A 55,327-nucleotide genomic window follows, 5' to 3' on the forward strand; every position below is an offset into this window, starting at 1 on the left:
ACCGCGCCGCCGGCGGGAATCTCGGCCATGCCAAGCACGATCTCGGTACCCGGCACGCCGCTTTGCTCATGCTGGTCGAGAATGGTGCGCTTGGCCTGCGGTGCATTGGCGGCCGGCGCATCCTGCGCGACGACGTGGCTGCTCACACCAGCAGCCGCGAGCAAGGCGGCGATCAGCACGGGACGGAGATACATGGCGGCATCCTCGGCGCAAGCGGAAACGCAGCGCATGGTGCGCGCCAAAACGTTAGCGCGGCGCGAAGCCGTTTCCGACGGATCGTCGACGGCGGTGGCCTATCATGGGTCTCCCCCGTGCCGCCCGAGTCATCGATGAACGACCCCTCCACTCCCTTGCACGTGGCGCTGATCGGCTACGGGTTTGCCGGCAAGACCTTCCACGCGCCGTTGATTCGCAGCGTGCCCGGTCTGGCACTGCGCACGGTCGTATCGCGCGATGCCGACAAAGTGCGCGGGGATATGCCTGAGGTCGACGTGGTCGCCGACGCTGCGAAAGTTTTTGCGGATCCTCAGGTGGACATGGTGGTAATCGCCTCGCCCAACGACACCCACGCACCGCTGGCGCGCGCCGCGCTGGAAGCCGGCAAGCACGTGGTGGTGGACAAACCGTTCGCGCTCGATCTGGCCCAGGCGCGCAGCCTGGCTGCCACCGCCGCGCAGCAGGGGCGCGTGCTGTCGGTCTTCCAGAACCGTCGCTGGGACAGCGATTTCCTCGGCGTGCGGCAGCTGATCTCGCAGGGCACGCTAGGCGAGGTGACGCATTTCGAGTCGCATATCGACCGCTTTCGCCCGCAGGTGCGCGCGCGCTGGCGCGAGCAGGCGGGCGCGGGCAGCGGCCTGTGGTACGACCTGGGGCCGCATCTGGTGGATCAGGCGTTATGCCTGTTCGGTTTGCCCGAGCGCGTGTGGGCCAGTCTGGCCACGCAGCGCGATGGCGGCGAAGTCACCGACTGGGCGCATGTGGTGCTCGAATACGGCGAGCGTCGCGCAATCCTGCACGCGGGCATGTTGGTGGCCGGCGGCAGTGCGCGCTTCACTGTGCACGGCACGCAGGGCAGCCTGGTCAAGCCGAAAATCGACGTGCAGGAAGCGCAACTGATCGCCGGCATGCGCCCCGGCGACGCCGAATGGGGCATCGATCCGGATGATCTGCTGCTGTACGACGGCGACGGCCAGGTCACCCACCTGACCACGCCCAGGGGCGACCAGAGTCGTTATTACGCGGCGTTCCGCGACGCGGTGCTGGGGCAGGGCGCAGCGCCCGTCACGCCGCGCCAGGCGATCACCGTGATGGCGGTGATCGAGGCGGCCATGCTTTCGGCGGCGGAACATCGGGCGGTCGCGCTGGCGCTGGACGCCGGCGAACGCGAGGCGTGGCAGGCTGCATCCAACTGAGCGTTGTCCGTTGGCGTGAACCTGCTCGTCGGAGCACGCAAGCGGCCGCGAGTCGCGCATAAAAAAAGGCCCCCTTTCGGGGGCCTCACGGATCGGCTCTAGGGGGGCGACCGATCCGGGCTGTCGGGGTTCGTGGAAACCGCGACGTGGTTAGATTGCCTGAGGCTTCGAGAATTCGATGTAAGCGAAGTCTTACTTGTTTGGTCAGGAAGTGGATGGCCGTATGTCAGGCCAGCCACAAACCTGCGAAATCAGCGATTCACCATCTGCATCATGGGCCCGGCGTAGCGCGCGCCTGCGGCCACGTCCGGCGGGAACACGGCGTCGATGGCACGCAGTTCAGCTGCGTCGAGCTTCACATCGATGGCGACCAGGTTCTCATCCAGCCGGCTGCGATAGCGGGTACCAGGAATGGCGAACACATCGTCACCCTGTGCCAGCACCCAGGCCAGCGCCAGCTGCGCCGGCGTGCAGCCCTTCTCGGCGGCGATCGCGTTCACCTTGTCCACCAGTTCCAGGTTACGGAAGAAATTCTCGCCCTGGAAACGCGGGCTCTGGCGACGGTAGTCGTCGGCTTCGAAATCCTCGGGGCTGCGAAAGGCGCCGGTGAGAAAGCCGCGGCCCAGCGGCGAGTACGCCACGATGCTGGTGCCGGTCTTGCGCGAGGACTCGAGCATGCCGTTCTCCTGCGGATCGCGCGTCCACAGCGAAAATTCCACCTGCAGCGCCGCGATGGGATGCACCTTGGCCGCGCGCTCCAGCGTGGCGCCGGAAGCTTCGGACAAGCCGAGATGGCGCACCTTGCCGGCCTTCACCAACTCGGCCATCGCGCCCACGGTTTCCTCGATCGGCACGTCGGCGTCGACGCGGTGCTGGTAGTAAAGATCGATGTATTCCACGCCCAGTCGCTTGAGGCTGGCCTCGCAGGACGCGCGTACATATTCGGGGCGGCCATTGATGCCGCGCTTCGCCGGGTCGTTGGGATCGCGCACGATGCCGAACTTGGTGGCGAGGAAGGCTTGCTCGCGGCGACCCTTGAGGGCTTTGCCGACCAGTACCTCGTTGGTATGCGGGCCGTAGACGTCGGCCGTATCGAGGAAGTTGAAGCCACGCTCCAGCGCATGGTGGATGGTAGCGATCGATTCGGCGTCGTCCCGCTGGCTGCCGTAGAAATCGCTCATGCCCATGCAGCCGAGGCCGAGGGCGGAGACGGAGGGACCATTCTTGCCGAGCTGTCGCATGTGCATGGGGCGTTCCTTGGGAGGGTGGGGAGGCTGGCCATGCATTCTTGGCCATGACGGCCTGGCGATAAATGCTCAATAATCGCCATGTCTGTTGTCAAAATGGTCAACAATCGCCATGGATCGTCTGCAAGCCATGCGGGTCTTCACCCGGATCGTCGAAATGGGCAGCTTTACCCGCGCTGCCGATGATCTCAGCCTGCCGCGCGCCACCCTGACCCACACCATCAAGCGGCTGGAAGAGCACGTGGGCGCGCATCTGCTCCAGCGCACCACCCGGCAGGTGCGCCCCACCCGCGATGGCGAGGTCTACTACAACCATTGCGTGCGCCTGCTGGCGGACCTCGATGCGGTGGAGGCGGATTTTCGCGAAGCGGCCGCGGTGCCCAAGGGTCGCCTGCGCATCGACCTGGCCTCATCGCTGGCGCGCCTGGTGTTGATCCCGGCGCTGCCTGGCTTTCTCGCGCGCTACCCGCAAATCGAGCTGGATATCGGTACCAGCGATCGCTTCATCGATCTGGTGCGCGAAGGCGTGGACTGCGTGCTGCGTGCAGGCGATCTGCCCGATTCCACCATGGTTGGCCGGCGCGTGGCCAATCTCTCGCAGGCCACCGTGGCGAGCGTCGCCTACGTGCAGCGTCACGGCATGCCGCAGACGCTGGCGGATCTGCAAAGCGGGCATGTCGCGGTGGACTGGGCCTCGCCCACCACGCGCCGCACCTCGCCGCTGGAATTCATGGTGGGCAAGCGCATGCGCGAAGTGACGCTGCCCGCGCCCATTGTCGTGAGCGGCACCGAGGCTTACCTCGCCTGCTGCGAGGCGGGGCTAGGCATCGCGCAGTTTCCGCGTTATCGGGTGGCTGAGGCGCTCTCGAGCGGCACGCTGGTGGAGTTGCTGCCCACGCTGCCGCCGCCGTCATTCCCGATCAGCGTGCTCTATCAGTCGCAGCGGCAGTTGCCGTTGCGCTTGCGCGTGTTCATCGACTGGATCGTCGAGGTGATGGGCGATGTGCACTGAATACGGAGTGCTATTGATCCATTTGGCTGATCGCTTCGCGCATGGGCGCCACCGACACCCTGACAAAGCCGGTCAAGGGCGTGTCCATTTCAAGAATCACGTAGATCGCACCGGACGCCGACAATGCGCATATCAGGAAAAAGAACAGCACCGTGTGGTTATGCGGTGCAAACAAGCCGAAGGTGCCGAAGATCACGCATAGCCACGCGGCCAGCACCAGCAACAAGGTCATCGGGATGGTGCCGTTCTTCTGCATCAGCGCCAGCCAGCGTGCCGTGAACACCTCGTCGGAAATATCCAGCGCGCGGTCCTTCAATTGCTGCTCGGCCGGCGTGGTGGGTGTGAGTGCGCCAATGCGGTGCTGGAATTGGCTGATGTGGCTGAGGATCTGCGGGCTGTCGAGCTGCGCGATGCGCACGTGGTCACCCGAAGCCAGCAAGTCCACCCAACTGGTGTAGCTGCGCTTGAGCGTCTCGCGCAGCGGCTGGGCCTCGGGTCCGTACTGCGCCAATGCGCGATCGAGGCGCAGGATATTCACCGCATTGCGCTGCAGATCGCCGTTGACCGCGTCGTAGGACGACTTGGCCGACGAAATCAGCAAGCCGAGCACCAGCGCCGCGATGGTGGCGATCAGGCCGGCGGCGAGTTTGATGGACGAGGCCGAGTCCTCGTCCAGGTGATGATCCGGCAACCGCGTGCGCGCATACATGCCCAGCAGTGCGCAGCCAAATACACCGGCAAAAATCAGCAGGAAGATCAGCAGGTGCGTCATGGCGCTTGCTCCTCAGACGGTTGTCGCCGGATGACCTTATTCCTCCCAGGCGGGTCGCTTGCTGATGCCGCCTTCGCTGCGCAGCGCACTGGCATCCATCAACTTGCCATCCATCATCACCACCTCGGTGTGGCGCAGGTCGCCAATGTTGACCGCCGGGTTGCCATCCACCAGCACAAGGTCTGCGTTCTTGCCCTTCTGGATGCTGCCGGTATGCGCATCGGCGCCCACCAGGTGTGCGGTGGCCGCAGTCGCGCTGGCGAGCGCCTCGGCGTTGGTAAACCCAGCCTGCACGTAGAGCTCCAGTTCGCGCACCAGCTCCAGTCCGGTGCCATCGGTGCCGGCGACGATCGGCACGCCCGCTTTGTGCATTGCCCCGACCAGCGCCTGCAGCTTGGCGAAGCTGGCGCGATAGTCGGCACGCGTGAGGTCCTTGGGCACCGTGAAGCCGCCCTGGCGGAAGCCGCGTTCCACGGCGGGCGGCAGCGCGCCGACGTAAGGCGCATACGAAGGCGAGAGATCGCCGTTCTCCGGTACGTACAGGCTTTCTGCGATTACCAGGGTGGGATCGGAGGTGATGTGGCGCTGGGCCATGGTGGCGATCAGCGACTTCATCGGCTCCTTGTCCAGATCCACGTTGCGCGCATAGCGGCCCGGGCCTTCGAAGCGCCCCATGCCGTTGGATGCCTTGACCACCTCGTCGGGCATCGCCTGCATCATCACGAAGTAGATATGCGTGATCTCGTCGTAGCCGTCGTCGATGGCCTCCTTCGGACGCATGCCGGCAGGCAGATGGCCGTGCACGTGCAGGCCCTGCTTGTGCGCCTCGGCGGCGGTGGCCTTCACCCATGCGGGGTTGAACGTGCCGTAGATCTTGATCGCACTGAAGCCATCGGCCTTGGCCCGGTCGGCCAGCTTGATGGCCTCTTCCTGCGACGTCGCCACGGTCGCGACCTGCGCCGTGTTCGGGCCCTTGCCGTCGATGAGCATCGACGGATACACGTGCGGCCCCAGCAATTCACCCTTGGCGCGGCGCTGGGCGCGCGACAGGGTTTGTTCGTTGATGTTGCCCGGATCGCGCACCGAGGTGATGCCCAGCGAAAGCAGCATCGGGCCGCTGGCGTCGTCCGGCACGTGCTGGTGCGAATCCCACAGGCCGGGGACCAGGGTCTTGCCCTTGCCATCGATCACCTGCGCGTTCTTGGGCACCGTGATCGACGCCGCATCGCCCACGGCGGTGATCACGCCCTTGTCCACCAGCACGGTTTGGCCGTCCACAAAACGCGTGCCGTCCACGAAGGCGCGCACGTTGGTAAATGCCACCGGGCCCGGCGGCGTCTTGAGCAGCTTGGGCACGATGGCCTTGGCATGCTGGGCGAGCGCGGCGGTCTGGGCCTTCTCGAGTACTGGCAGCGCCGACTCGTAGCCTTCGGGCAACCACGCCAGGCCGTTGACGAAACCGAAGAAGTGTCCTGATTTATCCACCCATACCGGTACCGGCGTGTTGCTGAGGCCGGTCACGGCATACGCGGTCACTTGCTGCTTGTTGGCGCCATCGCCAACGGTGGCGACGGTGAGCTTTTCCGCGTGTGCCTTGCCGCCTGGCAGGAGCGCAAGCGTCTTGTCCGGCGCGGCCAGCAATTTCTCGACCAGGGCGGCATTGAGATCGAAGGGGCCGCCGAAGGCGACGTATTCGGAAGGTGCGCTGTAGGGTGCGGAACCCGCATCCACCGGACTCTTCCAACTCGCCGATCCCGACTGCACGGCAAATGTTTCGCCGGCGTCGCCGTTGGGCGTGTGGCCGCGGATCACCACGCGCTCAATCATGCCGTCGCTGCCCAGCGTCGTGCTGCTGTCCACTTCGGTCACCATGCCTCGCAACAACAGGCTTTCGCGGCCCATATGCGTGCCGTCGGCAGTAACCCAGCGCGCCGAGCTGCCGTGTTTGCCGGCCGTGGACACGATGGAAAAACGCTGGGCATTGGCTGGCGCCGTGGCCAGCGAGTCGGTGGAAGCGGAAGTGTCGGCGAAGCAGGGCAGCGCCAGGAAGAGAGCGAACGCGACGAACGGGGCACGCATAGGAAAGCCTCCGGTGGGTTCGCGGCGGAGTATGGCTGGCCCAGGCGCGGAGCCATAGTGCTTGGCGGGGTGCCAAATGGGCTATTGGCCGCTCTTGACGCGGGCACGACAGCGGTTGGCGGCAGACTCCCCCCGTTAGGGGTTCAGAGAGGCGAGCATGAGATCGACCCATCCCGACGTACTTATCGTCGGCGCCGGTCCCACGGGGCTGGCCGCAGCACTGCTACTCGCACATCGACGCGTATCCGTGCGCATCATCGATACAGCCCGCGTGGCGACCACGACCTCCAAGGCGCTGGCCGTGAACAGCCGGACGCTGGAGATGCTCCAGAGCACTGGTGTCGCCGACCAGGTCGTCGCGGAAGGTTGGCCTGTACGCGGAGCCACCTTGCACGAGGACGGCCACGACGTGCTCGCGTTTGATCTGCCGCCCGCACAGGACGCGCGATCCGTCATGACCGTGCTGCCGCAGGCGCGTACCGAAGCCCTGCTGGCCAAGGCCTTGGCGGCCCAAGGTGTGACGGTGGAGCGCGGCGTGACCTTCCAGTCGCTATCGCAGGACCTGACGGAAGTCACGGCCACCCTGCAGCACGCCGATGGCGGCAGCGAGCAGGTCACCAGCCGGTTGCTGTTTGGCGCCGATGGTGCGCGCAGCGCCACGCGCGCGGCGCTGAAGCTCGATTTTCCCGGCAGCGGCCTGGCCGAACCGTGGCTGCTGTGGGACGTGGCGATGCAGACCTCCTTCGACCTCCAGCGCGCACACATCCTGTTCGAGCGCGACGGCTTCATCTTCCTGCTGCGGCTCGCCAACGACGTGTGGAGGGTGATCGGCAACACGCATGATCCGCTAGCGACATTGCGCCGCTACGGCAGCCTGAGCCAGGTGTCGTGGGAATCGCAATTCCACGTCAGCCATCGCGTGGCGTCGCAGGCCGGCGTAGGGCGCGTAGCCCTGGGCGGTGACGCCGCGCACATCCATTCGCCGATCGGCGCACGTGGCATGAACCTCGGGATCGAAGATGCCTATGTCTACGCGGACTGCGCCGCCGACGCACTGGCCGGCGACATGGGCCGCATGAACGACTACGCCTCGCTGCGCCACGCGGTGCACAAGTCTGTCGTGCGCCGCATCGGTGCGTTGACGCGCATGGTGCATGGACGACCGCCGTGGCTGCGCTGGATCCGCGACGGCGTGGTGCCCGTGGCGGGACATCTTTCGTTTGTGCGGCAATTGATGATGCGCACCGCCGGCGGCCTCGATCACCCGCTGAAGACGCGTCGCTAGTCAGACCCGCCCACCCTCAAGTTCACCCCGGCACGGCCGATAACCGGGCATACGCGACATCCGACCACGACGATGGCGCGGTGTCCTGTTGTCGTGGCGCCAAACGCCGCGACGCTGTCGTATCGCCCGATGGGATGTAGCAAACGCATGAACGCACATAAGCCGCACGTGAAGGGTAATCGCGTGGATTGGGCCGATCCTCGCCTGCAGGCGTTACTGCGTCGATCCGAAAACTGGAAGCTCGACAACCGCGGTACCTACACCCCCAAGGACGTGCAGATCCACCTGGGCTGGGGCGCCTCGAGCGGCCGTCCGGCCGTGCTCGTGTGGGAACGCGACCAGGTGATGATGATCGAAACCCGCTACGCCATCGCACTGGGCGAACAGGTGCGGGTGGACGAGCCGCAGGGCGAAAAGATGCGCAGCGTGTGGGGCATCGTGGTCGAAGGCCGCGAAGGCTTCCGCGCGGAAGACCGCGACAACGGTGTCCACCTGCATTGGCTGCATCTGCGCTGAGACGATGGCCGCCGAGCGCGGCCATCGCCCATGCTTAGACGACGGGCAGCGGCGGCACGGTCGCCGGCGTCCCGTTCGAATCGAGCGCGACCATCACGAAGCGGCCGGTGGTGCAGACGCGACGATCACCGGTGAGCGGGTCCTCGCCGGTCAGTTCCACTTCCACCGTCATCGAGCTGTGGCCCACGTGCACGATACGTGCAACCAGTTCGGCCAGCTGGCCCGTGCGCACGGGTACCTTGAAATTCACTTCTTCAGAGCGCGCGGTGACCACCGTGCGCCGGGCATGGCGCGAGGCGACAATAAACGCCGCCTTGTCCATCCACGCCAGCGCCTGTCCGCCGAACAGCGTGCCCAGGTGGTTGGTGTGATCGGGAAACACCATCTCGAGCAGGCGTGCTTCGGGCAGCGTGGGAGTGGCAGATGAGGCGTTGATTGGGTTCATGGCGTGATCGGGGAAGGCGAGGGTAGGATGGGATCGCGGTGCCCGACAAGGAGAACCACATGCGTCACTGGCTTTTCATGGCCGCGGCTATTGTCACCGAAGTTGCCGGCACGTTGGCGATGAAACTCGGCGCCCATCACGGCTTCCTGACCATCGGCCTGTCGACGATGTACGTGATGCTGGTGCTGTCCTATACCTGCCTGGCGATGGCGGTGAAGCGCATTCCGCTGGCCGTCGCCTACGGCGCATGGGAAAGCCTCGGCCTCGTGCTGATCACCTTGTGCAGCGCCTGGCTGTTCGCCGAAGACCTCAAGCCCATCAAGCTGGCGGCGATCGCCTTGATCATCGCCGGCATCGTGCTGCTGGAACGCGGCACCGACGAAGGGCCGACGGAGAGCCGCCATGCTTCCTGAGTTCGAACCCATCCATCTGCTCTACCTCGCCATCGCGATCGTGCTGGAGATCGCGGCCAATGTGTTGATGAAGCAGTCGCATGGCTTTGCCTACAAGCGGCCCGCCGTGGCCGCGATTGCCTGTGCGTTGGCGGCGTTTACGGCGTTGAGCTTTGCCATCCGCGGGATTCAGTTGTCGGTGGCGTATGGGATCTGGGGAGGGGTGGGGTTGATGGCGACGGCAGTGTTGGGGATCGCGGTGTTTGGGGAGAGGCTTCGCGGGTCGGGGTGGGTGGGGTTGGGGTTGATCACGCTGGGGGTTTGTTTGTTGAAGTTTGCGTGAGGTTTTATTGCGGAGTGGTGCGGCGCGCATAGGCGGCACACCTCCCTACTCGTCATCCCGGCGCAGGCCGGAGGTGCTCTTCAACAGCCGAAGGCTGGTCATCCAGAGCCTCGGTTTTTGGTTGCCGCGTTACGGCCAGGGTGCCGCCTACGCGGCGGGCGTTTCGAACGGCTGCCGCCGCTCAAGTCACTTTTCTCTTGCTGGCCCACGCACGCGCAGGAGCGCGTGCGAACGGCGAAGCCGGCCCGAAGGGCGAAGGGCAGGATGCCCGGAGTAAGAGAAAAGTAACCCAAAGAGAATGGACTGAAGGGCAGGAGCTCGTAGCGTTCTGTTGAATACGAGCGTTTGCGACCCGAGGGGATCGGAAGCGTGGCGATCGTCCGACACGCGATTCCGCTACACCGCAACGCGCCACTGCGGAGAGGACTTAAAGCGGAGCCTCGCTGCGCATCGGCTTTTGCACTTCAGCCATTGGCATGCCCGCTTGCCTGTGGGAGCGCACCCTGTGCGCGACAGCCACGCTGGGGTGTACCGCTCCGTAGGCTTGTCGCGCACAGGGTGCGCTTTTGCTGGCGCCGTCGCTCCGATTTTGGGCAACTCAGTCAGAACCAATGGCAGTTCCCCACCCACCTGAGTAACACTAGGCCGAATACTCAGGCCGCTCTTCCATGCGCGCCTGTATGTCGCGATTGATCGGGGGACTAAACATGAGCTTGAACACACGTGGTGCGCGCCTGGTTGGCGCGGCGGCGCTGATTGCGCTATCGACAGGCGCCGCCGCACAGGGGCGGACGCTCACCAACGACGACTACGCGCGCGCCGAGCGCTACGTGGGCTACAACGTCACGCCGCTGGTGGACCACGCCGTGCAGACGGTGACCTGGATCGACGATACGCATTACTGGTATCGCGATCATGATGCCTCCGGCGACCACTACGTGCGTATCGACACCGGCACCGGCAAGGCCGAGCCTGCCTTCGATCATGCTGCCCTCGCAGTAGCGCTGGGCAAAGTGCTCGGTAAATCCGTCAGTGCCAACAAGCTTGGCATCACGGCATTTGTTGCCACGCTCGATGGCCGCCTCGACGTGAACCTCCGCGGCAAGCACTACCTGTGCGACATGAAAGCCAACGTCGTGTGCGTCCTCGGACGCGATGAAAGTGTCGACGGCACGGGCAACGAACCGGGTGTGCTGTCGCCCGACAAACACAGCGAAGCCTTTGTACGCGACTGGAACCTGTGGGTGCGTGATGTCCTCACCCGCAAGGAAACCCAGCTCACCATCGACGGTGTGGAGAATTTCGGTTACGCCACCGACAACGCGGGCTGGAAGCACACCAGCAATGCCATCGTCGTGTGGTCGCCGGACTCCAAGCGTCTGGCCACCTTCCAGCAGGATCAGCGCAAGACCGGCGACATGGTGATCGTGGGCACCAACGTGGGTCATCCGAAGGTCGAGAAGTGGAAGTATCCACTGGTTGGCGACAAGGACGTGACGACGATCGAACGGGTCATCGTCGACGTCGACTCGCGCAAGGTGCTGCGCCTGAAGATGGAGCCGGACCAGCATCGCTCCACTTTGTGCGACGACGTGAGCTGCGGCCGCGACGGCGGCTGGGGCGACGTGCAATGGGCGCCTGACGCCAGCTCGCTGGCCTTCGTGTCCTCCTCGCGCGATCACAAGCAGGCCTGGTTCCGCGTGGCCGATGTGCACACCGGCGACATACGCACCGTATTCAACGAAAGCGTGCCCACTTACTACGAAAGCGGCAACGGCAAGATCAACTGGCAGTACCTGCCGGCCAGCCATGAAGTGGTGTGGTTCAGCGAGCGCAACAACTCGGGCAATCTGTATCTGTACGACCTCGAAAGCGGCAAGCTCAAGCACGCCATCACCACCGGCGAAGGCAACGTCACCGAGGTGCTCAAGCTGGACGCTTCGTCGCGCACGCTGTGGTTCCGCGGCGTGGGGCGCGAGCAGGGCGTGGACCCGTATTACCAGCAGTTCTACAAAGTGAGCCTGGACGGCGGTGCGCCGGTGCTGCTGGCGCCGGAGCCGGCCGACCACACCATCACCCTGTCGCCGGATGGACGTCTATTCGCCGACGCCTACTCCACGCCCACCACGCCGTCGGTCACCGTGCTGCGTAGCGCGCATGACGGCCATGTGGTGTCCACCATTGCCAAGGCCGATATCTCGCGCCTGCTCGCCAGTGGATGGAAGGCGCCCGAACCGTTCACCGTGAAAGCGCGCGACGGCAAGACCGATCTGTATGGCCTGATGTTCAAGCCCTCGTCATTCGATCCGTCCAAGAAATATCCCGTGGTCGATTACATCTACCCCGGCCCGCAGACCGGCTCGGTGGGCTCGCGCAGCTTCAATCCCGCTCGCGCGGATCACCAGGCACTGGCCGAGCTGGGCTTCATCGTGGTCGCCATCGACGGCATGGGCACGCCGTGGCGCTCCAAGGCCTTCCACGATGCGTACTTCGGCAATATCGGCGACAACACCATGCCTGACCAGGTGGCCGGCTTGAAGGAACTGGGCAAACGCCACGTGTGGATCGACTTGGATCGCGTGGGCATCTGGGGCCATTCCGGCGGCGGCAACGCCACCGTGACGGCGATGTTCCGCTATGCCGACCTGTTCAAGGTGGGCATCGCCGAGAGCGGCAACCACGACAACCGCAACTACGAGGACGATTGGGCCGAGAAGTGGCAGGGGCTGCTGGTCACCGACAAGGATGGCAAGAGCAATTACGACGACCAGGCCAACCAGAGCCATGCCGCGGGCCTCAAAGGTCATCTGCTGCTGGCCCACGGCACCATGGACGACAACGTGCCGCCGTACGAAACGCTGCTTGTTGTCGATGCGCTGATCAAGGCGAACAAGGATTTCGATTTGTTGATGATTCCCAATGCACATCACGCTTACGGCGCGGCAGCCAATTACATGATGCGCAAAAGGTGGGATTATTTTGTGCGGAATCTGGCGGGAGACGTGCCGCCGAAGGAGTTCGAGATGAAGCCGCCGAAGGATTGATGGGGTTGCTGAGGCGCGCCGAGGTGCGGATTCGGTGCACTGCAGTGAGTCTCGCGGTCTGCAATTGATCGTCGTGCCGGCGGAGGCAGTTTTTTTGCCCGTCATCCCGGCGTAGGCCGGAGGTGCTTTTCAACAGCCGAATGGCTGGTCATCCAGTAGCGTCGGTCTTCGGTTGTCGCCATGTCGCGATCTGGCTCGCCTGCCGCGGGCTTCCGTGCCGCTGCCGCGGCCCGGGTCACTTTCTCTTGCTTGCCCAAGAGAAAGTAACCAAAGAGAAGGGCCCCCCGGATGACGCGCCTTCCGGGCTGCGCCCTCCAGGTGCGCGGTCGGGTTACGGGGTTTTTCGACAGGACATCCCTGTCCTGTCGAAAAACTGGCCGCATCCATGCGGCCACCCTTCGGGCTTTCCTCCACCCGCCCGCCGCGCCATACGGGGCCCCCGGGGCAGAGCCACATCAAAAGCCAACAGCCCGACGTGCCGGGACGCTATTTGTAGGAGCGCACCCTGTGCGCGAACGCCGCCCCCAGGGCGGCCTGTTGGGCCGCGTTCGCGCACAAGGTGCGCTCCTACAAGGGATCGCGCTGGCCTTCGGATGGCGGATCAATCTTGCCGGTCGGCTATTTGTGGGAGCGCACCCTGTGCGCGACAAACTTACGGAGCGGTACACCCAGGAGTGACTGTCGCGCACAGGGTGCGCTCCCACAGACAAGCAGGCGCGGCAGGCGGAAGAAGGGGTGACCAAAGCCGATGCGCAGCGCGGCCTGGCTTTAAGTCCTCAGCGATTCGGGTGCGTTGCGCAGCGCTTGGAAGTGTCCCCTGTGTACCCTCGGAGGTTGTCCCACAACAGCGCCCAGCACCGACAAGCAAACATCCCCAACTACCCCCTCGTTGCCACCACCGGCGGCACTCCACTCGCCCGCAACGCCGGCCCGAGCACCGCCAACTGCCCCAACAAGCACAACGACAGCGCCCCAACCGGCACATACAGCCACGGCAAGCGCTGCAACGCGTAGTGCTGCATCAACAGCATGTTGAGCGCATAGGCAAGCACAACGCCGAAGAGCACTCCTGTCCCAACGATCACCCCATTCTCCGTCTGGAAATACCGCAGGATGTCGCGTCGCGTGGCACCCACCGCACGGCGGATGCCGATGGAGCGGCGGCGTTGCTGTACCCAGAAACTGGCCAGCCCGGCGATGCCGGCGGCAGTTACCAGCAGCAGGCCAAGCGCGGCGGAAAGCAGCAAGGTGATCATGGTGCGGTCGCGGCGAAAGTAGTCGTCACGCATCTGTGTGAAAGTTTGCGGATGCCGCAAGACGCGGTTGTTGTCGAGGCGGGCAAGTACCTGTTGCGCCTGCTTGAGCACGCGCTCCCTGTCCTGTGGCGCCGTGCGCATCACATAGGTGATGTCGGCGGTGTCCGGCAACATCGGGAACAGCGTGGCGTAGCCGTTCGCTTCGGACTCGCCCAGCGACGGACGCAACAACTGATCCACCACGCCGACGATGCGCACCGGTCCATCCCCCGGATAAATCACCTTGCCCAGCGGATCCTGTCCCGGAAACAACTTGCTGGCGAGCGCGCGCGTGACGATGGTGGACGGCACATGGTTGATGCCGACCCAGTCATGCGCCGCGTCGAGAGGAATGTACTCCTCCGGCAAAAACCATCGTCCCGCCAGCAGGCGCATGCCGAGCACGCGTGCTTCGTCCTGCGTACCGTTGAATGCGGTGGCGGTGGCCGGCGAGGGGCCGTTCGGCACGAGTGAGATGCCATTGCTCCAGTTGTTGCCGTTGAAGGGCAGGGCGTCGACCGCGGCCACCATGGTGACGCCGGGTATCGCCCGTAGCGCCGCCATGTCCGCATCATGTTTGGCGAGGTGATTGGCCGACTCGTCGACACTGATGCTTTCGATCAAGGCGAGCTCGTTTTCCACCACGCCGCTGGGCAACTGCATCTGCGCGAGGCGATGGCCGATGATGGACGCGACGTTGCAGACGATGGCGCAGGTCAGCGCGACCTGCATCACCAGCAGGCAGACGGTGAGCTTGTGGCGCGACAGGCTGGCGATCAGGGGCGAATGCGACATGACAGGCCTCATTGCGTCTTCAGTTGGAGAGCGGGAGGAATGCGGCAGGCGCGCCACGCAGGCAGCAGGCCTGCGATCACGCTGGCTACGAGGGCGAGCACGAACGTACCAAGCAGCATGCCTGCGTCCATCTGTGCGAGTTGCGCGTAGCCGTCCGGTCGCTGGCGCACGCTCCACAGGCCCAGGCACGCGATGCCCAGTCCCAGCAAACCGCCGGCCAGGCCGATCACGCACGACTCCACGCCCAGTTGCAGAAAGATGTCCCAGCGCCGCGCGCCCAGGGCGCGGCGCACGCTGATCTCGCCGCCGCGACGCAGGAAGGTCGCCAGCAGCAGGCCCACTACGTTGAGCATGCACACGGCGAGAAAACCCAGCGATAGCGATAGCTGCAAGCGCAAGTCATCGGGGATCGCATGCTGGCGCGTCAGCCAGTCCATCAGGCCGTAGAGCTCTGCATTCGCCGGTCGCGGCATGCGGCCGTGTGCCTGCTGATCGCGCCAGTAGCTGCCAATGAATTGCCGGTACGCCTGCACTTTGGCAGCGCTGTCCAGCTGTACCCAGAACTGCAGCCAAACGCAGTGATTGCTGGTACGCGCATCACCACTGCTGTCCCAGCAGGACATGCGGCCGTTGAAGTCGAGCCCCAGGTCCTGCGCGGTCTGCAATGGCAGGAAGAACTGGTCGGTCTTGCCGAAGCCGCGGCCGTCCACTTGTGCATAGAACTGCGGCTGCGGATGCCAGTCGTCGAGCACGCCGACAACCCTGAAGTCGGTGTTCTTCAAGCGCACGCTATGGCCGATCGCCGACGCGGTGCCGAACAGCTTGCGCGCCAGCTCGCGATTGAGCACGACGATGCGCGCATGGCTCTCATCGTCGTCGCTGCGCCAGGCGCTGCCCGCAGCGAAGGGCACGTTGAACATGCTGAAGAAGTCGGCCGTCACATAGCGTCCCGTTTCGTAGAACGGCAGCTCGCCGCTCTGCATCGGCCGCACGGGAACCGCTCCCCCCGCCATCGCGGCCTGCCGATCTGCCCGGCGTGCGTGCAAGAGATTCATGGCATCCGGCCAGCTGAAATTGCCGTCGGGCTCGGTGGGCTCACTGTGATCGCGCGCCAGCGGCCGGATGTCGATCACGGGTGCGTAGATCTGCCCGCTGCGCCCCGGCAGCGGATCGCCGGAAAGCACGTGGAAAATCGTGATCATGGTCATGCTGGCGCCGATGCCCAGCCCGATGACCAACACCATCAGCGCCGCCAGCGCCTTGCTGCGGCGCAGACTGCTGATGGCGGTTGTCGCGTAGTAGCCAATCATGTCGCCTCCTTCCCTGCGTGGAACGGGTGCGCGTAGGCAACGGCTACCCGTCGCCCCGGCAAGCCGGGGCGTGTGGTGAGTCGATGGAACCTGGATCGCGGTGGCGTGCCCTGGCGCGCCATCGCGCTGAGGCTATCGGTTGCTTACCGGCTGGGCGATGCCCTTCGCCAGCGCTTCGTCGAGCAGGCGGCTCATCTGCTGGGTCGCCTGTTCGGTGGCCTGTTCCTCGCGATGGGCGAGTGCTTCCTGTTGCTTTTCCAGCGCTTCCTGCTGCTTTTCCAGGTCTTGCTGTTCGCGTTCAAGACCGGCTCGCTCGCGATCGATCTCCGCTCGCTGGGACTCAAAGGACGCGCTTTCCGCGTCACCGCCATCGGACGACGGGCGCTGCGCCTGTCGCGCGGCGATCTCCGCCTCACGCGTGGCCATGCGTGCCAACCGCTCGCCCAGGGCGCCCTGGCGTGCACCGATGCCGCTCTCCTGTCCGCTCACGCGGCCTTGCTCGCCACTGAGTCGACCCTGCTCTTTGGACAGCTCGGTCACCGCTGCATAAGCCGCCTTGGCACGCGTGAGATAGGTTTCATCGCGGATCACATAGGAGTTGCTGCCGCGACGGAACAGCAGCAGCGGTTCCGACTGCCCGCGCAAACTGCGAGCCGTGGAAACGTCCAGGTCGCTGCCGTTGATGATCACCGAATCCTTGTCGAGCAAGGCGAAGCCGTATTGCGCACCGGTATGCGTGTCGATATCGATGTGGTGCGCAGCGAACCCTGATGAGCGCGGCTCAGGCGGAGCGGGCGGTGCCGGCGGCGGAGGCGGAGGCGGCGGAGGTACCGGCGCCTTGGGCGCGGGCGGCGCCGGCGGTACGGGCGGCACGGGCGGCGGCGTCATGCTGCCGCGAGGCGACGGCTTCGTCTTCGGCGTGGCGGGGGTCAGTGGCGTTGCCGGCGTGGTCGGCGTCATGGGTGTGGCCGGGGTTGGCGGCGTGGCGGGCGTCGGCGGTGTCGCCGGCACCGACATGCTGCTCGATGCACTGGCGGGCGTGGACGCCGTATCGCCCTTGGCCTCGGTCACGCGATACGGCAGCACGCCGATGGCGGCAACGATGGCCACCAGCAACCAGCTGCGCACGCGTGAGGTGGTGTCCTGATCGCTCAGCTGCAGCATGGTCAGTCGCCTTTTCAGGTTGTGGAAGGTCGGTGATGCGCCGGCAAGCCCTGCATGCAGCGGATGGGCCACGCCCAGGCGCAGCAGCAGGCGGCCGTAATCCTGCGGTGCGGCGTCGTGCTGATGAACCACTTGTGCGTCGCACGCTGCCTCGCGGTTCAGCGCGTACTCGCGCATCGCCCACGCCACCATCGGATGAAAGAAGAACAGTCGCTGCGCAATGGCGGGAATCCATCCCATCCACAAATCACCGCGACGCAGATGAGTGAGTTCGTGGGCGAGCGCCAACGCGCTTTCTTCAGAGGAGAGGTTCTGGTTGGCAGGCAACAGCACCACTGGCCGCCACACTCCACTCACCTGGGGTGATCGGATCGCATCGGAGACGCGCAACGCGGGACAGCGGCGCAAGCCCATCGCATGCGCCTGCTCGGCGCACAGCGTCTGCAACGCGGGATCGGCTAGCGGTTGCGATGCACGGACCACGATGCGCGCCTTGCGCCAGTGGCGCAACGTGATGAGCATCTGCACGATCACGCCGGCCAGCCATAACGCCAAGACCGCCGGCAACCAGGATGTCCAGCTATGCGAGGCCGATGTGGTGGACCGCACGATCACGGTTTGATCGTCGCTCCCAGGTTCTGCCGAGAAAGATGCGGAGCTTTGACCAACGCTCGCGATCCGGTGTTCGCTCGGCGTCACCGTAGTGATGACCGTGGTTTCGGCAGAAGAGGGCGACAGCAGCGGTAACGCCACCGGTGTGGGCAGCAACAAGCCCAGCAGGAGCTGCACGCCTAGCAGCCACCACAGCAGCGAGCGCGTGGCGGCGGAGAGCCGCGGCAGTTGCCGGTTGAGCAGCCACACCGCGCCTATCAGCAGCGCCGCCTGCAGCGATGTCCAGGCCAGGCGGCCCACCACTTCTTGTGCGAGAGAGGCAATGGCGCTCATGTCAGGTCTCCTTGCGGCGCGACTGCAGTTGATGCACCAAGGCTTCGAGTTCGGCCAGTTCGTTGTCGCTGACGTCCGCGCGTTCGGACATCCATGCCACGAACGGCGACACCGAGCCGCTGAGGGTTTTCTCCACGAACTGGCCTACCGCGCTGCGCATCACTTCACCGGGGCCGGTGGCGGTGCTGTAGCGGTAGACGCCTTGCACCTGCTTGCGGCGCAGGTAAGCCTTGCCGCGCAGGCGGTCCATCATGGTCAGCACGGTCGAGCGCGCGAGGCCGCGCGGTTCGCCGAAGCCGCTGACCACTTCGCCCACGGATGCATTGTTGTGTTCGGCGAGATACTGCAGGAGCGCCAGCTCCTGATCGCCGATGGTTGGCTTGCCCATGTCCAATGTCCTGGTGACTACAGCTGTAGTCAACGTACGCCGTGACTACAGCTGTAGTCAATAGGCCAGTGGTGCTGGATTTGCGTCAGTGCTGACTTGTTGCAACGCATCAAAATCGGAGTAGAGTGCGCCCCGTCCTCATCCCGCAGCGCGCCTGGAGTGCGCTTATATGAAGGCTCGCACGCTATCTATCGCTGACCCATCCCGCCGCTCACGGCGCGTCATCGCACCCACGGGTTAGCAACGCTCTTCGTCCTTCGCATACCGGCTCGGCACGCTGATCGTGCCGAAGCGGAAGATCGCGAACGGACGTCCATACGGCTCTCGCCAACACATCATCACCACGGGGAAAACCATGAAGACGCTTGTCGACTGGCTGGCGCATCGGCTGTGGCCGTTCGTCGTCTGCCTGCTGCTGTACATCGCTGTCATCGGGCCGGAGCTGATCTCGGCCGCAAGCACGCTGGCCGTGCTTATCGGTCTGGTTCTGCTGGCCTTGCTACTGGCGTGGGGCTATCTGCTGCTGCGCCACGGTTTCACTCACAAGGAATGATCGCCATGAAACGCGTATTGACGTTGTCGTTGTCGCTATCCGCCCTGCTGCTGGCCGCCTGCTCGAAGGTGCCGGCGGGCAATGTCGGTGTGAAGTTCCAGATGTACGGCGATGACAAGGGGTCGCTGCAGGAACTGCCGCCCGGCCGCTATTGGGTGGGTTGGGGCTACGAGATGTACACGTTCCCGACCTTCACGCAGACCTACACCTTCACGCGTTCCACCCTGGAAGGCCGTGCGGTGGACGAGTCGATCAGCTTCCAGACCGCGCAAGGCCTCACGGTGAACGCGGACGTGGGCATCACCTATCACATCGATCCGTCGAAGGTGACGCTGATCTTCCAGAAGTACCGCAAGGGCATTGACGAGATCACGGACGTGTACCTGCGCAACATGATCCGCGACGCGCTGGTCAAGGAATCGGCCAGCCTCGATATCGAGTCGGTCTACGGCAAAGGCAAAGCCAACCTGATTGAGTCGGTGCAGAAGGACGTGAGCGAGGAAGTAGCCGCGGTCGGCATCAACGTGGAGAAGATCTACTGGATCGGCGAATTGCGCCTGCCCGAAAACGTGGTGCAGTCGATCAACGCCAAGATCCAGGCGACGCAGATGGCCGAGCAACGCCAGAACGAGGTGGCGCAGGCACGGGCCGAAGCGGAGAAGGTGGAGGCTGAAGCACAGGGACGTGCCCAGGCGCAGATCACGATTGCGGCGGCGGAGGCCAAGGCAATTGAGTTGAAGGGCAATGCGTTGCGCGAAAATCCCAACATCGTGCAGATGTCGGCGATTGAGAAGTGGGACGGGCATCTGCCCACCTACACGGGGACTAGTGCGCTGCCGTTTGTGAGTCTGGGGAGTGTGCCGGGCAAGTAAGCTCTCGCTCCCTCTCCCCGCAGGGGAGAGGGAGCAAGGCTCGATCAGAACGCCATATCAAACGCCACATCGCCCTGCACGCCAACCTGGTACGCCGACACGCGACGTTCGAAGAAGTTGGTCACTTCCTGTACGTCCTGCAGATCCATGAAGTCGAACGGGTTCTTCGAGCCGTATTTCTTGGGCATGTCCAGCTGCACCAGGCGCTGGTCGGCGCAGTACTCCAGGTACTGGCGCATTTCCTTCGGCGAAAGGCCTGCCACGCCGCCGGAGAGCACGTCTTCAGCGAACTGCGTTTCGCAGGCGATCGCTTCCTCGAGCATCGCTTCCACCTGCGCGCGCATCTCTTCGTCGAACAGTTCGGGCTCCTCGGAGCGCACGGTGCGCACGACGTCGAACGCAAACGCCATATGGCCGGACTCGTCGCGGAACACCCAGTTGGTGCCCGAGGCCAGGCCATGCAGCAGGCCGCGCGAGCGCAGGAAGTAGACGTAGGCAAACGCGGCGTAGAAGAACAGGCCTTCGATGCACGCCGCGAAACAAATCAGGTTGAGCAGGAACTGGCGGCGATGTTCGCGCGTCTCCAGGCGTTGGAGGCCCTGGATGGAGTCGATCCACTTGAAGCAGAACTCGCCCTTCTGACGGATCGATGGAATGTTTTCGATCGCATCGAATGCCTTGTTGCGCTCGGTCGGATCGGGAATATAGGTGTCGAGCAGGGTGAGGTAGAACTGCACGTGCAGCGCTTCCTCATACAGCTGGCGCGACAGATACATGCGCGCTTCGGGCGCATTGATGTGCTGGTACAGGTTGAGCACCAGGTTGTTCGACACGATGGTGTCGCCGGTGGCGAAGAACGCCACCAGGCGATGGATCAGATGACGATCCGCATCGGACATCTTGGATTTGAGATCGGTCACGTCCAGCGAGAAATCCACTTCCTCCACCGTCCACGTGTTCTTGATCGCATTGCGATACATCTCGTAGAACTCGGGATAGCGCATCGGGCGCAGGGTGAGTTCAAAGCCTGGATCAAGAATGTGGGACATGGGTGTTCCTCTCGTATGTCGCGCCGTCGAGGCGGCACGCCTTGTTCTTGTGCCCGTCATTCCTGCGAAAGCAGGAATCCAGTGCCTTCGCTTGGTCCGCCGCGATGCGTCGGGGAAAGGCGCCGGGTCCCAGCTTTCGCTGGGATGACGGTCGAAATGAGTTGATTGTCGTTGCAAGCTCGGACGGAGATCGGAATGGATATCGACCATGCGCGAACGACAACCTTGCGTTTACATCACGGCAAGCCAGCGAAACTTCACGTTGTATACCGGCGTGACCTCCAATCTTGTGGCCCGCATTTGGCAACATCGCAACGATGTCGTTGATGGCTTCACGCAGCATCACCAAGTCCATCAGCTGGTTTGGTACGAAATGCACGAAAGCATGGAGTCCGCCATTGCTCGCGAAAAAGCCATCAAAGCATGGAAGCGCGCATGGAAGATCCAGCTTATCGAGAAATCCAACCCTTACAGGCACGACCTATACGACAAGATCTGCCTTTGATCGTCATCCCAGCTTTCGCTGGGATGGCGGTGAGGTTACTGACAAGCCTCGCAGTACTCCGGATTCTCCAGCGAGCAGAACACTGCCGCCTCCGCCTGTTCCTGTTCCTCCACCGGTGCGGGTTTCGCCACCGGCGCGGCCGAGACCGTGGTCTTGGTGATTTTGGTCGCCGGTCGCGAGCGCAGGTAGTAGGTGGTCTTGATGCCGGATTTCCATGCGTACATGTACATGGAGCTGAGCTGGCCGATGTTCGGGTTTTCCATGAACAGGTTCAGCGACTGGCTCTGGTCGATGTACGCACCGCGCGCGGCGCCCAGGTCGATCAAGGCCTTCTGCGGCAGCTCCCACACCGTGCGGTAGATCAGGCGCAGGCGTTCCGGAATCGCAGCGATGCCCTGGATCGAACCTTCGGCCAGCTTGATGGCGTCGCGGACTTCCGACGTCCACAGGCCCAGCGTCTTCAGTTCTTCAACCAGATAGCGGTTCACCACCAGGAAGTCGCCCGACAGCGTCTCGCGCTTGAACAGGTTGCTCACCTGCGGCTCGATGCACTCGTAGCAGCCGGCGATCGAGGCGATGGTCGCGGTCGGCGCGATGGCGATCAGCAGCGAGTTGCGCAGACCCTTGGCCTTGATCGACTCGCGCAGCGCATCCCAGCGTGCCTGATCATTCGGCTGCGCATTGGTCCAGTAGTCGAACTGCAGCTCACCGTTGGCCGCGCGGGTTTCCGCAAAGCCCGGGTGCGCGCCGTGTTCCATCGCCAGATCGTTCGACTGCGACAGCGCGTTGAAGTAGATCTCCTCCGCGATGCGCGTCGACAGGGCCAGCGCTTCGGCAGAATCGAACGCCAGGCGCAGCTTGAAGAACACATCCTGCAAGCCCATCACGCCCAGGCCGACCGGACGCCACTTGTTGTTGGCGACCTTGGCGGTGTCGATCGGGTAGAAATTCAGGTCGATCACGCGATCGAGCTGGCGCACGGCAGTACGCACCGTGCCGGCGAGCTTGTCGAAATCGAACTGACCGTCGACCACGTGGCGCGACAGGTTTACCGAGCCCAGGTTGCACACCGCCGTTTCGTCGGCGTTGGTCACTTCCAGGATTTCGGTGCACAGGTTCGACAGGTGGATGACGTTTTCCGCCTTCGCCGTCTGGTTGCTGGTGGCGTTGCTGCGATCCTTGAAGGTCATCCAGCCGTTGCCGGTCTGCGCCAGCGTGCGCAGCATGCGGGCATACAGCTCGCGTGCCTTCACTGTCTTCACGGCAAGGCCGGCAGCTTCCGCTTCGCGATAAGCGCGCTCGAACATTTCGCCCCAGCTGTCGACGAAGTGCGGCACCACTTTGGGATCGAACAGCGACCAGTCGCCGTCGCTCTCCACGCGGCGCATGAATTCGTCGGGAATCCAGTTGGCCAGGTTGAGATTGTGCGTGCGGCGCGCGTCATCGCCCGTGTTGTCGCGCAGCTCGAGGAATTCCTCGATGTCGCCGTGCCACGGTTCCAGGTACACGCAGGCTGCGCCCTTGCGCTTGCCGCCCTGGTTCACCGCGGCAACGGAAGCGTCGAGCGTCTTCAGCCACGGCACCAGGCCGTTGGAATGGCCGTTGGTGCCCTTGATCAGCGAACCGCGCGAACGCACGCGCGAGTAGGCCAGGCCGATGCCGCCGGCAAACTTGCTGAGCTTGGCCACGTCGCCGTACTTCTCGTAGATCGACTCCAGCGAGTCGGCCGGCGAGTCGAGCAGGAAGCACGAGCTGAGCTGTTCGTGCGCGGTGCCGGCGTTGAACAGCGTCGGCGAGCTGGCGATGTATTCCAGCGAGGACAGCAGGCGATACAGCTCCAGCGTCTCACCGATCTCGTTGCCACCGAGCGCGCAGGCGATGCGCATGAAGAAGTGCTGCGGCGTCTCGATCACCTTGCGCAGCTGCGGATGGCGCAGCAGGTAGCGGTCGTACACGGTGCGCAGGCCGAAGTATTCGAAGCGGCGCGTGGCCAGCGGATCGATGGCGTCGTTGAGCTTGCGCGCGTTGATCTGCACGAAGTCTCGCAGGCGCTCGTTGAGGATGCCCAGTTCCGCGCCGCGCGCGATGGACTGCGAGAAGCTCTGGATTTCCTGGCCGCTCACTTCCTTGTCGATGAACGCGCCCAGCAGGCGCGCGGCGAGCTGGCCGTATTCGGGTTCTTCGGCAGTGAGCGCGGCGGCCGTGCGGATCGACAGCTGATCCAGTTCCTGCGTGGTGGCGCCGTCATACAGGCCGCCGATGGTCTTGAGCGCCACGCGCATCGGGTCGACCCCGTGCAGGCCTTCGCTGCTACGGGTCACGGCGCGGACGATCTTGTTGACGTCCACCACTTCCTGGCGGCCGCTGCGCTTGGTCACGCGCATCTGGCCGGGGTTGTGCGGCGGGGTCAGCGCAAACGGCGCGTCCGTGCGCGGCGCATCGGCCACGGCGGTGTCGGTGGAAAAAGCAGTGTCGGCACGATCGTCTGCACGTTCGCGTCCGGTGGTATCGATAGGTTGCATCGCGACTTCGCTCCAAGCTTGGTCATCAACCGCCTGCTCCCGCGCGCAGGGCTGAAAAAAAGGTGACGTTTCGCGGACGGTCGAGCAGCAGGGCAGCCGCCCCGCGCATCGACGCGCTTCCCCGCGGAAGCCGTCACTACGCACCAGGGCGTTGGGCCCTGATGTGCCGGCAGGTCTTCGGACTCGTGGACATGGGCGGTGAGGCCCGGCCTAGTTGCCCCCGCTTCCCAGCCGCTGAGGGCCAGTGCGATGGGGGCTTTCGTTTCCACTTACCGCTGCGGGGCAGTCCCGGATTTGCACCGGAGTTCCCTATTAAGCCATTCCGACCGTAGGTCTGAGAGTGGCACCGACCGGCACAACATATCGGGCTGGATGGGGTCGGTCAACCCAATAGATTGTGGATTGACCGTGGATAAGCCCGAAAACTCCAAGATGGGGGCGGAGTTAGCAAATGCTAGGAAATTTTCACGGGGGAGGGCACCGCGGTGACTGGCGGAGGATGCAAGTGCCGCGTCTCCGATGCGGGTCTCAAAGGCGTGTTTCGGCCTGCGTCTCAAGCAGGTCTGCGAATTCGCGGGCGAACCGGTGCACATCGCCCGGCCAGCGGGCCGAGACGTAGTTGCCATCGCGCACGACGAAGGCAGGCGTGTCGTCGGTGTCGCTGTCGCGCACCAGACCGGAGGTCTTGCGACGGTGGTGCGTGGCGTCGCGTGGCACATCGAGGAAATCGTCAGCGCGAGCCAGCACTCGCGTCACTTCCTGCTGCACCGACATATAGCCAGCCGGCTGACCCATGCCGTCCGGATAGGTTCGGTAGTAGTCAGGATCCCAAAAGCGTGTGATGCGGGTGAGCGACCACGCGGATCTTTCCAGCGCCCACGTGAGTGCCGTCGTGCGCCGCCCATGCAGCACGGAGCGACCGTCCTCAGCACGGCTGCGCGCCGCCAAGACGACCACGTGGCAAATCGCAGCCACCGGTTTGTCGGCGGCGAAGAACGCAGCCACTACACGCTGCAGCTGTTCGCTTTCGAGGTAGGAGCGCACGCCGCGTGCGCAATGACCGCCCGGCAGCAACAAGCCATCGAAGCGTTCGGCATCGATGGCACCCCAGGCGATCGGCGCATTGAACGCCACATCCTTTTCAAGCGCCGCGTAATCGCGCCGTGCATCACCGTTGGCGCGCAACAGCAGGCCGAACAGGCGCAGCTTGCGCAAACCGGGCACGAAACCCCAGGGATCCAAGCCTTCGCCACTCAACATGATCGGATCGGCACTGGCCACCCGGCCATCCGGCGTGGCAAACGTCGCGCGATGTCCCGCCTCGGTGAGGATGCGCCAGGGCACCGCGACTTCGCTGGGGTCGACGTCCTGATGCGGAACGGGGATCAGTACATGGGCCATGCAGTGGGCGACCTTCGGTGTGGGCGCATCCAGGCGGATGGCGTGATCGACGCATGTTGCGGGTCACCGCACATACAAGGCAAGCTCGGGGCTTGGCCGTTCGGCCTTCCATTTCTTCGGGAAATCCATGGGCCATCCGCTGCTGCTCGTCCAACTGCTGGTGATCATCGTCGTGTCGCGGCTGATCGCGGCACTCGCGCGGCGCATCGGCCAGCCGGCCGTGGTGGGCGAGATGCTGGCAGGTCTTGCGTTGGGCCCGATCGTGTTTGGCGCCATCGCACCGGAGTGGCAGCAGCGCCTGTTTCCGATTGACAGCCTTGGCAACCTGCAGAGCCTCAGTACGCTTGGCCTGGTGTTGTTCATGACGGTGGTGGGTGCGGAGTTGCGTGTACCTGCCAGTGCGCAGGGTGGTTTGCTGCGGCCGGCGGCGTGGATCGGCGGCCTGGCCATCGTGCTGCCCGTCGCGCTCGCCTTGCTCGTCGCGCCGTGGCTTTATGTGGACTACGCGCCGCCCGGCATCAGCCGCCTCGGCTTCACCCTGTTCTTTGCCACGGCGTGTGCGATTACCGCGTTGCCGGTGATGGCGCGCATCGTCAAGGAACGCGGCATCACCGAGTCGTTGCCAGGTCGCTTGGGCATCGCCGCGGCAGCGGTGGCCGATGTGCTGGCGTGGATCATGTTGGCCTTCGTGGTGGCGTTGATCAGCGCGCACGGTGACTGGGCGCCGTTCTGGCGCACCATGATCGGGCTGGTCGCCTTGCTCGTGCTGACCTGGTTCGCGCTGCGGCCGCTATGCGCGAAGCTGCTGGCGCGACATGCCCCTGACGGCAATGCGGACGGCGCGGTGCTGGCCTTCCTGCTGGCCGGCGCCTTCGGTTGCGCGGCGATCACCGAGTGGCTGAACCTGCATGCGGTGTTCGGCGCGTTCCTGTTCGGCGCCTGCCTGCCGCGCGACGACCGCCTGCTGGAGAACCTCATCGATCGCGTCGAACGGGTCACCATCGCCGCGTTGTTGCCGGTGTTCTTCGTGCTGGCGGGTTTGAGTACCAGTTCGAAGCTGCTCACGGGCGGAGCAGGCATCGCGCTGCTGCTGGTGCTCGCCGTCTCGGTCGCCGGCAAATTGATCGGCGGCACTGCTGGCGCGCGTATCTCCGGTCAGAACTGGCGCGACAGCCTCACCATCGGCTCGCTGATGAATGCGCGCGGCATGATGGAGCTCATCGTCATCAAGGTCGGCCTCGATGCAGGCGTCATCAACAGCGCGATGTTCACCATCCTGCTGGTGATGGCGATCGTGACGACGATGATGACGACGCCGATGGTGTCGGCGTTCCGTCCCACGCGGTAATGGGCATGGCCCAAACAACGCGGCGGCCGTCCGCGCCTCGCTAATCGTGAGTCCAGGTGGTCAGCCGGAAGTGAGCGGCGTCACCAGTTCCGCGCCCGTTCCAAGTTGATGGACCGTCCCGTCCGGCGTGGAGTCGGGTGACTCGGCCAGCAGCTTCTTGTCCTGTACCCAGGGAATGGTTTCTCGCGGCCCCCGCACATAGAGCGCCCAGGTGCCGTACTTGCGACCGTTGTGCTCGTCGTAGCCGGGATTGGCGATATAGAAATTGCACGGCACGCGCACATACCAATACGGGAGCTGCGCGGAAGGACCTGCCGTGGGTACGGTAAAAGTCCATCGTTTGATCGCGGTGACGGCGGCATCGGCCAGGTCTCTGCGATAGACCTTCATCAAGTCCTGCTCAACATAGCGATGGAGGTTCACTTGCTCGGCTGCCGCGTCCAAGACCGTGCCGTCGCGGCCCACGCGAACGAGTACGTAAACGGTGCCGGATACGCGCGCCTGCAGCGAGCGTGGAGGAAACATGGGCGCTTTGTGGACGTTGTAAACGACGCGCTCGTCGGCTGTCTCCGCTGCGGTCGAGAACTGGGCGCCCTCGATTCGGATCGTGGTGTGCTTGGCGTCCACATCGGTGGCGACGATGCGCAATACCATGCTTTCTTCGATGGGGGCGGCGGGCGCCGTCTCGCCTGCAAAGCGGAATTTCCAGTTCGGCAGAGCCTGCTTCACCAGGTCCACGACGGCCGGCGGAAGTTTCTCCGGCTCGCGCAAGGTGTAGCTCGCGACAGTGCCGTCCGGATTCAACATGGCCTTGCCTTCGACGGTCAGGCTGGCCTCGGCCATCGGGTCAATCGTTTCCGCGCAACTCCCCGTCCAAACCAGCGCGCACAGCAGCAGTACCGTAGTGTACGGACGACGCATGGCAGATTCTCCCCGGTTGTGCGGCGAGTCTAGTCGCCGACGAGACCCCGTGGAAGGGTGTCGGCGACCAGCGCTGTCATGCGGATGGCAGCAACGCCGTTACCAGATCCGCACCCGGTCCTTCGGGTCGAGATACAAGGCATCCCCCGGCTGCACCCCAAACGCTTGATACCAACCATCAATGTTATGCACCGGCCCGTTCACGCGGAACTTGCGCGGCGAGTGCGGATCGCTGGTGACCTGGCGGCGGATCGCATCGTCGGTGAGCTTGCCGCGCCACGCCTGGGCCCAGCCGATGAAGACGCGCTGGTCGCCGGTGAAGCCGTCGATCACCGGTGCCGGTTTGCCGTGCAGCGACGCGTGGTAGGCATCGAGCGCGAGGGTGAGGCCGCCAAGATCGGCGATGTTCTCGCCCATGGTGAGGTTGCCGTTGATGTGCACGCCGGGCAGCGGTTCGAACGCGTCGTACTGTGCGCCGAGTTTCTTGGCGCGCTCGTCGAAGGCCTTGGCGTCGGCGGCGGTCCACCAGTCGCGCAGGGCGCCGCTGGCGTCGATCTTGCGGCCCTGGTCGTCAAAGCCATGGGTGAGTTCGTGGCCGATCACGCCGCCGATGGCGCCGTAGTTGATCGCCGGGTCGGCATTGGGATCGAAGATCGGCGGCTGCAGGATCGCGGCGGGGAATACGATGTCGCGCAGTGAGCCATTGTACGCATCGTTGGTTTGCGGCGTCATGCTCCAGTCGCTGCGGTCGACCGGTTTGTCCAGGCGATCGACGTTGAACGACCAGTCGGCCTGTGCAGCACGCAACACATTGCCGGTCAGATCGTCGCTGCGCATGCTGACTTTCGAATAGTCACGCGGATGATCGGGATAGCCCACCTTGATGGTGTAGGTGTCGAGCTTCTTCAGTGCTTCCTTGCGTGTTGCCGGGCCCATCCAGTCGAGGTGCTCGATGCGCACGCGATAGGCGGCCTTGAGATTGGCCACGAGTGCTTCGATCTTGGCTTTGGAAGACGCGGGGAAATACTTGTCGGTATATAGCTGGCCCACCGCCCAGCCGAGATTGCCGAAGCAGGCGAGGCGGTCGCCCGCGCCGCAGTCGCCGCCGGACACCGCGTGCACGCCGCGCTTCCACAGCACTTCCATCTGCTGCTGGCCGGCGAGTGTCTTGTCGTGCATCTCGAAGTACGCCTGCTGGAAAGGCGTGGAAAGGTAGTACGCCGCATTGTCGGCGATGCGCGCCGCCTGCCACGCCTGGATGGTGGCGACGGGCGTCTTCGCGTACAGCGCCGCAAGCTGGGGAAACGCGGTCTTTTCCATCACCACGAGCTGCTTGCGCTCGCCGAGCTGGGTGGACTTGAGGAAGTCATTCCACGCAAACCCGGGCGCGAGCTTCTGCAGGTCGCTCACGCTCATCGGGTTGTACATGGCCACTGGATCGCGCTGTTCGACCTTGCTGATGCTGGCCTGCGCGATGGCAGTTTCGAAGGCCAATACATCCTTCGCTGCCGCCTCCGGCTGCGGCCAGCCGGCCAAGGTGAGCAGCTGCGTCACGTACGCCTGGTAGGCCGCTTTCTGTTTGGCAAATTCAGGCTTGAGGTAGTAGTCGCGGTCGGGCAGGCCGAGACCGGCCTGCGATACGTAGACGGCGTAGCGGTTGGTGTCCTTCAGATCCACATCGAAGTAGATGTTGAACAGCGATCCTTCGAAATCCAGGCCGCTGCGACCCATCAGCGCCGCCTGCGCGTCGCGCGTGGTGGCCTGCTTCACGGCATCGAGTTGAGGCGCGATCGGTTTGGCGCCAAGCGCATCGACGCGTGCCTGATCCATGAACGATTGATAGAACGCGCCGACCTTGCCTTCGATCGTTCCGTTGCCGGCTTTGTCCCGCGCCGCCGCCTCCATCAGATCGTGCAGGCGCTGTTCGGTGAGGTCGGTCATGGCCAGTCGCAGGCTGACGGCCGGCTTGTCGGGGGGGATCGGCGTGTGGTCCAGCCACGTGCCGTTGGCGTAACGGAAGAAGTCGTTGCCCGGCTTGACCGAGGTATCCGCGCCTGCCTGGTCGTAGCCCCATGCGCCGTATTGCGGCTTGCCGGAGGCGGCGTCCGCCGCGTGAGCTACGCCCAGGCTCAGTGCACATGCGCACGCTGCCGCCAGAATCCTGCTGACCATACGCTACTCCCGCCCCAATGATGGTCCGGGGATACTGGCACGACGGCGGGGTGCGGCCAGTGCTGGAAGTTGTGGTCGATCCACGGCCCAGGGCCCGGGTATGCCGGGCCGTGGGCCTCGTTGGCGGCCAGGGGTCAGTAACCGTTGCGCTGGTAGTGGATGCGGCCGCTGTCGTTGTTCAGCGAACGGTTGAGGTGCTGCTGTTCGGCGGCGGTCAGGTGGCCGCCGTGCTCGGCCATGTCGCGCATTTCGCGGGCCGCGATGTTGGAATCCTGGCGCTCGTCACGGAAGGCCTGTTGCGCGTTGATCTGGCCATCGGCAATGCCGGCGTCGATGCGATTCTGCTGGTTGGCCAGGCGCTGGTTCACCTGGTTGATGCGCCCATGCCCCGGGATATAGATCGGGCTGTCTTGCGCCGAGGCGGCGGCGCTGGCAATAGCGGCCACCAGGCCGAAGGCGATCAGGCTGGTGCGGATGTTCTTCATGATGGGTTCCTCGCAGATTCGAAAGTTTGGCGTGTCACGTGAGCGACATCGCGGCCTTCTTCGGGATGGCTGACTTTTGCCGGGAGCGGGAACCGTGGAGCGGTTGACGGAAGCGGCGGAGCTTTCAGGCCATACGTCGTTGAGCTGGCAGGTATAGGTTCGCGCCGGCACGACGGCGGGGTTTGCCAAAAGCACGGCGGGTTTGCCAAAAAGCACGGTCGGGCATCGCATGCCATGCACCCAAACGCAAACGGCCCGGCAGGGGCCGGGCCGTTGCGGTGGTTTGACGACGGCGATCGGTCGCCGGTGCGCTGCTTGTGTTCGTTCTGGCGTGGCCTCCGCTTCGCTGTCCAGGGGCCCATCCGGGTGCATTGCAGGATCAGGAAGGACGCTCGGTCAGCGTACGCAGGTTGAGCAAGCCTTCTTCGAAATCCTTGCCGACCATCTTGTCGAAGTTGAAGACCACGCCCATCAGCTTGCTCATGAAAGGCGAACGTCCCTGCATAGCCCAGATCACGCGCGTGGCATCGCCTTGCGGCTCAAGCACGAACTCGGCCGTGTTGCTTGCCTGGAATGGCGTGAAGAATTCCAGCTTGATGCGCACGAGCGAGGATGGCGTCGATTCGCTGATCTCCATCCTGCCGCTGCCGATGTTCTTGTTGCCATTCCAACCGTAGGCGGCGCCGGGACCCGATGACGGGCCTTCAAACGTGCGCTGCATCGCGGGGTCCTTCTTCTCGTACGGCGACCACGACTGCCAGCGATGCAGCTCGTTGATGAAGGGGAAGATGCGTTCCGGCGGGGCCTTGATCGACGCGGAGCGTTCGATGCGGAATTGATCGGGCCGCATGGCCGCGATGATCAACACGACAGCGACCAGCAGCAATACAACGATGAGTGCGATGAGCATGGGGAGCTTCCTTGATATCGAGATTGATGGGCAGAAGTCAGGCTTCGGCCGTTTCCATGGGGACCATGTGCATATAGGGCTGCGCTTCATGCAGCACGCGCGCGAACGAGGGGCGTTGCATCAGGCGCAACAGGTATTCAGCGGTCAGCGGATGAGCGTCCTCCAGCGGTATCACCAGATTGGCGTAGAACAGCGCAGGCGACGCGGCGCAGTCGGCCATGCTGTAGTGCTGGCCTGCGGCCCAGAGACGGCTGCCCTTGTCACGCGCGAATTCCAGTTCGATCAGGTCCAGTGCCGTGCGCAGCTTGTCGCGCGCCTGCGTCACGCCCAGATGGTCGCGCTCGGCCTTGGGGCGCAGGCGGTCGGTGATCACCTTTTGCATTGGCTCGCTCACGTACTGGTCGAAGAAGCGATCACGGAAGCGCACTTCGCGAGCTTGATCGCCATCTTGGGGAATCAGCGCCGCCTTCCCTGGATAGTGCAGCGCGAGGTACTCGATGATGATGCTCGATTCGGGTATCAGGCAGCCGCGCGCGTGATCATCGAGCACCGGGAACTTGCCGATCGGCCACAGCTTGTAGAACGCATCGCGCGCGGACTCGTCCATCAGATCCACCACGTGCGGGTGAAAAGGCGTGTCGTTTTCGTACAGCGCGATCAACACCTTGTGGCAGTACGACGCCAGGGGATGCATGTAGAGGGTGAGAGGCATGGCGGGGTCCTGGGTCAATGGGCGGGCGTGGCGAGCGCGACCTTGCCGGCGCCGTCGTCGATCAACGCTTCGACCTGGATGCGCAGCACCACCTCCATGCTGAAGCCATAGGACTTGCCGCTGTCCAGGCCGAACTCGTCGCGCTTGAACGTTGCATAGGCATCTGCCCCACAGAGTTCGCGCTTGTACATTGGATGCGGCATGCACTTGAAGCTCTTGATGGTGAGCTCCAGTGGACGCGTCACGCCGTGCAGGGTGAGTGAGCCGTCGACCTTGGTCGGCGCGCCGTTGACGAAGCCGCCGAGCTTGCCGCGGTAGGTGGCGGTAGGGTACTTGCTCACGTCGAACAGTTCGTTGCCGCGTGCGGCGTCGTTCAACTTGTCCAGGCCGAAATCCACGCTGGCGACGTCCACCGTGATGTCCACGCTGCCGTTGCCGGCAGACTTGTCCAGCATGACCTTGCCGGAGGTACGGTCGAACTTGCCGCGCCAGGTGGAGAGCCCACCCATGTGATCGGCCTCGAAGCTGGGGTAGGTGTGAGCCGGATCGATCACATAGGTGGCCGCGGCGGCCTGCGCTGCGTTGGCAGCGGACAGGCACAACAAGGCGCCGGCAAGGGTACAGGTGGTGCGATGGGGCAGGGACATCGTCGACTCCTTCGAGGGGCGGGCTGGCGCCGTTTTTGGCGCGCTCACCCTCATGACGAACGGGGAGGGCGGATTTCGACACGGTGCCCCGAGGTCGGCAGGGGCCCTCGCCAGCCGGCTGCGGTAGGCTGTACACCGCACCGTCTTCCGCCAAGGGGCCACGCCATGCGCGCGCCAACGGGTTCAGTTGTCGGGTTGTGTTCCGCGTCGGCCACGCTGTGCGCGATGGGGATGGCGTTTCTGGGTTACTGGGGCGTGCACGAGCCGGTGCCATGGCGCGTCGTCGACGTCTTCGTGATCGTGCTGGCCTTTCTGGGTTTCGGCTTGCTGGCGTCGGTGCCATGGATCATCACCACGCCCGTGACCGACGACAGCGCCGAACGCATCCGTCCCGCCCGCCGCGCCTTCGCCTGCGGTGTGATCGCCATCTGGCTGGCGGCGGTGCTGGCCATCGTGGGCTAGGCCAGCGCTTGCAGGTGAACTTCAGGCGTCGACGGGATACGGGCCGTCGCTGAAGCTGTCGGCGTGATAGCCCTTGGAACCGATCAGCCTCGCCAGCGGGCTGCGGATGTCCTCGCCTGCTTCCAGACGCGCCACTACAGCCGCGAAATCGTGGCGCGGCGCCCAGCCGAGTTCGTCGCGCGCCCGCTGGTTCACATAGACCCGATCGATGCCCTGGGCCATGTCCCAGCCGTGCCGTGCATAGACGGCGTCGTAACCGGGCACGCGCCGCCGCACGATCAGGGGCGCATAAGCGCGCAAGGCGGCGAGATCCTCCGGCAGGAACGGTGTGGTTGCGCTGATGATGTAGCGGCGAAAACCGAGCGCAGGCGCGCGTCGCGCGGCGAGCAGGTGCGCGCTCACCACGTCTTCGATGTCGACGCGCCGGTAGAGGTATTCGTTGGTCTTGAGGTTGTCGTCGGTATAGCGGGTGCGCACCGAGCGGTCGTCGTCTTCCTCGGGAAAGAAGCGCGACGTGCGCAGCACCATGGTCGACAGCCCCTGATTGCGCGAAAACAGTTGGCACAAATCTTCGGCCGCGGCCTTGGTGACGCCGTAGATGTTCTTGGGCACGGCCAGCGTGTCTTCGGTCACCCAGACCGCCGGCTCGCTCGCCGGCGGCACCAACGCATCGCCGAACACGCTGGTAGTGCTGGTGTAGACGAACGATTCCACGCCGGTGGCCACGGCCTCTTCGAGAAGGTTGAGCGTGCCGGTGAGGTTGACGTCGATGAAATCCTGCCGCATGTGCGTGGCGACGTGCGGCTTGTGCAGCGTGGCCGGATGGAACACGGTGGCGCAGCCCGCGATACAGCGACGCACGAAGGCACGGTCGCAGATCGAACCCAGGCGCTGGGTGTACGGTCCTTCAACCACATCCAGCCCGATCACCTCGTGGCCGAGCTCAAGCAGGGTGCGTGCCAGCGCTTCACCCAGGTGACCCGAACTGCCCGTGACAAGCATGCGCATACTGGACCGCAACCACGACCGAGCTGAGATGGGACTCGATCCTAGCATCCGTATTCAGGGCATGGACATCGCGCCCCGTGCTCAAACTTCCGCTTTAAACGTACGGCCAAGGGGCTTGCCCGGCCCCACGTAATGGCGGAACAGATAGAACAGCGGGCGGTAGCGTTGCGGATCCACGTGCTGGGTGCCGGCCACCGTCACGTCCTCGTGCGCGTGCACGTGCAGCGTGGCCAGTTCGATGATGGCGTAGCCGCCAGCGCCATCACGCCACGCATCCAGAGGGCGATCGAGCTCCAGCATTACGCGCGCTTCCATTTGCAGCGGGCATTCCATGATGCGTGGCGGCTTCACCGAGAGCGATGCTTCGGCATGCCAGCCGCCCAGCGCGAACTTGTCCGCCTCGTGGCGATAGCCGTTGGCCAGCTTCCAGGCAGGTACGGGATCGCGGCCGGTGGTGGGGGCGATGCGCTCCACGCCGCGATGCATGGCTTCACTGGCAAAGTTCAGCACGCATTCGCGTTCGCGGCGCAGGTTTGCCAAACCCTGTCCGCCGCCGGCGAGACCGATCACGATGCGGTCGGCCAGTGCCCAGGCGGAAGACATCGGCGTGATATTGGTCGAGCCATCCTCGTTGCAGGTGGTGATCAGCAGCACCGGCGTGCCTAAGTAGAGGATGGAAGGGTGAATGACGCGGGTGTCGGGGTAGCGATGCATGTCCATGAGTTCAGTGTCGCTGCCCATGCCGCTGAACGTTTCGCCACGCATCAAAGTGTTTAGCAAAACGACCGCGCTAGACTGCGCGCATGAACGATGCGATCGCTCCAAGCCGCTACCAGCTGGCCGAGATTGGCGCGCTGCTCGCCGAGCCGGCACGCGCCGCCATGCTGCTGGCCTTGATCGACGGCACGGCGCGTCCAGCAGGCGAGCTGGCGCGCGCGGCCGGTGTCGGGGCCGCGACCGGAAGCGCGCACCTCAAGCGTCTGCTCGAAGGCGGCCTGCTTGCCGTGCAGGAACAAGGTCGCCATCGTTACTACCGCCTCGCGGATGACGACGTGGCTGCGATGATCGAAACGCTGGCCGCGCCACGCGCACGACCGGTATTGCCTGATCCGACCGGCGGCGATCGACCGTTGCGCCTGGCCCGAACCTGTTATCGGCATCTCGCGGGGCGATTGGGCGTGGGCTTGTGCGATGCGTTGTTGCAGCAGGGTTACCTGCTGGCCGCGAGCGAGGGCATGCGTCTGCAGGATGACGGCGCGCACGCGCTGGTGCAGGCCGGTCTCGACGCCGCGCGTGTGCAGGCCTTGTTGCCGCTGGCCGGACGCAGCTGTCTGGATTGGACGGAACGTCGCCTGCATCTGGGCGGCCCGCTCGGGGTCGCGTTGACAGACGCGTTACTGGAGGCCGGCTGGTTGCGCCGCCGTGCCGGCAGTCGCGCGCTGCAGCCCAGCGATGATGGATTGCGTCGAATGATCGCGCTTGGCGTGCCGTGGGAGAACAGTCGCTGACGTGTTTCCACTTCCCTGTAGGAGCGCACTTGTGCGCGACCGCAGCGCTGGGGTGCACCGCTCTGTTGGCTGGTCGCGCACAAGTGCGCTCCTACAAGGGCTCTAGGCGCTGCGCCGCCTCAAGCAGCGCAGCGCCACACCCGCATCAAGCCTGCTTCTTCTTGAAGATCTTCGCGAACAGCCCGCCGATCGCCGCGATCCCGATCACCACGAACTTCTTGAGCGCCAGCAACATGATGCCCAGCTTCGCGAACAAGCCGGCCTTGGCGGCTATGCCGCCCGCCACCAGCGCTGCGATGCCGTAGGCCGCAGCCTTGTCCGTGCTCGAGTTGTAATCGGCATAACGCTCGCCGGCATTGAACTCGGCCATCGCCACTACGTCGGGCATGTCGGCACGTACCTGGGCGAGCTGGTCGATCGGCGCGATGGCGTTGAGCGAGAGATAGCCCTTGCGGCCGAGCACGCGGATCGCATAGTTCAGCGATTGCCCGTCGGCGCTGCCGTCGGCCTTCTTGAACTTCAGGTCGCGCGCCCAGTACAACTTGTGGCTGGCCTCGTCGTAATGCGGCGGCTCGGCCCAGCCGACCAGTTCCACGGCCGGATAGCCTTCCTTGAGTCGCTCAGGGTTGCTGTCCTGGGCGGCCTTCTTCAGGTCCTTGAGCATGTCGTCATAGTCGATCTTCTCGGCGTCCTTGTCGGACACATAGCCCTCGTCGACAAAGGTGACCACCACGGCCCAGGTTTTCTCGTCGAGCACGGCATGCGCGTCGGTGCTGGGGATGATCATGCCCAGCACGCTGTTGTCCGGCGGGTTGCCCCAGGCCTGCGTCAAGACGCGCTGTGCATCGGCGGCGGAAAGAAAACTGTAGCCATTGGCCAGCTTCAGCGTGGCCTGCGCGCCCGGAATGGAAACGTCGCCCGTGGTCGGGTGCAGCGAGCTGACAAACGCCTCGGCGGACGTGTGGTGCTCGCCGTCCTCGGGCATGGCCGCGACCGGTGCGGCGATAACAAAAGCGGCCAGCAATGCCATGGCCGGCAGTAGCGTCTTGCGAAGCATGGATTTTCCCCTGGTATCGTCCGTTGATACGCATCCCTGAGATGCGGTTGCCGCTCCCCCCGGAGCGGCAACCCGGCCATCTTATCGTTTCGCAAGGCCTTGCGGTTTGACGCCGATTGCTCAGGGCGACTTTGGAGCCGCCGAGCGCTCGAAGCTGCCGGCATCGCCAGGGAACACCACCGGGCTTTCATAGCCGTCGGCCGACACCGCCGAGACGCCGAAGAACCAGTCGTCGATCACCACATCCTTGATCACCGCCTGGTCGCTGTCGCCCACCACGCGGCTGTACTGCCACTGCGGCGCGGTCGTGTCGCGCCAATGCACGATGTAACCCGCAGCGCCCGGCACCTTCTTCCAGTGCACGGTCGTGTCGCTGGCCAGTGCGCCTTCGATGCTCACGCCGGACGGCGGTGCCGGGGCACGGCTCAGCGCCGCCATGGTCACCGTGTTGAGTGCGGTGACGCGGGCGAGGTAGCGGAAGTCGACGCCGTCGATGGTGTCGCCGTATTTGATGCCCTTCTCCGTGCGCAGGTCCTGATGCTGGCGGGTGTAATCCTCATGGCCTTCGGTCACGCGCACGCCGGGATAGCCCGCTTCCAGGAACGGCACCTGGTCGCCGCCGCGGCTATAGCGGTCGGTGCGATACACCATGTGCACGCGCAGGTCCGGCAGATACGTGGTCGCCATCTGCTCCATGTAGCGCGCCACATTGCGCGAGGGCGAATCCACTTCGCCGCCGTGATAGGCGCGGTACTTCGCCTGTTCCGGCGTTTCGTTGGTCTTGGTGCCTTCGGAGAAGATGCGCACCGTGGTGTTGTCCAGCACGCCGTTCAGGCCGTGGCTGTTGCCGACGATGTCGTTGTTGAGATCGGCCTGCACGTTCCAGCCCTGCGCGACGGCGTAGTCGGCCAGCACCTTGCCGCCGTACAGACCCTGCTCCTCGCCGGACAGCGCGGCGAACACCAGGGTGGCGTCGTTGTCTTCCTTGGACAGCAGTCGCGCCGCTTCCATCAAGGCGGCCACGCCGGAGGCATCGTCGTTGGCGCCGGGAGCATCGGACTTGGCATTCATCACGTCGGTGACGCGCGAATCGAGGTGACCCGTCATCACGATCACGCGCTTGGGATCGGTCTTGCCGCGCTTGATCGCAACCACGTCCATCACTTCGGTGGACTGCGGAATGCGCTTGCCGGTGAACATCTGCGACGGCGTCACCACCTCGATGCAGCCGCCGCAGGCCTTGGAGATCTCCTCGAACTGCGACTTCACCCAGCGCCGCGCGGCGCCGATGCCGCGCTTGTCGGATTTGGTATCCGACAGCGTATGACGCGTGCCGAAACTCACCAGCTTGGCGATGGTGGCATGCAATTCCGCTTCGCTCGGCGCGGTGGACAAAGCCTGCAGCGATGCATGCTGGCGCGGCTGTGCAGGCGCGTCGTCGGCATAGGCGGTAGAGATGGCAAGGCACAGCGCGAAGGGCAGTAGGGACGGGGCAAGGCGCATCAGGGTCTCCCGGTGATCAGCCCCCGACTTTACATCGCTGACATGGCCGCGCAGAACCATGCCATTTGGCCCTCCCCGGAGCGCGCCGCACTCGTGTTGCCGAGGCAGCGCAGGGTCTTACGGCTTGACCAGGCTGATCTCGAACAGCTTGGGCCAGCGCTTGCCGGTGACGTACAGCCGATCGTGCTGTTCGTCGTACGCGATGCCATTGAGCACGTCGTTGCCCGGATCAGGCAGGCGGCTCACATCGAGCAATCCGCTGAGGTCGATCCAGCCGGTGACATGGCCGGTGGCCGGGTCGATGCGTGCGATGCGATTGGTCATCCACACATTGGCGTAGATCTCGCCCTTCACCCATTCCAGCTCGTTGAGATTGCTCACCGGCTCACCATTGTCGGTGACCATGATGCTGCCGGTGGCGGTGAGCGTGTTCGGATCGAGCACGCGCAGCACCGGCGAGCCATCGCTCATGTACAGATGCTTGCTGTCGCGGGTGAGCGCCCAGCCCTCGCCGGGATAGCGGAAGGTGCGCTGCTGCTTGAAGCTGGCCAGGTCGTAGACAAAACCCAGCTCGCTCTTCCACGTGAGCTGGATCAGCTCATGGTTCCAGTCGACGATGCCTTCGCCGAAATACGCATCCGGCACGTCATGGCGCTGCAGCACCTTGCCGGTTTCGAGCTCCACTTTCCGTACCGTCGATTCGCCCGCTTCGCCGGTGCTCTCGTACAGATAGCCGTCCTTGTAGAACAAGCCTTCCGTATACGCCGAGGTGTCGTGCGGATAGACGTGCACCACGCGATAGCCATACACCGGCGTGGCGGCGTGGGTGGAAGCAGAGCCGATGAGGGCGATCAGGGCGAGCGCGTAGCTGAGCCGGCGTATCATGAAAACGAAATCCTTTGCGAAGGGCAGCCTCGCGCGAAGTCGGGCAGCGGGTAACCTCAGTGCAGCGAGCGTACCCGGAAGTTCCGCCCCTTGATCTTGCCCGCGCGCAGCCGCTCCAGCGCCTTGTTCGCAAGATCGCGACGGATCGCCACATAGGCGCGCGTGGCAAACACATCGATCTTGCCGATGTCCTTGGCGTCGAGCCCGGCATCGCCCGTCAGTGCGCCGAGGATATCGCCGGGTCGCAGTTTGTCCTGGCGGCCGGCATCGATCACCACCGTTTTCATCGGCGCAAGATTGAGCTGCTTGCCGCGCGAGGGCGCCACCCGCAGCGGATGCCACGGCAGCGGCTGGCCCAGCTGTTGTTCGATGTTGATCGCCTTGGGGCGTTCGCGCGGCGTCACCAGCGTGATGGCGAGACCGTTTTCGCCGGCACGACCGGTGCGGCCCACGCGATGCGTATGCGTGTCCGGATCGTGCGCAATATCGAAGCTCACCACCAGGGGCAGCGCCACGATGTCGAGGCCACGCGCGGCCACATCGGTGGCCACCAGCACGGCGCAGCTGCGGTTAGCGAACTGCACCAGCACTTCGTCACGATCGCGCTGCTCCATGTCGCCGTGCAGTGCGAGCGCCGAGAAGCCGCGCTTGTCCAGTTCCTCGGCGACCGCGTCCACGTCCTTGCGCATATTGCAGAACACCAGCGCGTGCTGCGCCTGTTCGTCCCGCAGCGTGCCCTTGGCCAGCAGTTGCGCGAGCGCATCGAGTTTCTGCGCCGGCTCCACTTCGTGGAAGCGCTGCTCGATGGTGGTTTCCTCGTGCGGCGTTTCCACCGTCACTTCCACCGGGTCGCGCTGCAGGCGCTTGCTCACCTGGCGGATTTCCTCGGCGTAGGTGGCCGAGAACAGCAGTGTCTGGTGATGCTTGGAGATGCGCCCCACGATGTCGTCGATGGCTTCGGAAAAGCCCATGTCGAGCATGCGATCGGCCTCGTCCAGCACCAGCACCTTGATGCCGCCGCCGTGCAGGCTGGCGCGCTTGAGATGCTCCTGGATGCGCCCCGGCGTGCCGACCACGATATGCGGGTCATGCGTGAGCGAGGCGAGCTGCGGTCCGAGCGGCATGCCGCCGCATAGCGTCAGCAGCTTCACGTTGGGAATATTGGCCGCCAGCTTGCGGATGGCCTTGCTCACCTGGTCAGCCAGCTCGCGCGTGGGGCACAGCACCAGCGCCTGCAGCCGGATCGTCTCCACGTCGATCTGCTGCAGCAGTCCCAGCCCGAATGCAGCGGTCTTGCCGCTACCGGTCCGGGCCTGCGCGATCACATCGCGTCCTTCCAGGATCGGCGGCAGGCTCTGCGTCTGCACCGGCGTCATCTCGGTAAAGCCGAGGGTTTCCACGCTGGCGAGCAGCGCGGGCTTTAAGGGGAGTGTGCGGAAGTCGGTCATGCGGCTATTGTCGCATGCCGGTTGGCTGGGCCTTAAAAGGGGTTGGGGCGAGTAGTGAGGGCGCCAAGACCCGCCCATCCACTCTCGCCCCTAGTCCTGAAAAACTCAGCTCTGCATATCTTCCAGCTCGATCCCCTTGGTCTCGCGCACGGCCTTCAGCACGAAGACCAGCGAAATCAGGGCAAACGCGGCATACAAGCCGTAGGCAAAGGCGAGGCCTGCCTCAGCCAGCGCCGGGAAGGTGCTGGTGATGGCGAAGTTGGCCAGCCACTGGGCGGCGGCGGCCACGGCCAGTGCGATGGCGCGGATACGGTTGGGGAACATTTCGCCCAGCAGCACCCACACCATCGGGCCCCAGCTGAGGCCGAAGAACACCACGTAAGCGTTGGCGGCGACCAGGGCCACCATGTTCCACGGCGCCGGCAAACTCAGCGTGGCGCCGCTGCCGGTGGCCTGCGAGAAGCACCAGGCCATCGCGCCGAGCGTGACGGCCATGCCGGCCGAGCCGATCACCAGCAAGGGCTTGCGGCCAATGCGATCCACCAGCGCGATGGCCACCAGGGTCACCAGCACATTCACCACCGAGGTGGCCACCGTGATGGAGAACGAGTCGGCTTCGCTGAAGCCCACCGAATGCCATAGCGTGGACGAGTAATAGAAGATGACGTTGATGCCCACGAACTGCTGGAACACCGACAGCAGGATGCCGATCCACACCACCGGCAGCAGGCCAAAACGCGGGCCGCGCAAATCCTTCAGGGTGGGACGATATTCCGAGTGCAGGCTCTGCTGGATGTCCTTCACCTTGGCATCGAGCGCAGCCTCGTTGTGCATCCCCAGCACCTGGCGCAACACGTCCTTGGCTTCCGCCAGGCGACCCTTGGCCACCAGGTGGCGCGGCGATTCGGGCACGCCGAGCACCAGCGAGCCGTAGATCAACGCAGGTACCACGGCAACCAGGAACATCCAGCGCCATGCGTCCAGGTTGAACCACAGCTTGTGCGAGGCGCCGCCAGCCGTACCGGCCAGCCACGCATCGCTGAGCAGTGCGGCAAAGATGCCGAGCACGATGGCCAGCTGCTGCAGCGAACCGAGTCGGCCGCGCACGGCGGCAGGCGAGATTTCCGCGATATAGGTCGGCGCGATCACCGAAGCCACACCCACGCCGATGCCGCCCACCAGGCGCCAGAACACCAGCAAGCCCACGCCATTGACCAGACCCGCGCCCAAGGCGCTCAAGGCCAGCAATACGGCAGCGACCTGCATCGCGCGCACTCGGCCGACGCGATCGGCCAACGGACCGGCGTACCACGCACCGGCGGCGGAGCCGAGCAGCGCGCACGACACAGCAAAACCGATGTGGGCTGCATCGAGCCCGAAATTCCCGCGCACGGCATCGACGGCGCCGTTGATCACGGCGGTATCGAAGCCGAACAGGAAGCCGCCGAGTGCGGCGGCTGCAGCGATCAAGACGACGCGCGCGGTAGCGTGTTGTCCCAGGTCACCGACGGAGTTCGTCGACGTCGGTGTGGAATTCAGATTCATTGCCTCTCCCCAATCCAGAGTCCGGCGATTCTGCGCTGGCAGTGCCGGTTTATTGAAGTGAATACGTATGCATCAGAGTGGGCGGGATGTCGAGCTTTCGGGGTGGGGGATAGGGATGTTGCGGGTGCGTAGGGAGGGGAGTGGGGTGGTTTGCGGGATGGCGGGGGATGGTGGCGCGGGTAGCCAGTTCTTGTGTTGCTTCGCAGCATGATTTCGAGGCTGTCTAGCATTTCGCTCTGCGGCAGGGTTTAAGCCGCAGTCTTCGCTTACTCGTCATCCCTGCGCAGGCAGGGATCCAGTGACTGTGCGCTTGGTTGTCGCCATACCGCACTCTGGCCCCCCTGCCGCGGGCTTCCGTCCTCCTGCCGGAGGCCGGGTCACTTTCTCTTGCTTGCCCAAGAGAAAGTAACCAACGGAGAAGGGCCCCCCGGATGACGCGCCTTGCGGGCCTACGGCCCTCCAGGTGCGCGGTCGGGTTACGGGGTTTTTCGACAGGACATCCTTGTCCTGTCGAAAAACTGGCCGCATCCATGCGGCCACCCTGCGGGCTTTCCTCCACCCGCCCGCCGCGTCATACGGGGACCCCAGGGGCTAGAGCCACATCAAGAGCCCAAAGCCCGTCGCGCGGCGCCGCTATTTGTGGGAGCGCACCCTGTGCGCGAACGCCGACCGCAGGGCGGCCTGTTGGGCCGCGGTCGCGCACAGGGTGCGCTCCTAGAAGGGGTGACGCAGGTATGGGGACGGCGGATCAATCTTGCCGGTCGGCTCTTTGTGGGAGCGCACCCTGTGCGCGACAAACCTACGGAGCGGAATACTCGGCCTTGGTCATCGCCATCGATCGATGCGAGCGCCACCCAGCCACGCATCAACTAAGAAACAACCTCTCCGCCAACTTCGCCAGCGGTTTCTCCATCGCGTTCTGCAATCGCGGCGGCAATTCCAGCGGCTTGAGCAACATCTTCACCGTCATCTCCGCGGGAATATTCCGACGCAGCAGATCCTGCGCGCGTCCCGTGACGCGCTTGAACTCGGCGTGGTTGTCCTTGTGCTGCGGATAGCACTGGTCGAACACGTGGCGCAGCGCGATGTCGCTGTCTTCGCCGCGGATTTCGTTGAGGCGGCGCAGGATGACCCGAAATATCTTGTAGCGACCGAAGCCTTCGCGTTCGCGATACAGGCGGTAGTGCTGGTAGAAATTCTTGTAGTGGCGGACTTCGTCGCTCTTGATGTGACCGGTGAGCTGCTTGAGCACGGGCTCATCGGTGATGTCGTTGAGCGCGCGGTAGAGGCTGGCGGTGCCGGTTTCCACCACGCAGCGCGCGGCCAGTTCAAGGCCGCGGACCGGTTCCAGTTGTTCGGCGGTGCACACCGCGCCGTACTCGGCCCAGAACGCGGCGAAGCCCTTGTCCCAGTCGAATTCCGGCCACACCGCTTTTACATAGGCGGCGAGGGCGCGGCCGTGTTGCAGTTCCTCGTGTTCCCAATGCTGGCTGAGCCAGGTCTGCAGGGTCTCGTCGCCGGCGAAGTGGTCGACCAGATTGTGCGTATACAAGTCCGAACCGCTCTCGACGAAGGAGGCGCTGCACAGCAGGAAGAACAGGTCTTCGTTCTGGCGTACACGTTGGATGTCGATCCGGCTGAAGTCCAGGTTTTCGAGGGTCCAGGGCAACGATTGGGCATAGCTCACGCGGGCTTTCCTGTGCGGGGCCGAAGGGCTGGTTTGACGCGGGGCACGGCGCCAGCCTGGCATGACGATCGTGTGACAGCATACGACGAGACGACGACGCGGGATTAACGAGCGCCGACCCGCGGGGCTGTCGGCCGGCTCAGCGCACCACGGTCACTGGCACGTGGGCGCGTTCCAGCACGTCGCTGGAGACGGAGCCGAGCAGCCAGCGCGCGAGCGCGCCGCGCTCGGTATGGCCGATCACGATGTGATCGATGGCGTGGTTGCGCACCTGCTCAAGCAGGACATCGCCGGGGCTGCCGCGCACCACCTCGGCGTCGATCAGGGACGCCGTGCCCGGCACCAGATCCTTCACTTCGTCGAGCAGCTGGGAGCATCGCTTGCCGCCCTGGTCGGCGATCATCAGCGAGCAGGTGTCGGCGCTGCCTTCGGTCACCTGCAACACCGACACCACGCGGACGCGGCCACCCGATGCCTGCGCCAGTTGCACGGCAAAACGCAGCGCGCGCTGCGACGTGGCGGAGCCGTCATAGCCGACCAGCGAGTACTTGAGCATGCGCCACCTCTGCTGCGGGCAGGCTTGCCGCGTCGAGCCCAGGTCTTGCTGGCCCCAAGCGCATTGACCTGCGGTTTTCTGGGTCTGGAGCCAGCGTAATCCTCACCGCGCGCCTGCGCTACGGGTGGTGGGCTCTATAGGGCAATCCGATGCATGCCCGCATCCCGCGCGCGCAACGTACGGGCATGGCAGGCTTTTTTTAAGCTCCAAGACAGCGTCAACGCCAAGCCGTTAACGAAGCATCCAGCTATTTGCACACTGCGTTCACGGGAACTGCCGACCATGGAGGCGCTACGGCGGACATGTGCAAGCACTGCGCTGACCACAGTGGCTGACCTCGTCCGAAGTCCACATTCACTGCAAGGAGATGAAAATGATCAAGCGTTCAATGGGTATGGCGGCTCTCGTACTGGCCTGCGCCGGCGCCATGTCGATGGCACCTGTCACCGCAGCCCGTGCGGCGGAAGCCGAAGTGAAGTGCGATCTCTCCTTCAGCATTTCCGGATGGTCGCTCATCTACAAGCATGCCTCCGGCAGCGGCACGGTGGTTTGCAATAACGGCCAGAAGTCCAAGGTAAAGATCTCGGTGAACGGCGGCGGCATCACCGCCGGCAAGTACCGTATCGACAACGGCAAGGGTGACATCTCCAACGTCCGCAGCATCGACGATGTGTTCGGCACCTATGCGCAGGCCGGCGCCGAGGCGGGCGTGGTGAAGAGTGGAGAGGCACAGGTACTGACCAAGGGCACCACCTCGCTGGCGCTGCATGGCAGTGGCCAAGGCGTGAACCTCGGTGTGTCGGTGGGCGCGTTCGAGATCGACCGCGAATAACTCGCCCTGGCACGCATGATCCAGAGGGCGCCGCATGGCGCCCTTTGTTTTGCAGCGCGTAAACTGCGTTGGCCAAACTTTTGGAGTGTCCCGATGCGTCGCCTGCCGTTCCTGTTGATGTTGAGTCTGCTGCTGGGCCTGCTGGCTCCGGCCTACGCCGACGAGCCCGCCGCCACATTGCCGCGGGTCGGCCAGAAAGCGCCCGATTTCCGCCTGCAGGACCAGAACGGCAAGTGGCATGCGCCGGCCGATCATCAGGGGCGTTGGGTCGTGCTGTATTTCTATCCGAAGGACTTCACGCCCGGTTGCACTGCCCAGGTCTGTGCGTTCCGCGACGATGTCGCCAAGCTGCGCCAGCAGGGTGCCGACGTGCTCGGTGTGAGCCTGGACGATGTGAAGTCGCATGCGGAATTTGCCGCCAAGTACCACGTGCCGTTCCCCTTGCTCTCCGATGCCGACAGCAAGACCGCGCAGGCCTATGGCGTGCTCGCCTCCAAAATGGGCTTCAAATACGCGCGGCGCACCACCTTCCTGATCGATCCGCAGGGCAGGGTTGCCAAGGTTTACGAGGACGTGGATCCGGAGAAGAATTCGGCCCAGGTGCTGGCCGATCTCGCCTCGCTGAAGGCGTCGTCCTGATGCCGCTGATGCTGCGCAGTGAGTCTCGCCGCCGCGACGGCTTCGCCTTGTGGCGCATCGTGGCCTGGCTGATCCTGTTGCTGGCGGCCTACGGTTGCCTGCAATACGCGCTGCATGCCACCCAGTTGTGGCGTGTGCTGCAGCCGTTGCCCGCATCAAATACGGGCGACATTCTTCAGCTGCACAAGATGCTGGCCTGGGATGTTTTGTATTTCGTCGCAGCGCTGGCGCTGGTGGTGATCTGCGCGGGCGCCATTCTTCGCCAGGGTTGGGCGCGGCCATCGCTGCAGCTGGCCTGTGTGCTGCTGGCGGTGGGCTGGGGGCTGGTGGGCGGCTTGATGCTGTTTATGCAGTGGCGCGAATTCAGCCAGGCGGTGGCTCTGACCAACGCCCAGGACACGCTCGATACCGCCTCGCAAATGGCGATGGCGCATATGCGCCGGTCGTTCCTGATGGCCGTGGGGATCAAGTTCGTCGGGGTGCCGGTATTGCTGTGGCTGGCCTGGTGGCTGGGGCGCCCGCCGGTGCGCGCCCAGTTCCGCTCGCGGCGCTGAGCACCTTCGGTTCAGGCCCGGTTGCCGCGGCGCGGGTTATCGCTGCGGCACCGATTGCTCCGGGTGTTCCCATGGTCCTGCGCCGCCTGTCTCTTCTCGCCACTCTCTCGCTGGGCAGCGTGGCCTTGCACGCGCAGGATCTGGCGACCACTTGCCACGCCACCAGCAGCTATGACCTGACGATTGCGCCCGATCGCCTGCTATTCGATCGCCCGCAGCCGTCGCCACGCCAGGTGGAGTTGCGCGACGGCAGCCTGCGTACCGATGGCAGCAAGGTCACCCTACGCCCGGACGAGCAGGACCGCCTGGCCTTGTTCGAGCGTGAATTGCGGGCCCTGGCGCCCCGCGCGAAGACGGTGGCAGCCAACGGCGTGGACATGCTGGCTGCCGCGATGCACGACGAAGGCGCGCGGCTCTCGCTGGACCCTGCGACGCGGACGGAACTGGACCGCCGCGTGGCATCCCGGGCAGCGGAACTCAAGCAACGCCTGGCGGCCAGCAACAGTACCCACGACTGGCAGGGCAATCTGGCCGATCAATACGCCAACCAGCTGGCCTCCGACCTGATGCCCTTGCTGGCCAATGATCTGGGCCAGCAGGCCATGAATGCCGCCATGACCGGCGACTTGCAGGCGGCAGCCAATCTGCGCGATACCGCCGGCGACCTCACCACCCAGCTGCGGCCTCGGCTGGAACAGCGGATGCAGGCCCTGGGACCGCAGGTCCAGGCCTTGTGCCCGGCGGTCCAGCGGCTCGCCGAGTTGCAGCAGGGCATCCGCGGCGCGGGCGGCCAACCCCTGAACCTATTGGACGTAAGCCAGTAAAACCCCCGCTGAGCGAGGGTTTCTTTTAGATCGGAGATTAACCCTACGCTAAGTGGCGAGGGACGAGGATGGCGCCTGCATTCGTTTTTAGCTCAGCAGGAGGCGACTTCGTGTCGCGTGCACCGCATTACAACGCCCTTATCCGGCGTGGCATCGATGACCGGGACCTGTATCGCAGGGCGCTGGTCCACGTCCGGGAACCTGGACTGCAGGCCTTGCTGGCCGAGAACCTGCACACCCTCGATGCGCTGATCGGCGACCTGCAGGCGCAGATGCATGCCTCCGGCCGCACTCCCGCCCGGCACGGCACGCTGGCCGGCGCGGTGCGTGGGGCGCTGGCCGATATGGTCACCGGCATGGCGTCCAACCGCGATTCGGCCTGGGTCCACTATCTGGCCCGCCACGAGTGCGCGCTGCTGAACAGTTTCGAGCAGCAGATGGCGCTGGCCTCGGACGAATCGGCACGTGTGCTGAGGGTCCAGTTGTCGCGCCTGCACGGCATCCATAAGGATATGCACTGCCTGGCCGGTACCACCCACGGTTGACCGGTCGCCTATCGTAAGGAGTGCGCGTGCCGACCCCCACGGACGTGCTGGATTTCTGGTTCGCAGGCGGTTCCCAAGCGCACTGGTATGAGCGCGACGACGCCTTCGACGCGGCCATTCGTGAGCGCTTTGGAGACACGCTGGACGCCGCCCGGCGTGGTGATCTCGATCACTGGGCGCAAACGCCCGAGGGCTGGCTGGCCCTGCTGATCGTGCGCGATCAGTTCAGCCGCAATCTGTATCGCGACGATGCCCGCGCGTGGTCGGCCGATCCCATGACGCAAATGCTTGCGCTCGATGGGATCGCCCGCGGCGACGACCAGCGTCTGACGCCGATGCAGCGTGTTTTTGCCTATATGCCGCTCGAACATGCCGAGAGCCCAAAATTGCAGAAGCACTGCGTGCACCTGTTCGAACGGCTGGTGGCCGGTCAACCAGCGTCCGAGCGCCCGCGTTTCCAGAACTTCCTTGATTACGCCCGGCGCCATCACGATGTGATCGCGCGGTTCGGCCGGTTTCCCCACCGCAACGCCGTCCTCGGTCGTGTCGATACGCTGGCGGAACAGGCGTATCTTGGGACACCGGGATCGGGTTTCTGAGCGTCACCGACGACACGGAGTTCATCATGCGCCGCTATCTGTTCATTGCTCTGTTGCTGCTGAGCGCCACCGCCACGGCAGCCAATACTTATCGCGTGGGCAGCGAGGTGCTGACGGTCGGCGACAGCGCCGTGCGCGCGATGCAGCTGATGGGCAAGCCGGATTTCAAAGAGCCGGTGCAAAGCGACTTTGGCGGCTACCAGGGCGAGCGCTGGCAGTACATGCGCGATGACGGACGCGTCGTCATCATCACCATCCTCAATGGCAAGGTGTCGGACATCGCCGACCGATCGCGCTGAGCGTTTTGCCATCCACCCGAACGACGGCAGCGGGCGACGCTTGCCGACAGCAGGTCGCGGCCGCGAACGCATGCCGTGGCCGGGTATCGCATCGCTAAGGTGACTCTCCGCGCCGGGCGCAAAGGGAGAGGGCCGAGCGATGCGTCGAACCATGTGCCTGAGCGTCCTCTTGTTCGCCTGCGCGGCTTACGCCGGCAGCGGAACCTTGCGTGTCGGCAGCCAGGTGTTGGTGGTGGGCGACAGCGCCACGCGGGTCCTCGAGCTGCTGGGCAAGCCGTCGTACCGCTCGCGTGCCGCCACTTCTTCGAACAGCCACCGCAGTAGCCGAAGGAGCCGCGGGAACCGCGGTCGATCGGCATCGTCGGGCGGCGAGCAATGGCAGTACCGTCAGGGCAGTCGAGTCGTGACCATCGTGATGGTCGACGGCAAGATCAGCGCCATCCGCGACGACGGTCACTGAGCAAGATGGCGGCGTGGACGCCGCTCATGCGATAACTGGCGCGAGGGAAGGGAGATCGCGTCATGTCCGAAACGACTGAATCGGCGGAGCACCGTTCGCCAAGCCTGCTGCGCCCGCGCCAGCCGGGCATGCACGGCAAGGTCACCAATATCGAGCTGTTCTTCGATCTGGTGTTTGTCTATGCCGTCACGCAGCTGTCCCACACGCTGTTGGGCGACTTGAGCGTGCTGGGCGCCGTGCATGTCTTGCTGCTGTTCCTGTCGGTCTGGTGGGTGTGGATCTTCACCGGCTGGATCACCAACTGGCTCGACCCCGATCGCTTCGCCGTGCGCTTGCTGGTGCTGGCGCTGATGTTTGCGGGCCTGTTGTTGTCGGTAGCGCTGCCTGAAGCGTTCGACGGCCACGGCCTGATGTTCGCCAGTGCCTACGCCTCGATGCAGGTGGGGCGCTCGCTGTTCATGGTCTGGGCGTTGCGGCTGTCGACCCCGGTGGCACGTCTGAATTTTTATCGAATCACACTATGGTTCGCGGTGGCGGGCGTGCTGTGGGTGATGGGCGGACTGGCGACGGAGCAGACGCGCCTGGTGTACTGGACCATCGCCCTGGGCATCGAATACGTGGGGCCGGCGGCGTACTTCTACGTGCCGGGCCTGGGGCGATCCAATACGCGCGAGTGGGACGTGGAGGGCGGCCATATCGCCGAGCGGTGCAGTCTGTTCGTGATGATCGCGCTGGGCGAATCGGTCGTGGTGATGGGCAGCACGTTCGCGGAAGGTACGCGCACGGCCGATCTGTGGTTTGCCTTCATCATGGCCTTCGTCGGCTGTGTGGCGATGTGGTGGATTTACTTCGACCTCGGCGTGGAGCGCGGCAGTCGCTCGATCATCCAATCGACCGATCCGGGTCGCACGGCGCGGCTGGGCTATACGTACCTGCACCTGCTGATCGTGGCCGGTATCGTGGCTTGCGCGGTCGGCGACGAGCTGAGCCTGGCGCATCCGCTCGCTACGGCGCAAACGGCACAGACCGCCGTGTTGCTTGGCGGTCCGGCGCTTTATCTGCTGGGCAATGCGCTGTTCAAGAAAACCGTCAACAACACCAATTTTCCACTGTCCCATCTGGTGGGATTGGGATTGCTGGCGGCCTTGGCGTGGCCTGCGCACCTACTGCCGGTCGTGGCGCTGGCAACGGCGACGACGTTGCTGTTGGTCGGTGTCGCGCTGTGGGAGACCATCTCGCTGCGCAATCTACGGCGGGAGCTTTACGCCGCTGAAGCGCAGGAGTAACGGCCTTACGCCGCAGCGTGGCTGCGCAAATCGTCCAGCAATTCCTGCGCCGTCCATGCACGCCTCGCGTGCTCGACCTGATGCACCAGTTCGACCAGTCGCGCATTCACCGGTGCGGCGACACCATGCGCCGCGGCCAGGCGCACCACTTCGCCGTTGATGGCGTCGACCTCGGTGGAGCGGCCACGTTCCAGGTCCTCCCACATCGACGAGCGCGCCACCGGATCGATCGCCAGGAGGCGCGAGGCGAGCCGGCGGAACCAGCTGTCCGGCATCTCCAGCACGCGCGGCAACCAGGCGGGCGGCAGCGGCGTGAGCTTGGCCGGATGCATGCCCGCGGCATCGAACACTGCCAGCGCTTCGCGTTGGGCCAGCGCCAGGCAACGGCGCCAATCGCGTTGCGAGAGTTGTTCCTTCAAGGGCAGGTTGGACAACGCGTTCAGTGCGTTGTTGAGGTTGAGCAGCAGCTTGGCGGACAACACCGCAGGCATATCGCTGCGAGCCATCAGCGGCAGGCCCGATGCTTCGAACACAGGCAGAAACGCCGCCAGCGATTCGTGCGCCTCGACCATCAGCTCGCCACCCGAACCTTGATGGAAATCGCCAGGGATGCGTTGCAGCACGTTGAACGGCACCATCCCGGCCAACACCGGATGACCGGGCAAGGCCTCGCGCAGGATGGCCGCATTGTGCAGGCCATTCTGGAAACTCACCACGGGTACGCCGGGAGCGATCACGCCAGCCAGCTCACGCGCCACCGTTTCAGTGGCCGACGACTTCACGGTCACCAGCACCAGGTGCGCCTTTGCCGCCGCGAAGGGATTGACCTGCAATTCCACGTCGCGTGCGGCGACGTGTTCATGGCCGCCCAGCAGGTCGCTCCAGTCCAGGCCGTGGATGCGCCACGCGTCGATGACGCGGCGGCGGCCTATGCAGGTGATGCGTGCGTTGTCGTGCAACCGGGCGCCGAGGTAGCCGCCCACGCTGCCCGCGCCGTAGATGGCGATGCGGGGCAGGGCATGCACGCTCATGCGACGGCCTTGGCCGCGGCGCGACCGGCGATGCGTCCGGAAAACAGGCAGCCGCCGAGAAAGCTGCCTTCCAGCGCGCGATAGCCGTGCAGGCCGCCGCCACCAAAGCCTGCCGCTTCACCTACGGCGTAAAGACCTGGCATGGGCTGGCCATCGTGGCCGAGCACACGTGCATCCAGATCGGTTTCCAAGCCGCCCAGCGTCTTGCGCGTAAGGATGTTCAGGCGCACAGCGATCAGCGGACCGTTCGCCGGATCCAGCAGGCGATGCGGCTTGGCCACGCGCACCAGCTTGTCGCCGCGATAGCGACGCGCGTTGTGGATGGCCATCACCTGGCCGTCCTTGGTGTATGGATTGTCGAACTGACGATCGCGCGCCTCGATCTCCTGTCGAATATGCGCGAGGTCGAGCAGCGTGTTGCCGGCGAGGGCATTCATGCCGGCGACCAGTTCTTCCAGCGTGTCGCGCACGATGAAGTCGCGGCCATGTTGCTTGAACGCTTCCACCGGCGCGGGCGCGCCCTTGCCGACGGCGCGCTTGGCGACCTGTCGCCAGCTCTTGCCGGTGAGATCGGGATTCTGCTCCGAGCCCGACAAGGCGAACTCGCGACGGATGATCTGCTGGTCGAGGATGAACCAGCTGTAGTCGTGTCCGGTGCGACGCAGATGTTCCAGCGTGCCCAGCGTGTCGAAGCCTGGCCACAGCGGCCCGGGCAGGCGGTTGCCGGCGGCGTCGAACCAGAACGACGAAGGACCCGGCAGGATGCGGATGGCGTGCTTGGGCCAGATCGGATTCCAGTTTTCGATGCCCTCCACGTAGTGCCACATGCGATCGCGATTGATCAGGCGCGCACCGGCGCTTTCGCTGATGCCGAGCATGCGGCCGTCCACGTGGGCCGGCACGCCGCATAGCATGTGCGCGGGCGGCGGGCCGAGACGCTCCGGCCAGTTGCGCCGCACCAGGGCGTGATTGCCGCCGATGCCGCCGGAGGCCACGATCACTGCCTGCGCGCGCTGTTCGAAATCATGCAGCACGTCGCGCGAACTGGGCTTGCCACGCGCCATGCCGTCGGCCGCCAGCACCTTGCCGCGCACGCCCACCACGGCGCCGCCTTCCACGATCAACTCATCCACGCGATGGCGGAAGCCGAATTGCAGCAGGCCTTTCGCCTGGACTTCGCGGGCACGCCGCACGAAGGGTTCGATCACCCCGGGCCCGGTGCCCCAGGTGACATGGAAGCGGGGCACCGAATTGCCGTGGCCGATGGAACCGTGTCCACCGCGCTCGGCCCAGCCCACCACCGGAAACCAGCGCATGCCCATGGCGTGCAGCCAGGCGCGCTTTTCGCCGGCGGCAAAGTCCACGTACGCCTCGGCCCAGCGGCGCGGCCAGTGGTCCTCGGGGCGATCGAACGCCGCCGTGCCCATCCAGTCGGCCAGCGCCAGCGCATGCGAGTCGCGCACGCCCATGCGCCGCTGTTCCGGCGAGTCGACGAAAAACAGCCCACCGAACGACCAGAACGCCTGTCCCCCCAGACTTTGTTCCGGCTCCTGCTCGAGCACCAGCACGCGCTTGCCGGCGTCGGCCAGCTCCGTGGCGGCCACCAGCCCGGCGAGGCCGGCTCCCACCACGACCACATCGCACCCTTCCCGCATCCCCCGCCTCCCCGTGGCGATTTGCGTCTTGGGAACTTAGCGTGCCTGTCGGCGCATTCCTATGCGCGCTGCGTCATAGCCCGGAAATCCCGATAGCCCAGAAGTCCCGGGTGACTGGTGGCACGGCATGACCTCAAGCCCATGCCCCATGGTCATGCCGTGCTGCATCGTGACCATCGAGGTCCACGGCACGTGGCACAGGGAAGGGGAACGGCATGCGTACGACGATGATGGCTTGCGCGCTGGCGGCGGGACTGGCTTTGGGCGGCTCGGTGCACGCGCACGAACTTGAGGTGCATGACGGCCATTGCGGTTATTCGACCGCCTACGATGTGCAGGTGATGCCCAGCGGCATCGGTTTCCACCGCAACGACGGCAAGCCCGTCGACGTGTTCATGCACGACGGCCGCCTGCGCGTGGATGGCCGCGACGTGGCGGTGAGCAATGAAGACGCCGCACGCCTGCGCGACTACGAGCAGCAGGTACGGCTGCTGTTGCCGGAAGTGGCCGACATCGCGCGCGAAGGCGTCAACATCGGTTTTGCCGCCATGCGCACCGTGCTGATGACGTTCGCGCAGAACGACGACGAACGCCGACGCATGCTTGGGCGCCTGGATGAAAACCACAGCCTGGCGCTGTCCCGCGTCGACGCAGGGCTGGGCAAGGGCGTGTGGAAGTCCAGCGATATGGACGAAATCGTCGAAAAGAGCGTCGAGAATTCCGTCGCCGATGTGGTCTCCAAGGTGGCCGGGGAGGCGGTGTCGGCGGCGCTCTCCGGCGACCAGAGCAAGGTGGCCGCGCTCGAAGCGCGCGCTGAATCGCTGGACAAGAGCATCGACCGCGAAGTGAACAAACGCGCCGACGAACTGGACAAGCACGCCGATGCACTGTGTCCGAAACTCAGTTCGCTCGACGCCCTGCAACACCAGTTCCAGTTCCGCCTGCAGGATGGCTCGCGTTTGCAGCTGCTGGCGTACGACAAGAAAGAACACAACAAGAAGCTGATGACAGCCACGGACAGTGCCCGCGCCGGCGGAGGCGAATCCGCGCACTGATCCATCGTCAGGGCTCCCCTGCCAGACACTGGACCGCGTCGGTGCTGTCGACGCGGTCATTTTTCGTGGGCGCAACAGAACCTTGATTGTTGCGCTGGTAGTCTCGCGGGGTTTTTTCGTTGAGAGCGCCGCAACTCATGCACGATCTTCTGGCCCGTCTGCCCCTTTCCGAAGCCACCATTTCGGTGCTTATCAATATCGGCCTGGCCATTTTGCTGCTGCTGATCGGCGTATGGCTTGCCGCGCGCGTGGCCAACATCGCCCAGCGCGCCATGCATCGCGCGAATGTGGACGTGACGCTCAGCGGTTTCTTGCGCAACCTGATCTATGGCGTGCTGATTGCGATGTTGATCGTGATGGCGCTGCAGCAGGCCGGCGTGCCCTCGGCGCCGCTGGTGGCTGCGCTGGGCGCGGGCGGTCTTGCGATTGGCCTTGCCTTGCAAGGATCGCTGAGCAATCTGGCCTGGGGCGTGCTGCTGATCGTGTTCCGCCCGTTCCGGGTGGGCGACTACATCCAGGCCGGTGGCGTGGAGGGCACGGTGGAAACCGTGAGCCTGATGCACACCTTGCTGACCATGCCTGACAACCGCGAGGCGGTCGTACCCAACGCCAAGATCGGTTCCGACGCCATTATCAATTTCAACCGACGCGGCACCCGCCGTTTCGAGCTGAAGGTGCGCGTCGGCTACAAGGACGACCTCGGCAAGGCGATGGACTTGATCCGCGGCCTGTTCGACGCCGATCCGCGCGTCCTGAAAGATCCTGCGCCGGGCGTGTGGACCGAGAGCCTCAGCGACAGCGGCGTGATGCTGGTGCTGCGTGCCTATACCAAGAGCGCCGATGGCTGGGGCGCCCAGACCGACCTGCTGCGCACGCTCAAGGAGCGCTTCGAGGCCGAGGGCATCAGCCTCGGGGCGCCCCCACAGTCGATGCTGCTGCTGCAGGGAAGGCCTTCGGAGCAGACCACCTGACCAAGTGGAATGCTGCGTCCGGCATCGTCGTTGCGGCAGGCCCGGAAATAGCTAGACCAAAGTCTTGCATACGTATGCGAATGGTGCCTTCAAACGATCCAAAAGCGTCCAGAACGGGGTCTCGTTCGCTATCATTGAATACCTTATGCGGCCGTCATCCCCGCCGGCTCGCCATCGCCATCCGTAGGAGCAACCATGGCCGACCTTAAAGAAGCACGCGTTCCCGATATCGGCAGCGAGAACGTGCCGGTGATCGAAGTGCTGGTGAAACCCGGTGACAAGGTCGCCAAGGAACAGGGCCTGGTCACGCTGGAATCGGACAAGGCGACCATGGAAGTGCCGGCCCCGTTCGCGGGCACGGTGAAGGAAATCAAGCT

At 64.7% G+C, this 55,327-nt stretch carries 54 protein-coding genes and 1 riboswitch (2 of these 55 only partly in view); of the genes, 25 read left to right on the plus strand and 29 right to left on the minus strand.

All coding sequences use genetic code 11. The features are described from left to right. Positions 1-194, minus strand: partial view of a cupin domain-containing protein gene (locus tag AC1DMY_RS14670; RefSeq protein ID WP_477165673.1) — the 5' portion only. 226 nt of this gene lie to the left of the window's left edge; the window shows 194 of its 420 coding nt (coding positions 1-194); its start codon is at positions 192-194; the stop codon falls past the left edge of the window. A gap of 135 nt (positions 195-329) precedes the next feature. On the opposite strand from AC1DMY_RS14670, the gene AC1DMY_RS14675 reads away from it, so the two are divergent. After that, positions 330-1,412, plus strand: a complete 1,083-nt coding sequence (locus tag AC1DMY_RS14675; RefSeq protein WP_477165674.1) for an oxidoreductase — start codon at positions 330-332, stop codon at positions 1,410-1,412. Positions 1,413-1,663: 251 nt separating this feature from the next. Here the strand turns inward: AC1DMY_RS14675 and AC1DMY_RS14680 are convergent, their stop codons facing one another. After that, complete coding sequence (locus AC1DMY_RS14680; RefSeq protein WP_477165675.1) at positions 1,664-2,659, minus strand: aldo/keto reductase; 996 nt, start codon at positions 2,657-2,659, stop codon at positions 1,664-1,666. A gap of 112 nt (positions 2,660-2,771) precedes the next feature. Between AC1DMY_RS14680 and AC1DMY_RS14685 the strand changes: the two genes are divergently transcribed. After that, complete coding sequence (locus tag AC1DMY_RS14685) at positions 2,772-3,671, plus strand: LysR family transcriptional regulator (protein WP_477165676.1); 900 nt, start codon at positions 2,772-2,774, stop codon at positions 3,669-3,671. 10 nt (positions 3,672-3,681) lie between these two features. Here AC1DMY_RS14685 and AC1DMY_RS14690 read toward each other — a convergent pair whose 3' ends face one another. Both AC1DMY_RS14690 and AC1DMY_RS14695 read right to left on the minus strand, forming a co-directional pair. Next, positions 3,682-4,443 (minus strand): bestrophin-like domain, encoded by a 762-nt coding sequence (locus tag AC1DMY_RS14690; RefSeq protein WP_477165677.1) that lies wholly within the window; start codon positions 4,441-4,443, stop codon positions 3,682-3,684. A 36-nt stretch (positions 4,444-4,479) separates the two neighbouring features. Then, complete coding sequence (locus AC1DMY_RS14695) at positions 4,480-6,522, minus strand: amidohydrolase family protein (protein ID WP_477165678.1); 2,043 nt, start codon at positions 6,520-6,522, stop codon at positions 4,480-4,482. Positions 6,523-6,679: 157 nt separating this feature from the next. Here AC1DMY_RS14695 and AC1DMY_RS14700 point away from each other — a divergent pair, with 157 nt between their 5' ends. Both AC1DMY_RS14700 and AC1DMY_RS14705 read left to right on the plus strand, forming a co-directional pair. After that, positions 6,680-7,807 (plus strand): FAD-dependent oxidoreductase, encoded by a 1,128-nt coding sequence (locus tag AC1DMY_RS14700; RefSeq protein WP_477165679.1) that lies wholly within the window; start codon positions 6,680-6,682, stop codon positions 7,805-7,807. 147 nt (positions 7,808-7,954) lie between these two features. Continuing rightward, positions 7,955-8,323, plus strand: coding sequence for a hypothetical protein (locus AC1DMY_RS14705; protein WP_477165680.1), 369 nt, complete (start codon positions 7,955-7,957; stop codon positions 8,321-8,323). A 34-nt stretch (positions 8,324-8,357) separates the two neighbouring features. Here the strand turns inward: AC1DMY_RS14705 and AC1DMY_RS14710 are convergent, their stop codons facing one another. Continuing rightward, complete coding sequence (locus AC1DMY_RS14710; protein WP_477165681.1) at positions 8,358-8,768, minus strand: acyl-CoA thioesterase; 411 nt, start codon at positions 8,766-8,768, stop codon at positions 8,358-8,360. A 59-nt stretch (positions 8,769-8,827) separates the two neighbouring features. Between AC1DMY_RS14710 and AC1DMY_RS14715 the strand changes: the two genes are divergently transcribed. The 3 genes from AC1DMY_RS14715 (at position 8,828) to AC1DMY_RS14725 (ending at position 12,547) form a co-directional block, all read left to right on the plus strand. Then, entirely contained in the window at positions 8,828-9,181 is a 354-nt protein-coding gene (locus AC1DMY_RS14715; protein ID WP_477165682.1) for an SMR family transporter, read from the plus strand. Then, positions 9,171-9,503, plus strand: coding sequence for a multidrug/spermidine efflux SMR transporter subunit MdtI (gene mdtI, locus AC1DMY_RS14720; protein WP_477165683.1), 333 nt, complete (start codon positions 9,171-9,173; stop codon positions 9,501-9,503). The genes AC1DMY_RS14715 and mdtI overlap by 11 nt, the downstream gene beginning before the upstream one ends. A gap of 707 nt (positions 9,504-10,210) precedes the next feature. After that, positions 10,211-12,547: a S9 family peptidase gene (locus AC1DMY_RS14725; RefSeq protein ID WP_477165684.1), complete on the plus strand. Its 2,337-nt coding sequence runs from the start codon at positions 10,211-10,213 to the stop codon at positions 12,545-12,547. A gap of 878 nt (positions 12,548-13,425) precedes the next feature. On the opposite strand, the gene AC1DMY_RS14730 is transcribed toward AC1DMY_RS14725, so the two are convergent. The 4 genes from AC1DMY_RS14730 to AC1DMY_RS14745 form a co-directional block, all read right to left on the minus strand. Continuing rightward, entirely contained in the window at positions 13,426-14,637 is a 1,212-nt protein-coding gene (locus AC1DMY_RS14730) for an ABC transporter permease (protein WP_477165685.1), read from the minus strand. Between the two features lie 8 nt (positions 14,638-14,645). Continuing rightward, the gene (locus AC1DMY_RS14735) at positions 14,646-15,947 is read right to left on the minus strand and encodes an ABC transporter permease (protein ID WP_477165686.1); all 1,302 of its coding nucleotides are present in this window, start codon (positions 15,945-15,947) and stop codon (positions 14,646-14,648) included. Between the two features lie 132 nt (positions 15,948-16,079). Further along, positions 16,080-18,056: a M56 family metallopeptidase gene (locus tag AC1DMY_RS14740; protein ID WP_477165687.1), complete on the minus strand. Its 1,977-nt coding sequence runs from the start codon at positions 18,054-18,056 to the stop codon at positions 16,080-16,082. A 1-nt stretch (position 18,057) separates the two neighbouring features. Continuing rightward, positions 18,058-18,444 (minus strand): BlaI/MecI/CopY family transcriptional regulator, encoded by a 387-nt coding sequence (locus AC1DMY_RS14745; RefSeq protein WP_477165688.1) that lies wholly within the window; start codon positions 18,442-18,444, stop codon positions 18,058-18,060. Between the two features lie 355 nt (positions 18,445-18,799). Here AC1DMY_RS14745 and AC1DMY_RS14750 point away from each other — a divergent pair, with 355 nt between their 5' ends. Both AC1DMY_RS14750 and AC1DMY_RS14755 read left to right on the plus strand, forming a co-directional pair. Next, positions 18,800-18,997 carry a hypothetical protein gene (locus AC1DMY_RS14750; RefSeq protein WP_477165689.1) on the plus strand — a complete coding sequence of 66 codons (198 nt, stop codon included), beginning with the start codon at positions 18,800-18,802 and terminating at the stop codon, positions 18,995-18,997. A gap of 5 nt (positions 18,998-19,002) precedes the next feature. Next, positions 19,003-19,869, plus strand: a complete 867-nt coding sequence (locus AC1DMY_RS14755; protein WP_477165690.1) for an SPFH domain-containing protein — start codon at positions 19,003-19,005, stop codon at positions 19,867-19,869. A 44-nt stretch (positions 19,870-19,913) separates the two neighbouring features. Here AC1DMY_RS14755 and AC1DMY_RS14760 read toward each other — a convergent pair whose 3' ends face one another. After that, the gene (locus AC1DMY_RS14760; protein ID WP_477165691.1) at positions 19,914-20,918 is read right to left on the minus strand and encodes a ribonucleotide-diphosphate reductase subunit beta; all 1,005 of its coding nucleotides are present in this window, start codon (positions 20,916-20,918) and stop codon (positions 19,914-19,916) included. Between the two features lie 208 nt (positions 20,919-21,126). Between AC1DMY_RS14760 and AC1DMY_RS14765 the strand changes: the two genes are divergently transcribed. Beyond that, positions 21,127-21,423 carry a GIY-YIG nuclease family protein gene (locus tag AC1DMY_RS14765; protein WP_477165692.1) on the plus strand — a complete coding sequence of 99 codons (297 nt, stop codon included), beginning with the start codon at positions 21,127-21,129 and terminating at the stop codon, positions 21,421-21,423. Between the two features lie 35 nt (positions 21,424-21,458). Here AC1DMY_RS14765 and AC1DMY_RS14770 read toward each other — a convergent pair whose 3' ends face one another. Together AC1DMY_RS14770 and AC1DMY_RS14775 are read right to left on the minus strand one after the other, a co-directional pair. Further along, positions 21,459-23,945 carry a ribonucleoside-diphosphate reductase subunit alpha gene (locus tag AC1DMY_RS14770; protein ID WP_477165693.1) on the minus strand — a complete coding sequence of 829 codons (2,487 nt, stop codon included), beginning with the start codon at positions 23,943-23,945 and terminating at the stop codon, positions 21,459-21,461. A gap of 151 nt (positions 23,946-24,096) precedes the next feature. Then, positions 24,097-24,315: riboswitch (cobalamin riboswitch) on the minus strand. Positions 24,316-24,473: 158 nt separating this feature from the next. Next, positions 24,474-25,346: a type 1 glutamine amidotransferase domain-containing protein gene (locus tag AC1DMY_RS14775; RefSeq protein WP_477165694.1), complete on the minus strand. Its 873-nt coding sequence runs from the start codon at positions 25,344-25,346 to the stop codon at positions 24,474-24,476. Positions 25,347-25,473: 127 nt separating this feature from the next. Between AC1DMY_RS14775 and AC1DMY_RS14780 the strand changes: the two genes are divergently transcribed. After that, positions 25,474-26,694 carry a cation:proton antiporter gene (locus AC1DMY_RS14780; protein ID WP_477165695.1) on the plus strand — a complete coding sequence of 407 codons (1,221 nt, stop codon included), beginning with the start codon at positions 25,474-25,476 and terminating at the stop codon, positions 26,692-26,694. 60 nt (positions 26,695-26,754) lie between these two features. Here AC1DMY_RS14780 and AC1DMY_RS14785 read toward each other — a convergent pair whose 3' ends face one another. From AC1DMY_RS14785 to AC1DMY_RS14810, 6 genes are all read right to left on the minus strand, one after another. Further along, on the minus strand, positions 26,755-27,615 hold the full coding sequence (locus AC1DMY_RS14785; RefSeq protein WP_477165696.1) for an energy transducer TonB: 861 nt from the start codon (positions 27,613-27,615) through the stop codon (positions 26,755-26,757). Positions 27,616-27,714: 99 nt separating this feature from the next. Beyond that, entirely contained in the window at positions 27,715-29,787 is a 2,073-nt protein-coding gene (locus tag AC1DMY_RS14790) for a M13 family metallopeptidase (protein WP_477165697.1), read from the minus strand. Between the two features lie 134 nt (positions 29,788-29,921). Continuing rightward, positions 29,922-30,272, minus strand: a complete 351-nt coding sequence (locus tag AC1DMY_RS14795) for a hypothetical protein (protein WP_477165698.1) — start codon at positions 30,270-30,272, stop codon at positions 29,922-29,924. A 379-nt stretch (positions 30,273-30,651) separates the two neighbouring features. Then, positions 30,652-31,182 (minus strand): SRPBCC family protein, encoded by a 531-nt coding sequence (locus tag AC1DMY_RS14800; RefSeq protein WP_477165699.1) that lies wholly within the window; start codon positions 31,180-31,182, stop codon positions 30,652-30,654. A 37-nt stretch (positions 31,183-31,219) separates the two neighbouring features. Continuing rightward, on the minus strand, positions 31,220-31,894 hold the full coding sequence (locus AC1DMY_RS14805) for a glutathione S-transferase family protein (protein WP_477165700.1): 675 nt from the start codon (positions 31,892-31,894) through the stop codon (positions 31,220-31,222). Between the two features lie 14 nt (positions 31,895-31,908). After that, the gene (locus AC1DMY_RS14810) at positions 31,909-32,541 is read right to left on the minus strand and encodes a YceI family protein (protein WP_477165701.1); all 633 of its coding nucleotides are present in this window, start codon (positions 32,539-32,541) and stop codon (positions 31,909-31,911) included. 165 nt (positions 32,542-32,706) lie between these two features. Here AC1DMY_RS14810 and AC1DMY_RS14815 point away from each other — a divergent pair, with 165 nt between their 5' ends. Beyond that, positions 32,707-33,003 carry a hypothetical protein gene (locus AC1DMY_RS14815; RefSeq protein ID WP_477165702.1) on the plus strand — a complete coding sequence of 99 codons (297 nt, stop codon included), beginning with the start codon at positions 32,707-32,709 and terminating at the stop codon, positions 33,001-33,003. Between the two features lie 21 nt (positions 33,004-33,024). Here the strand turns inward: AC1DMY_RS14815 and AC1DMY_RS14820 are convergent, their stop codons facing one another. Together AC1DMY_RS14820 and AC1DMY_RS14825 are read right to left on the minus strand one after the other, a co-directional pair. Continuing rightward, the gene (locus AC1DMY_RS14820; RefSeq protein WP_477165703.1) at positions 33,025-34,011 is read right to left on the minus strand and encodes an NAD-dependent epimerase/dehydratase family protein; all 987 of its coding nucleotides are present in this window, start codon (positions 34,009-34,011) and stop codon (positions 33,025-33,027) included. 81 nt (positions 34,012-34,092) lie between these two features. After that, positions 34,093-34,776, minus strand: a complete 684-nt coding sequence (locus AC1DMY_RS14825; protein WP_477165704.1) for a flavin reductase family protein — start codon at positions 34,774-34,776, stop codon at positions 34,093-34,095. A 38-nt stretch (positions 34,777-34,814) separates the two neighbouring features. Here AC1DMY_RS14825 and AC1DMY_RS14830 point away from each other — a divergent pair, with 38 nt between their 5' ends. Next, complete coding sequence (locus AC1DMY_RS14830; RefSeq protein ID WP_477165705.1) at positions 34,815-35,519, plus strand: ArsR/SmtB family transcription factor; 705 nt, start codon at positions 34,815-34,817, stop codon at positions 35,517-35,519. Between the two features lie 145 nt (positions 35,520-35,664). Here the strand turns inward: AC1DMY_RS14830 and AC1DMY_RS14835 are convergent, their stop codons facing one another. From AC1DMY_RS14835 to AC1DMY_RS14865, 7 genes are all read right to left on the minus strand, one after another. Next, positions 35,665-36,576 (minus strand): DUF2167 domain-containing protein, encoded by a 912-nt coding sequence (locus tag AC1DMY_RS14835; RefSeq protein ID WP_477165706.1) that lies wholly within the window; start codon positions 36,574-36,576, stop codon positions 35,665-35,667. 120 nt (positions 36,577-36,696) lie between these two features. Further along, on the minus strand, positions 36,697-38,079 hold the full coding sequence (locus AC1DMY_RS14840; protein ID WP_477165707.1) for a M28 family metallopeptidase: 1,383 nt from the start codon (positions 38,077-38,079) through the stop codon (positions 36,697-36,699). Between the two features lie 117 nt (positions 38,080-38,196). Continuing rightward, the gene (locus AC1DMY_RS14845) at positions 38,197-38,964 is read right to left on the minus strand and encodes a glutaminyl-peptide cyclotransferase (protein ID WP_477165708.1); all 768 of its coding nucleotides are present in this window, start codon (positions 38,962-38,964) and stop codon (positions 38,197-38,199) included. A 56-nt stretch (positions 38,965-39,020) separates the two neighbouring features. Continuing rightward, positions 39,021-40,412: an ATP-dependent RNA helicase DbpA gene (dbpA, locus tag AC1DMY_RS14850; protein ID WP_477165709.1), complete on the minus strand. Its 1,392-nt coding sequence runs from the start codon at positions 40,410-40,412 to the stop codon at positions 39,021-39,023. A gap of 105 nt (positions 40,413-40,517) precedes the next feature. Beyond that, positions 40,518-41,957 (minus strand): sugar porter family MFS transporter, encoded by a 1,440-nt coding sequence (locus AC1DMY_RS14855; protein WP_477165710.1) that lies wholly within the window; start codon positions 41,955-41,957, stop codon positions 40,518-40,520. An 865-nt stretch (positions 41,958-42,822) separates the two neighbouring features. Continuing rightward, positions 42,823-43,644 carry a ferritin-like domain-containing protein gene (locus AC1DMY_RS14860; protein WP_477165711.1) on the minus strand — a complete coding sequence of 274 codons (822 nt, stop codon included), beginning with the start codon at positions 43,642-43,644 and terminating at the stop codon, positions 42,823-42,825. Between the two features lie 139 nt (positions 43,645-43,783). Then, complete coding sequence (locus AC1DMY_RS14865) at positions 43,784-44,200, minus strand: universal stress protein (protein WP_477165712.1); 417 nt, start codon at positions 44,198-44,200, stop codon at positions 43,784-43,786. Between the two features lie 373 nt (positions 44,201-44,573). Here AC1DMY_RS14865 and AC1DMY_RS14870 point away from each other — a divergent pair, with 373 nt between their 5' ends. The 9 genes from AC1DMY_RS14870 (at position 44,574) to AC1DMY_RS14910 (ending at position 50,238) form a co-directional block, all read left to right on the plus strand. Further along, on the plus strand, positions 44,574-45,032 hold the full coding sequence (locus AC1DMY_RS14870; protein ID WP_477165713.1) for a hypothetical protein: 459 nt from the start codon (positions 44,574-44,576) through the stop codon (positions 45,030-45,032). Between the two features lie 93 nt (positions 45,033-45,125). After that, the gene (locus AC1DMY_RS14875; protein ID WP_477165714.1) at positions 45,126-45,671 is read left to right on the plus strand and encodes a peroxiredoxin; all 546 of its coding nucleotides are present in this window, start codon (positions 45,126-45,128) and stop codon (positions 45,669-45,671) included. Further along, positions 45,671-46,225: a hypothetical protein gene (locus tag AC1DMY_RS14880; RefSeq protein WP_477165715.1), complete on the plus strand. Its 555-nt coding sequence runs from the start codon at positions 45,671-45,673 to the stop codon at positions 46,223-46,225. Before AC1DMY_RS14875 ends, AC1DMY_RS14880 begins: the two co-directional genes overlap by 1 nt. 71 nt (positions 46,226-46,296) lie before the next feature. Beyond that, complete coding sequence (locus AC1DMY_RS14885; RefSeq protein WP_477165716.1) at positions 46,297-47,049, plus strand: DUF2884 family protein; 753 nt, start codon at positions 46,297-46,299, stop codon at positions 47,047-47,049. A gap of 110 nt (positions 47,050-47,159) precedes the next feature. Further along, complete coding sequence (locus AC1DMY_RS14890) at positions 47,160-47,594, plus strand: DUF2383 domain-containing protein (RefSeq protein WP_477165717.1); 435 nt, start codon at positions 47,160-47,162, stop codon at positions 47,592-47,594. Positions 47,595-47,638: 44 nt separating this feature from the next. Further along, the gene (locus tag AC1DMY_RS14895) at positions 47,639-48,193 is read left to right on the plus strand and encodes a DUF924 family protein (RefSeq protein WP_477165718.1); all 555 of its coding nucleotides are present in this window, start codon (positions 47,639-47,641) and stop codon (positions 48,191-48,193) included. 26 nt (positions 48,194-48,219) lie between these two features. Continuing rightward, complete coding sequence (locus AC1DMY_RS14900) at positions 48,220-48,492, plus strand: DUF2845 domain-containing protein (RefSeq protein WP_477165719.1); 273 nt, start codon at positions 48,220-48,222, stop codon at positions 48,490-48,492. Between the two features lie 139 nt (positions 48,493-48,631). Beyond that, positions 48,632-48,952 (plus strand): DUF2845 domain-containing protein, encoded by a 321-nt coding sequence (locus AC1DMY_RS14905; RefSeq protein WP_477165720.1) that lies wholly within the window; start codon positions 48,632-48,634, stop codon positions 48,950-48,952. 62 nt (positions 48,953-49,014) lie between these two features. Then, entirely contained in the window at positions 49,015-50,238 is a 1,224-nt protein-coding gene (locus AC1DMY_RS14910; RefSeq protein ID WP_477165721.1) for a low temperature requirement protein A, read from the plus strand. A gap of 5 nt (positions 50,239-50,243) precedes the next feature. Here the strand turns inward: AC1DMY_RS14910 and AC1DMY_RS14915 are convergent, their stop codons facing one another. Then, positions 50,244-51,269, minus strand: coding sequence for a 2-dehydropantoate 2-reductase (locus tag AC1DMY_RS14915; RefSeq protein ID WP_477165722.1), 1,026 nt, complete (start codon positions 51,267-51,269; stop codon positions 50,244-50,246). After that, positions 51,266-52,924 carry an FAD-binding dehydrogenase gene (locus AC1DMY_RS14920; RefSeq protein WP_477165723.1) on the minus strand — a complete coding sequence of 553 codons (1,659 nt, stop codon included), beginning with the start codon at positions 52,922-52,924 and terminating at the stop codon, positions 51,266-51,268. The genes AC1DMY_RS14915 and AC1DMY_RS14920 overlap by 4 nt, the downstream gene beginning before the upstream one ends. A 215-nt stretch (positions 52,925-53,139) precedes the next feature. Here AC1DMY_RS14920 and AC1DMY_RS14925 point away from each other — a divergent pair, with 215 nt between their 5' ends. From AC1DMY_RS14925 to aceF, 3 genes are all read left to right on the plus strand, one after another. Next, entirely contained in the window at positions 53,140-53,979 is an 840-nt protein-coding gene (locus AC1DMY_RS14925; protein WP_477165724.1) for a DUF2884 family protein, read from the plus strand. A 137-nt stretch (positions 53,980-54,116) separates the two neighbouring features. Further along, positions 54,117-54,950, plus strand: coding sequence for a mechanosensitive ion channel family protein (locus AC1DMY_RS14930; RefSeq protein ID WP_477165725.1), 834 nt, complete (start codon positions 54,117-54,119; stop codon positions 54,948-54,950). A 195-nt stretch (positions 54,951-55,145) separates the two neighbouring features. Continuing rightward, positions 55,146-55,327, plus strand: partial view of a dihydrolipoyllysine-residue acetyltransferase gene (gene aceF / locus AC1DMY_RS14935; RefSeq protein ID WP_477165726.1) — the beginning only. 1,519 nt of this gene lie beyond the right edge of the window; 182 of the gene's 1,701 nt are visible here — the first part of the coding sequence; its start codon is at positions 55,146-55,148; its stop codon lies beyond the right edge, outside the window.

The organism is Dyella sp. 01L423 (assembly GCF_056399945.1).

Bases quoted from the DNA above. Each gene is read 5' to 3' on its own strand.
- AC1DMY_RS14675 (WP_477165674.1), top strand. From the start codon at position 330: ATGAACGACCCCTCCACTCCCTTGCACGTGGCGCTGATCGGCTACGGG.
- AC1DMY_RS14680 (WP_477165675.1), bottom strand. From the start codon at position 2,659: ATGCACATGCGACAGCTCGGCAAGAATGGTCCCTCCGTCTCCGCCCTC.
- AC1DMY_RS14685 (WP_477165676.1), top strand. From the start codon at position 2,772: ATGGATCGTCTGCAAGCCATGCGGGTCTTCACCCGGATCGTCGAAATG.
- AC1DMY_RS14690 (WP_477165677.1), bottom strand. From the start codon at position 4,443: ATGACGCACCTGCTGATCTTCCTGCTGATTTTTGCCGGTGTATTTGGC.
- AC1DMY_RS14695 (WP_477165678.1), bottom strand. From the start codon at position 6,522: ATGCGTGCCCCGTTCGTCGCGTTCGCTCTCTTCCTGGCGCTGCCCTGC.
- AC1DMY_RS14700 (WP_477165679.1), top strand. From the start codon at position 6,680: ATGAGATCGACCCATCCCGACGTACTTATCGTCGGCGCCGGTCCCACG.
- AC1DMY_RS14705 (WP_477165680.1), top strand. From the start codon at position 7,955: ATGAACGCACATAAGCCGCACGTGAAGGGTAATCGCGTGGATTGGGCC.
- AC1DMY_RS14710 (WP_477165681.1), bottom strand. From the start codon at position 8,768: ATGAACCCAATCAACGCCTCATCTGCCACTCCCACGCTGCCCGAAGCA.
- AC1DMY_RS14715 (WP_477165682.1), top strand. From the start codon at position 8,828: ATGCGTCACTGGCTTTTCATGGCCGCGGCTATTGTCACCGAAGTTGCC.
- mdtI (WP_477165683.1), top strand. From the start codon at position 9,171: ATGCTTCCTGAGTTCGAACCCATCCATCTGCTCTACCTCGCCATCGCG.
- AC1DMY_RS14725 (WP_477165684.1), top strand. From the start codon at position 10,211: ATGAGCTTGAACACACGTGGTGCGCGCCTGGTTGGCGCGGCGGCGCTG.
- AC1DMY_RS14730 (WP_477165685.1), bottom strand. From the start codon at position 14,637: ATGTCGCATTCGCCCCTGATCGCCAGCCTGTCGCGCCACAAGCTCACC.
- AC1DMY_RS14735 (WP_477165686.1), bottom strand. From the start codon at position 15,947: ATGATTGGCTACTACGCGACAACCGCCATCAGCAGTCTGCGCCGCAGC.
- AC1DMY_RS14740 (WP_477165687.1), bottom strand. From the start codon at position 18,056: ATGAGCGCCATTGCCTCTCTCGCACAAGAAGTGGTGGGCCGCCTGGCC.
- AC1DMY_RS14745 (WP_477165688.1), bottom strand. From the start codon at position 18,444: ATGGGCAAGCCAACCATCGGCGATCAGGAGCTGGCGCTCCTGCAGTAT.
- AC1DMY_RS14750 (WP_477165689.1), top strand. From the start codon at position 18,800: ATGAAGACGCTTGTCGACTGGCTGGCGCATCGGCTGTGGCCGTTCGTC.
- AC1DMY_RS14755 (WP_477165690.1), top strand. From the start codon at position 19,003: ATGAAACGCGTATTGACGTTGTCGTTGTCGCTATCCGCCCTGCTGCTG.
- AC1DMY_RS14760 (WP_477165691.1), bottom strand. From the start codon at position 20,918: ATGTCCCACATTCTTGATCCAGGCTTTGAACTCACCCTGCGCCCGATG.
- AC1DMY_RS14765 (WP_477165692.1), top strand. From the start codon at position 21,127: ATGCGCGAACGACAACCTTGCGTTTACATCACGGCAAGCCAGCGAAAC.
- AC1DMY_RS14770 (WP_477165693.1), bottom strand. From the start codon at position 23,945: ATGCAACCTATCGATACCACCGGACGCGAACGTGCAGACGATCGTGCC.
- AC1DMY_RS14775 (WP_477165694.1), bottom strand. From the start codon at position 25,346: ATGGCCCATGTACTGATCCCCGTTCCGCATCAGGACGTCGACCCCAGC.
- AC1DMY_RS14780 (WP_477165695.1), top strand. From the start codon at position 25,474: ATGGGCCATCCGCTGCTGCTCGTCCAACTGCTGGTGATCATCGTCGTG.
- AC1DMY_RS14785 (WP_477165696.1), bottom strand. From the start codon at position 27,615: ATGCGTCGTCCGTACACTACGGTACTGCTGCTGTGCGCGCTGGTTTGG.
- AC1DMY_RS14790 (WP_477165697.1), bottom strand. From the start codon at position 29,787: ATGGTCAGCAGGATTCTGGCGGCAGCGTGCGCATGTGCACTGAGCCTG.
- AC1DMY_RS14795 (WP_477165698.1), bottom strand. From the start codon at position 30,272: ATGAAGAACATCCGCACCAGCCTGATCGCCTTCGGCCTGGTGGCCGCT.
- AC1DMY_RS14800 (WP_477165699.1), bottom strand. From the start codon at position 31,182: ATGCTCATCGCACTCATCGTTGTATTGCTGCTGGTCGCTGTCGTGTTG.
- AC1DMY_RS14805 (WP_477165700.1), bottom strand. From the start codon at position 31,894: ATGCCTCTCACCCTCTACATGCATCCCCTGGCGTCGTACTGCCACAAG.
- AC1DMY_RS14810 (WP_477165701.1), bottom strand. From the start codon at position 32,541: ATGTCCCTGCCCCATCGCACCACCTGTACCCTTGCCGGCGCCTTGTTG.
- AC1DMY_RS14815 (WP_477165702.1), top strand. From the start codon at position 32,707: ATGCGCGCGCCAACGGGTTCAGTTGTCGGGTTGTGTTCCGCGTCGGCC.
- AC1DMY_RS14820 (WP_477165703.1), bottom strand. From the start codon at position 34,011: ATGCGCATGCTTGTCACGGGCAGTTCGGGTCACCTGGGTGAAGCGCTG.
- AC1DMY_RS14825 (WP_477165704.1), bottom strand. From the start codon at position 34,776: ATGCGTGGCGAAACGTTCAGCGGCATGGGCAGCGACACTGAACTCATG.
- AC1DMY_RS14830 (WP_477165705.1), top strand. From the start codon at position 34,815: ATGAACGATGCGATCGCTCCAAGCCGCTACCAGCTGGCCGAGATTGGC.
- AC1DMY_RS14835 (WP_477165706.1), bottom strand. From the start codon at position 36,576: ATGCTTCGCAAGACGCTACTGCCGGCCATGGCATTGCTGGCCGCTTTT.
- AC1DMY_RS14840 (WP_477165707.1), bottom strand. From the start codon at position 38,079: ATGCGCCTTGCCCCGTCCCTACTGCCCTTCGCGCTGTGCCTTGCCATC.
- AC1DMY_RS14845 (WP_477165708.1), bottom strand. From the start codon at position 38,964: ATGATACGCCGGCTCAGCTACGCGCTCGCCCTGATCGCCCTCATCGGC.
- dbpA (WP_477165709.1), bottom strand. From the start codon at position 40,412: ATGACCGACTTCCGCACACTCCCCTTAAAGCCCGCGCTGCTCGCCAGC.
- AC1DMY_RS14855 (WP_477165710.1), bottom strand. From the start codon at position 41,957: ATGAATCTGAATTCCACACCGACGTCGACGAACTCCGTCGGTGACCTG.
- AC1DMY_RS14865 (WP_477165712.1), bottom strand. From the start codon at position 44,200: ATGCTCAAGTACTCGCTGGTCGGCTATGACGGCTCCGCCACGTCGCAG.
- AC1DMY_RS14870 (WP_477165713.1), top strand. From the start codon at position 44,574: ATGATCAAGCGTTCAATGGGTATGGCGGCTCTCGTACTGGCCTGCGCC.
- AC1DMY_RS14875 (WP_477165714.1), top strand. From the start codon at position 45,126: ATGCGTCGCCTGCCGTTCCTGTTGATGTTGAGTCTGCTGCTGGGCCTG.
- AC1DMY_RS14880 (WP_477165715.1), top strand. From the start codon at position 45,671: ATGCCGCTGATGCTGCGCAGTGAGTCTCGCCGCCGCGACGGCTTCGCC.
- AC1DMY_RS14885 (WP_477165716.1), top strand. From the start codon at position 46,297: ATGGTCCTGCGCCGCCTGTCTCTTCTCGCCACTCTCTCGCTGGGCAGC.
- AC1DMY_RS14900 (WP_477165719.1), top strand. From the start codon at position 48,220: ATGCGCCGCTATCTGTTCATTGCTCTGTTGCTGCTGAGCGCCACCGCC.
- AC1DMY_RS14905 (WP_477165720.1), top strand. From the start codon at position 48,632: ATGCGTCGAACCATGTGCCTGAGCGTCCTCTTGTTCGCCTGCGCGGCT.
- AC1DMY_RS14910 (WP_477165721.1), top strand. From the start codon at position 49,015: ATGTCCGAAACGACTGAATCGGCGGAGCACCGTTCGCCAAGCCTGCTG.
- AC1DMY_RS14915 (WP_477165722.1), bottom strand. From the start codon at position 51,269: ATGAGCGTGCATGCCCTGCCCCGCATCGCCATCTACGGCGCGGGCAGC.
- AC1DMY_RS14920 (WP_477165723.1), bottom strand. From the start codon at position 52,924: ATGCGGGAAGGGTGCGATGTGGTCGTGGTGGGAGCCGGCCTCGCCGGG.
- AC1DMY_RS14925 (WP_477165724.1), top strand. From the start codon at position 53,140: ATGCGTACGACGATGATGGCTTGCGCGCTGGCGGCGGGACTGGCTTTG.
- AC1DMY_RS14930 (WP_477165725.1), top strand. From the start codon at position 54,117: ATGCACGATCTTCTGGCCCGTCTGCCCCTTTCCGAAGCCACCATTTCG.